Genomic DNA, 57671 nt, shown 5'->3' on the forward strand with positions numbered 1-57671 from the left:
AGCGGTGTACAATAATATAGGTGCCCGTATCCAACGCCATAAACTACTCATGTATATACTACCGAAATCCTGGCTTCAGCGCCTTGGTGGCTTTATAGAAGCCAATTTGGGTGCCATCATGGGTAACTTTTTATTCGGTGTGTTTTTAGGTAGTACCGCGACGATTGGCTTTATATTTGGCTTGCCAATTGATATTCGCCATATTGCGTTTGCCTCGGCGAACTTGGCACATGGTTTATTTAACATATCTGCCGACGAGATAAGCTGGAGCGTTATCTTAGTCTCAATGCTTGGCGTGGCACTTATTGGTATCGTCAACTTATTGGTCAGTTTTTCACTGGCACTGTTTGTCGCATTACGCTCTAAAGAAGTTCGTTTCTTTGAATGGAGTCGCCTAACCAAATTGGTGTTCGGTCATATCATTAGTCATCCTTCTGACTTTTTCTGGCCACGTGATAAGCCAATGAAATACGCACGTATCGACAGCCAAGGGCATATGATATTTGACGATACCTCAGCGCAAAAAAATGGTAAACACTTACCAAGTAATTATGTCGTACGACGCTTGTCTGATGTCAGAATTTTACCTGAGTCTAAACAAGGTAATGCTCAGTATCCTCAAACAAACACTGATATATATTATGACAATCAACCTGAGGGCGATCACACGCAAGCTCATGCCCCTTCTCACCAAACTGTAGACCTTGACGATGGGTTAATGGATGAAGAGCTCAATAGCATGCCCTACACCAATGATATTCAGTATAATCAAACGGACAAAACACCGAACAACCATGATTACGATGCTAACAGCGATATCAGCAAAGAACCACATCATGTAGATCCTGATAGTAAAGCAGCGGGCGATGCAAAAACACCTCTACCAAAACCAAAAAATCCGCCAAAACTGCCTAATTAATAGGATGGTTTAGGTGGCTTTATACTTGGTTAACTACTGATCTTATGGCTAATGAGATGGCTAACCATGTTTTTTGATACGTCATTGCTCTCACCACCTAAATCTTATCAAGTCACCAGAGTTAGCCACTTCGTATGAAATGATGGCATATCTCTGTCGGCTTTGACAACAGGAGTCAGCCAAATCAGAACCATCAGTAACCCTAATATGTACATGTTCAACAGACCCTAACAAGCAAGGCAATCGATTTGAAAATTTTAATGGTGTTGTTTTACGGCCTTAATAAGGGCGCTGGTGTTGAACGAGTAGGTTCTATGATTGCTAACGGTCTATCTGAGGTGGGCCATAAAATAATATTAGCTAGTATTGGACCTTGTGATACACCTTTCTTTCCTCTAAATGAAGATATTAAAATAATTTCACTATCGGATTCTCCGCGCGTTAAGTTAGGTCATACGCCTAATGCTATTTATAAAATAAGAAAGCTGTTAAAAGCAGAGCGTGCTGACATAATAATGGCAGTAGACACAAAGTCTATTCCATATACTTTACCTGCGACTTTAGGCTTGAAAGTAAAGCATATAGGCTGGGAGCATTTTAACTTTGATCCTAGTGAGGGTATTAGCAGAAGCTCTATCGTCAGACATTTAGCGGCACGATATTGTGACTCAGTGGTTACTTTAACCGAAAGAGATAAGGAATATTGGCTAAAAAATACTCGTCATAAATCACAAATAATCGCTATAGCCAATCCTTGTCCGTTTCCTATTCAAGAATATATTGAAGAAAATAAAAAAATAGTATTGGCGGTTGGTCGTCTACATAGAGAAAAAGGGTTTGACTTATTACTTGAAGCTTGGCTTCAGGTAACTGCAATGATGCCAGAGTGGACATTAAAAATAGTTGGTGAGGGTGAAGAAAGAGCAAAGCTAACTGAGTTTATTGAAGCAAACCAAATAACTGCGAGTGTGGAACTGGTCGGTGCGACTGATAATGTGGGTCACTATTATAGAGAGGCAGAGATATTTTGCTTGAGCTCTCGCGCAGAAGGGTTTGGTATGGTTTTAACTGAGGCTTTAGCTTTTGGCCTCCCTATTGTTAGTTTTGATTGTGGGCCTGGCCCCGCAGAAGTTTTAAAAGGTACGGGCTCTATTTTGGTTCCTAAAAATGACATTGGCCAACTTGCTTCAGCGTTGATTGGTTTGATGAAGAATGATGAGCAGAGAAAAACTATCAGCTTAAAAGGTAAAGAGAAAGTCGAAATTTATCAACCCGCTAATATAATAAGTGAGTGGTTAGATTTACTCAAAAGCTTTGGATAACTCAGAATATCACCTTAATCGGCTGTATGACTGGTTTATATCTATGGTGAACCAATCAGTTACCTTTACTGGTTCTGTCCGCTAATGAGGATTTGAACTTTTGGCTGTAGGCTACTGGTATCAGCGTTTTAACTCACTGAAACAGTCTAAGTGTACTTCGCAGTGTACATGAAATGAGCTATTCGAACATAAATATTAACTAAAGGCTTTCTGCTAACAAATTATGATAAGTACTATATTTACATCAAAGATTGATTTTTGGTTGGCGTTTTTAATATTGGGTTCTAGCTTACTACTCGTTTTGGTGCCTGTATGGGAATGGATGTATAACAATAGTTCTATTAAAAGAATAATATTTATTAGCCTTTTTACCATACCAACTGCGTTACTGTTATTGGTACTGTTTTTTAATATAAAGTACACTTTGACAGCTGACACATTGTCAGTGAAAAATGGTTTTTCTACTCAGAGCATCTCATTGAAAGACATTACCAATATCACTCCTACCAGCAGTACTTTATCTGCTCCAGCACTGTCTTTAGATAGGATTGAGATAAGATATGAAGGTGGTAGCATAGTGATATCACCAAAAGACAAAGATAGGTTCTATCATGCAATACAAGAACGTGTACCAGCATTAAAAACTGATGATAATAATGGGCTGATAAAGAGTTAGCCGATAGTTCTAAATATGAACTTAATGACTAAAAAATTGAAAGCATGGCTCAATTCAACACATGGGTAGAATTTAAAATCATGATTAGAGCACTGAGTAAGAATGATAGTGACTTCATATACATATATAGTGTTTATGAAAGTAAAAATTATAGTGAGAATAAAGTTGAAACTTATTATTTAGCAAGCTGTAGTAATTACCAAGGCTTAATGGCGTATAGGGAAAGTGAGGTCTATAACATAGAGATTTTAGCAGACAATTACGTAAGCTTAACAACGGTTGATTTATCAGCAGGTCTAAATGATAGGATGCATCCTATACTTTATGATTTTCTAAAAAATGATTGGGATGCTTATGAAGGTATCGTCGAAGGACAGCTTAAACCTTGGCTTGAATTTCAAAAAGAATTGGGTCATAGACCCTGATTAAGTTAGTTTGCAATAAATAAGACTAAATACTATTTATTTTAAATATAAATTAGCACGTAGGTTAGGCTGAGCTTTCGATACTCAAAAATCAAATGGATCCAACTAAAAAGCTACGATGCTCAATCTATCGTAGCTTTTTTTATTTATCATGGGTAATAATGGCAATATCAAAATGTAATAATCAAATTACTTAGTAAAATTAATCAGAATTTTTAATTAGGGTATCCCCCAATCAAACCAGTTATTTCACCCTTTAAACCTATTAACAGACTACTTAAAACAGACCGCTTATCTAGCCTCTTATATCAAGCTCAGCTATAGCCCTCGTTATAAACTCGGGCACTGCTCGCTTGACGTTATTACATGACCGTCACTGAGACGATAAGCCAATAGACAATTGCCCCACACGCAGCCGCCGTCGAGTGCACGTGCATGTGGCAAATCAACCTCACCTTTTAGTGCAGCCCAATGTCCAAATAGTATCTTACGCGAGCGTGGTACTTGCCATTCAAACCATGGCAAGAAGCCCTCAGGCATCAACTCATCTAAACCTGATGAAAAACCAAACTCAAGCGTGCCATCCTGTTTACATAGACGCATACGCGTAAAATAGTTAGTGATAGCACGCATTTTAGTAAAGCCATTGATATCTGGCTGCCAATCATCAGCTGACTTGCTATACAAATTCGGTAATAAGCGATCGAGCTGCCATAAGCTGCTTTGTAATTGCGCTTCTACTTGTTGTGCATAGCCTGCTGCTTCATCGATACTCCAATGCGGTGGAATACCAGCATGCACCAGTACGGTCTGTTCATCAGGGTAAGCCAATAGCGGCTGATGACGTAACCACTCAAGCAACTCATCACAATCATCAGCGGCAAAAATCGGCGCTGTTTTGTCTTTCTTTTTGAGCTTCGCTGCGCCGCGCCAGACAGCAATCAAATTGATATCATGATTACCAAGGACTGTTGCTGCCGCTCCTTGCTCACATAGCGCCTTGATATGACGCAACGTACTCAATGAGTCTTCACCACGTGCTACCAAGTCACCGGCAAACCATAGCTTGTCTTGGGCTGGATCAAAATTCAAGGTTTCAAGTAATTTAAGATAAGCAGCATAGCAACCCTGCAGGTCTCCAATGACATACTGGTGGCGAAAACTCATAGTACCTCTATGCTTTTTAGATATAAATTTATATAAGAGCACTCTTAAGTGAGTACTTTTATATAAATAGTTTTAGGTGAATAATTATATGTGAATAATTATATGTGAATATTTTGAGAGGTGTTCAATATTAAGTTGGATTAAACTAACCTTCTACTTTGCGTGCCTGATTGCTCAAATTGACAAAATCTTTCACACTTAAGACTTCAGGACGCGCTTGTGGGTCGATGGCGCAAGCCGCGAAATCTTCTTCGCTCAACGTTGGCAATAGCGTAGATTTCTTAAAAATCGCACGTAGTGTCTTACGACGATGGTTAAAGGTTTCGCGTACGACAATCGCAAAATACTCTTCATCTTCTGCCACGACTGGTTTAGTGATATGCGGCGTCAAACGAAATACAGCACTGGTTACTTTCGGCGGTGGATTAAAAGCACCGCGTGGTACGGTCAATAGATAATCTGTACCGCAGTGATATTGCATAATAACGGATAAGCGACCATAAGTTTTGCTACCAACATCAGCAGTGATACGCTCAACCACTTCCTTTTGCAACATAAAGTGCATGTCTTGAATCACGTCGGCATAACTGAGTAAATGAAAAAGTATCGGGGTAGAGATGTTATATGGCAGGTTACCTACCACACGTAGCTTGCCGCGCTCAGGACTATACAGCTCGCGATAGTCCACATGCATCGCGTTATCTTTGATAATCTCAAAATTCGGATGACTGTTGGCACCAATACGGATACGCAAACTGTCTGCCAAATCACGATCCAACTCTACTACGGTCATCGCATCGACTTCTGCCAATAGTGGCTCAGTCAACGCACCCATTCCCGGCCCAATCTCGATTAGATTGTCATCGCGCTCGAGACGAATGCTTTCAACGATTTCGCGAATGACGCTGCCATCATGCAAGAAGTTTTGACCAAAGCGCTTACGCGGTTGGTGTTTAACAGCACGTAGGCTGTTGGAAATAGATTGAGCATCAAACGGAGTTTTGGACATAGAAGAGTCTTAATGTGTAAAAGATAAATGGGCGATAATGGCAGCAATATGCCAATTATATAATGATGAATTATACCACAGCTCAGAATTAGGCTGTATTGTTGAAACATGATTATCGATAAGCTACCCATACTTTATCGCAATAGATACCGTGACGTCTTCTACCCAACATCATTTGTCATAACGTCTCTTATGGGAACAATGACAGCCTGTATCAGGCTAACAACGCTACATTTTGTAGGAACAGGGATGATAAAAAATAATATAAATACCGTCATAACCCCTGAGGAAATTAATTAGTTATGAAAATAATGAGAGTAATTTCGTCTGTTCTAGCTTTAATTATAGTTATATCTACTGCTATCTATTACTTGTATCCAATACAAATATTAGATGACTTAAAACTAAAAAGAACTATAGGTGGTGAGCATCGTCTAATTTTTGACAATCAGAAGCTAGGCTATATTAGTGGCTTAGATTCATGGTACGTCGAAGGATCACAAATCTACGGTTCAATGAGCTCCAACAGAGATCGAACAAATACATCACTATTTTATTTTTATGTCGATGTCTGTACTGGTGAGAATCTTCTGATAAGTAGCTATTCTAAATTTGAAGATTTTTTAGATGATAAAGATATATCAAAAGAGAGACGCAACTATATGAGTGGCAATAATCTTATAAATATGAAAAAGTTTGATTATTCATCATCTGTAGATTGCTCATAATATTTTGAATAGACTTCTGGCAAAAGTACCAGTTCATTGACTTCCACTGACGGAGTCACAAGGGCTAGCAATGACTTATGCAAGAGGTCTATTAAACTGTCTAATGCAAAATATCCCAAGTTTGCTTGTACGGATTTAATAGCAGAGGTTGGTATTTAGAATACTACCCTTTAATAAAAAGCTAAAAGTATTGGAGCACGCAGTAAAATGATAATTAACAAAGCATTAAAAGACTATGTTTATCTATTATGTTTGTACTGGCCTCATATTGAGCAGTTAATATGTACGGATTCCATAGGCTCCTTTAAAGATGATTGGCTACAAGCAAATTGGGAGATAATTGTAGAAAGACAGTTAATGAGTGCTGATATGTATTTAGAAGCATATGGAGACGGTGTAGACTGTAACGGTGAAAGCTCCCGAGTTCTATTCCCTGAGAAAACAGCTACTCACAGTATAATTCTGAACTCTAATAGTTAACACAAAATTTATGATATTTTGGGAGAACGTTATATTGAGAATAAAGATGATGACATTATTTTTCAAAAGTTCGTAACTATAAAAAAAGATGGTTGGTACTATGAAGAACCTCCTTTCAATAAAATAGAAGCCTTATATAGAGATGAAACTCTAATAGTAGACTTTAGTATTGTCGAGGCTAAATTGAAAGCCATTTAAGGTATACCTCAGCGTAACCAGCTACTTCACCCTTAAAACCTATTAATAGACCACTTAAAATAGGTCCTATTTAATGGTTCATAAATAGGACCTATTGACGGTAACCTTATCCAATACTGCGTAAAAAATTTTGTTAAGGCACCGACTTATGCAAGAGGTTTTTCAATAAGTGATTTATCCGCCATCTCATTGGCCATATTTAACGCTTGATATAAGCTAGTCGCACTCGCACCACCACGGCCTGCCAAGTCAAGTGCTGTACCGTGATCAACCGATGTGCGAATATAAGGCAATCCTAAGGTTAGATTAACCGTATCACCAAATCCGTGTGATTTGAGGACTGGTAAGCCTTGGTCATGATACATAGCAATCACCGCATCACAGTTTGCTAAATGCCTTGGGGTAAATAACGTATCCGCTGGCATCGCCTCTGATATATCGACCCCTGCTTCGATAAACTCATGCAACACCGGATTGATAACCTCAATCTCTTCCATACCTAGATGGCCGCCCTCGCCTGCATGTGGATTAAGCCCACAAACTAAGATACGGGGCTGCGTTAAGCCAAATTTCTCTCGCATATCATCAATGACAATCTGTACCGTTTGGCGCACATTCTCTGCCGTAATAGCTGCCGGTATGTCTTTTAATGCTAAATGAGTCGTAACAAGCGCCACTTTCATGGCTTGATTGGCGAGCATCATCACGACTTTTTCACAGCCACTTTGCTGCATAAAAAACTCAGTGTGGCCGCTAAACATATTGCCATCTAATAACTTAATGTCTGCGTCAATGAGTGCGGACTTTTGCAATGGGCCGGTAACGATGGCGGCGACTGTTTTATTGAATGCTAGCTTATGCGCAATGTCCAATTGTTTGGCCACCATTGCTGAATTGCTAGTATTGATTTGCCCAGAGATGACTGGTGCTGCACAAGATGTATGAAGCAGGATAAAAGCATCGTCACTACGATTCATATTCGTTGACATCTGCTCTAAGAAATCATCTGCCTCTATATTTGCGTCTACCGTCTGCCATGATGGGCAAAATTTTAAGACACCAGCAGTGGTAAGCTCTTTGGCACGCTCTGTCATTGCGTCTGCATCCGCAGTTACCCAAATTGGCCGCGAAAAGTCTTGCAACTTATTTTCTGACGCTAGTAGCAGTACGACGTCCATACCAATGCCAGCAGGTTCGCCTGTCGTGATTAACAACGGTAATTTATTTTGCATCATAAAAATAGCCCCATATCTTAATTAAACATCTGATTTTATTGTTTTTATGGTTAAATATAATGGTTTTTATATCTAAAAACCGCAATCCATCTCTTCACTGATCAACCCTAATAGCTTCAGATTTAGTTACTGTATGCGTCTAAAAAAAGCCCATAATGTGTTAAACTTTCGCATCTGATTGTAGCATTTACTGGCAAGCGTGAGACTGCATTTTGTGTTGTATCGTAGCAGTACACCGCATTTGCTTTGCTGTATTATTGCCAATCATCAAACACTTATATTAAATATCTATTTACACCCTCTTTCATACCGACTCTTGATACATTAGGCACTCATGGCAGATACCGAAAAAAACGACGACTTGCTCAATCAAACACCGCCGCACAATATCGATATTGAAAAGGCGTTGCTTGCCTCTTTGATGAGCATCGAAGAAGCGTATGACAAGATTGCCGATATCGTTACCAAAGACGATTTTTATGCTGGGCGACATCAATACATCTTTGATGCGATTGCCCATTTGGCAGCGGTCAATGAGCCTTATGACACGGTCATGGTGCATGACTGGTTGGAAGCACAGAAACTACTCAAAGGTGCGGGCGGTGACAGTTACTTGGCAGATATTTTGAGCCAAAGCCCTGCCACCTTATTTAACCTCACGGCCTACGCCCAGCGCGTACGTGAACTATCAACACTACGTCAGCTGATTACCACTGGCAATGACATGTTGACACTGGCTTATAACCCGAAAGACCAAAGCGTTAGTGACATCTTAGACAGTGTCGAAGGCAAGATATTTAGTATTAATGAGCAGCATAATAAACGCGCTGAACAGCGTGGCCCTGTCGGCATTACCTCGGTGTTGACCAATGTCATTGATAAAATCCAAGAGCTAAAATCCAATCCAGATGGCATGATTGGTTTGCAAACGCCATTCGCTGAGCTGAATAATAAAACACAAGGTTTGCAGGCAGGCGATTTAATTATCGTCGCCGCGCGTCCGTCGATGGGTAAAACAACCTTTGCGATGAACTTGGCAGAAGGCATCTTATTTAACGAAGACTTACCAGTCGTGGTGTTTTCGATGGAGATGCCTGCGGAGTCTATCGTGATGCGCTTGCTATCATCATGGGGCGCGATTAATCAGACGCATCTGCGTTCTGGGCAAATGAATGAAGATGAATGGGCAAAAATGATGAATGCCATTCAGCATTTGCAATCTAAGCACCTGTATATCGATGATAGTACTGCCCTGCCACCATCTGAGATGCGTTCACGCTGTCGCCGTATCGCCAAAAATCATGATGGCAAGCTTGGGGCTATCGTAGTCGATTATCTCCAGTTGATGAAAGTGCCAAACCTAGATGGCAACCGTGTTGGGGAAATCTCTGAGATTTCTCGTAGTCTAAAAGCCTTAGCACGGGAACTTGAGTGTCCAGTAATTGCGCTATCGCAGCTTAACCGTAGTCTAGAGAACCGTCCTAACAAGCGTCCAATTATGTCAGATTTGCGTGAATCAGGTGCGATTGAGCAGGATGCCGATTTGATTATGTTCATCTACCGTGATGAGGTTTATAATGAGAACTCAGATCACAAAGGCGTGGCTGAAATTATCATTGGTAAACAGCGTAATGGCCCTATCGGTACCATACGTTTGGGCTTTGAAGGACAATTTACTCGCTTTATCAATCTGACGCCAGAATACTATCAAAATGTCAGTTTCGAGAATGATGAATAGTCATAGTTTTACCGATTATGCTTGCTTAACCTTAAACACTTAATACAAACAGCTCTCAGTAACCATAGCCAGTGCCACATCAATCCAATTGATGCAGCATTGGCTTTATCACTTCATAACTTTGCTAATAAAGAAGCCAATTATGCGTACTATCACTATCAAACCAAAAGCCATTACTCATAACCTCACCCAAGTTAAAAAAATGGCGCCACACTCTAAAGTTCTGGCCATGGTGAAATCCAACGCTTACGGACACGGGATAGCGGCAGTTTTGCCAGCATTACAGCAAGCAGACGGTATTGGAGTCGCCACCTTAACTGAAGCACTAGAAGCACGACAATTAGGTTGGAATAAAACGATTGGTTTGATCGAAGGTGCGTTTACCGCTGATGAGTGGCAGCAAGCCATTGATAGTGATATTAGCTGCGTCATTCATCATGAGCCACAGTTGCAATGGGCATTGGAAAATATCCCACCAGCTAGTAGTGCTACTAGAGTGGTGTGGATTAAATACAATACAGGTATGAATCGCCTAGGTTTCGATGCCGAGGGTGTGATTGCTGCCGCTAAACAGCTTCATGCTGCTGGATACCAACTGATTCTCACCACGCATTTTGCCAATGCAGACAACAGCACTCATCCATTAAATGCGATGCAAATACAGCGTTTTTCAGACGTTTTAAACATTTTACAAGAGACTGTTAGCGCTGAGATTAAGGGTTCATTGTGTAATTCAGCTGGTATCGTCAATTTTTCAGAGCATCATTATGATTGGATACGTCCAGGTATTATTTTATATGGTAGCTCACCTGTCGTTGATCAAAGCGCACAGGAATTAGATTTACAGCCAGCGATGGATTTTAGCGCGCAAATTATCGCTCTACAGACAGTCAATGCAGACCATGCTATTGGTTATGGCAGTCGTTGGATCGCACAAAAAGACACCAGAACAGCTCTAGTCAGTATCGGCTACGGAGATGGCTACCCTCGTGTCGTCAACGATGACGCTTATGTCTCTGTCATTGACACGAGCAATAATCAAAGCTATCGATGCGCGGTCATTGGACGCGTGGCAATGGATATGATTGTCATTGATGTCAGTACTGCGCCAGAAGACATTGCTTTAGACAGTAAGGTAATGTTATGGGGCGATGCACCGCACGTTGATGAGGTCGCTGCACATGCAGGTACCATTAGCTATGAACTGCTATGCCGCCTGAGCATACGTCCAAAGCGTGTGCAAGCCTAATAATCATAATACGACGGTGAAGTTGCCGAGTACTGGAGTGACTGAGCAATCAGACTAAATTGGGCGTTTACATTAGAAGTAATTGCGCTATACTAAAAGTTTGTTGTCACCCCAGTATGCGCACTGATGCGATGCTATTGAAGACTGATAACGTTTCACTGACTGCGATCGACTGCTAGGATTACTATGAGTTTGCGCCATTTTTTGACCCTATCTGATTTAACCAAACAAGAACTAGAAACCCTTATCAAACGCGCAAGCGAATTACGTAAGATGCAACATGCTGGCGAGATATATCAGCCTTTTGTTGGTCGTACGCTGGGTATGATTTTTGAAAAATCCTCAACCCGCACGCGTATTTCTTTTGAAACAGGTATGGGCCAGTTTGGTGGTAGTGCTATCTTCTTGTCGCCAAATGACACACAGCTTGGACGTGGTGAGCCGCTAGAGGACTCTGCTCGTGTAATCTCTAGTATGGTTGATATCATCATGATTCGTACCTTTGGTCACGAAAATGTCGAGACATTTGCTGAATACTCAAGTGTACCGATTATCAATGCACTTACTGATGAGTACCACCCTTGCCAGTTGCTTGCTGATATGCAGACCTATTATGAGCATCGCGGCAGTATCGAAAACAAAATCGTGACGTGGGTCGGTGATGGCAATAATATGTGTTCATCATTTATGCAAGCGGCCAATCAGTTTGGTTTTGAGCTACGTGTGGCAGCGCCTTATGGCTTTGAGCCAGACCCTAAATTGATGGAACGCTTCTCTCATTGCGTCAGCCTCGTCGAAAATGTACAAGATGCGGCAAAAGACTCAAACCTAATCGTCACCGATGTATGGGCAAGCATGGGACAAGAGTCAGAGCAAAACACCCGCGCCCGTCGTTTTGCGCCTTATCAGGTAACACCATCACTGCTAGACAAAGCTGATCCTGAAGTCGTGTTTATGCATTGCTTGCCTGCGCATCGTGGTGAGGAAATCTCTCATGATATGCTAGATGATCCACGTTCAGTGGTGTGGGATGAAGCAGAGAACCGCTTGCATGCACAAAAAGCATTAATGGAATTTTTGTTAAAAGACAAAATCAAAATCTAAAAAATATAGCTATAAGTTATTTATCAAAGGATAAACATAAAAAAGGCAGACCACATTGATTGCGGTCTGCCTTTTTATTGCTACTACATAACAAGCTACTATAGCGTTTTTAACGGATGAGTGTCTTGTAACGAGTAAAAAATTTTAACGAGTTAGTGTTGTCACCCCATTACTACCAGCTTTTAACAATACATCGGCTTGATTGGCAGCAAATATACCATTGCATACCACACCTACGATATTATTTAGCGTTTGCTCAAGCTCTATTGGATTGCTCACATCCAGATCATAGGTGTCTAAAATCACGTTTCCATAATCGGTCACGAAATCTTCACGGTAAACTGGCTCACCGCCTAGACTCACCAATTGGCGTGCAACATAAGAGCGTGCTTGTGGTAATACTTCAATCGGTACTGGAAACTCACGTCCAAGCATCTCGACACTTTTACTCTCATCAACCATGCATATAAATTTATTAGAAGCCGCTGCCACGATTTTCTCACGAGTAAGCGCGCCGCCACCGCCCTTAATGAGCTGCAAATGCTCATTTACTTCGTCCGCACCATCGATATAAATATCAAGCGTACCAGCAAAGTTTAAATCAACGATCTCAATACCAAGGGCACGAAGTTTGTCTTCAGTGACCTGTGAGCTAGCAACTGCGCCAGCAAGCTTTACTGTCGGCAATAATTCAATCAAGCAATTAACTGTACTACCTGTGCCTACGCCCAGTATCATGCCATCTTCGACATAGTTTAGAGCAGCTTTGGCTGCGGCTTGCTTTTGTGCTTGCTGATCACTCATCATAAATCCTTGGAAAATAAACGTATCATTATAAAAGAGGTAAAATGCGCCGCTATTATACCCGATGAGTTTGATCGATGTCAGCGTAATAACCACGCTAATCACAAGAGATTTACTCAACCTTTAAAATGTAGACAGATAAGGCAACCACAAGACTAAGGCCAATAGCGTGACCAATAATACGGGCGGCGTAATAATCAGCCCAATTTTCATGTACTGTCCCCAACTGATTTTATAGTCTTTTTCTGCCAATACATGGAGCCACAATAATGTCGCAAGGCTACCGATAGGCGTAAATTTCGGCCCCAAGTCATTACCAATCACGTTGGCATAAATCATGAGCTCACGAGTGGCGTCTGGTACTTGCGCACTATCGATAGCCAGTGCACCAACTAAGGTAGACGGCATATTATTCATGATAGATGCCACAATAGCAGAGAGGAATCCCGTTCCTAATGTTGCGATGACCGTACCCTGCTGCCCTAGCCAATTTAAAATTTGAGCACCATAGGCCGTCAAGCCTGCATTACCCAAACCATAAACCACCAAATACATACCGATTGAAAACAAGACAATTTGCCAAGGAGCCTTTCGCAAAACATCAGATACTGAAACCACTGCACCGCGTCCACCTTGCCACCACCGTCCTGCGATTGCCATTAGCACCAGCGCAGCGACGCCTGTCACAAACGAAATAGCAATGCCCAATGATTCAGTCGTAAAGTACGCGACGAGTAGTAAGGCTAAAAGCGGAAAAGCCGCCTTAAAAACGAGCGGATCTTCAATCGCGGACTCTGGCGCACTCAGTTCAGCAACAGAGTAGTGTTTTGGAATATGCCGCGCATAGACGACCCATAACACGGCGAGTGTCGCTAACACAGAGACGATGTTGACTGGCACCATGACTGCCGCATAACGTCCAAAGCCAATATCAAAGTAATTGGCACTGACGATATTAACTAGATTGGATGTCACTAACGGTAGGCTCGCGGTATCAGCAATAAAGCCTGTCGCGATGATAAAAGCCAAAGCAGATGGCGGTGAGAACTTAAGACGCAGCAAGATAGCGATGACAATCGGGGTCAATAGCAATGCTGCTCCATCGTTGGCGAAGAAGGCTGAAATGAATGCGCCTAAAATCACAATCATAGGAAATAGTAATCTTCCTTGCCCATTGCCCAATCGAGCCACATGCAAAGCTGCCCAACCAAAAAATCCAGCTCTATCTAAGATAAGAGAGATAATAATCAGAGCGACAAAGGTAAAAGTCGCATCCCAAACAATATCCCACACAACTCCAATATCGGAGAACTGTACCACGCCAAATACTAAGGCGATCGATGCACCACCCATTGCGCTCCAGCCGATACCCAGTCCTTTAGGTTGCCAAATCACTAAAATTAACGTGACGATAAATATAGTCAATGCGATCATCGAGTAACCTTTCTAAGCTCAATTATTATAAGAAGCCGTATTAAAAAATACATGATGAGAGAGTGAATTAGAGTGATTTTTGATTGACGCGCTTGGATAGTTCTTCAGTGCTTTCTACCCGTTCAGAGTAGCGATCGGTCAGATAGGCTGAGCGCCCACGAGTCAGCCAAGTAAATTTCACCAACTCCTCACAGACATCAACAAGACGCAGATATAAAGGTGACTTATCCATGCGATCGTCATCGTTAAATTCCAAAAATGCCTTGGGGATAGACGATTGATTCGGGATAGTAATCATGCGCATCCAACGACCAAGGATACGTAGCTGATTAACGGTATTGAAGCTTTGACTACCGCCACTGACTTGCATCACTGCCAATGTTTTACCTTGGGTCGGACGCACGCCTCCCAATGATAGTGGAATCCAATCGATTTGTGCTTTCATGATACTGGTCATGCTGCCATGCCGTTCTGGACTTACCCAGAGCATACCCTCTGACCACTGTGCCAGCTCTCGCAGCTCTTGCACTTTGGGATGATCTGCATCGGCAGCATCAGGCAGTGGCAAGCCCGTCGGATCAAATGTCCGAACGTCACAACCATACCAACGCAATAATCGACTTGCCTCCTCGCTTGCCAGCCTAGAAAATGAGCGGGCACGCAAAGAGCCATATAGCACCAATATTTTGGGTGGATGGCGCAAATCATTTGGAGCAATCAACGCTTCAATATCAATCGCTTGAATTTCACTTGCAGCAATATTAGGTAATTCATCTAAATTCGGTACATTGTCTAAGCCAGACTGTTCTGTGTTAGCGTTTGCCATGATGAATGACTTCCCCATCTTCTTTAGTAAAACGACTCACTGGATGCTCTAGCAACTCAAACACTCGCTCTGATGGACGGCATAACGCGGCGCCTTTATTTGTGAGCACTATAGGTCGGTTGATTAAAATAGGATGGGCAATCATCGCATCGATGATCTGATCATCAGATAATTCAGGATTGTCTAATCCTAATTCATCGTTAATGGACTCTTTGCTTCGTAATAGCTCTCTTGGCGCGATATTCATTTTTGCCAATAGTTCTACCAAGTATTCACGGGCTGGTGGGGTTTTCAAGTATTCCACTACTTCAGGATGCTCACCTGAAGCATGCATAATGGCTAAGGTATTACGAGAGGTTCCGCATTTGGGATTATGAAAAATTAATGATGTCATAGTGATTTCACTTATTGTCTGAATATGTTGTTTGAATTCTGAATATATTATTTGAATATAATCAATAAAATTGATTTTGACGTTATGTTTGTCTTACAGATTCGCTCAATAATGGCATTAGATACTGTCTTAAGCTTTATCTCAAATATAGTCTTAAGAGTTATCTTACTTGCTGTTTGAGTCATTAGTATTAACGACCCCACATCCACTTAGACTGTCCATAAGGGACGCACACAATTCTGGATGGCCCGCGCAGCAGTCCTGCAATAGAAACTGAACGACAGCTTCCATGTGCGATAGCGAAGCACGATAGATAATCTGTCGGCTGTGGCGTTGTGAAACCACCCACCCTGCTCGTGCCAGCACTGATAGATGCGCTGACATGGTGTTATGTGGTACGGATAATTGACGGGCAATTTCACCCGCAGGCAGTCCTTCAGGCTCTTGACTAACAAGCAACCTAAAGGCTTTTAAACGAGTATCTTGAGAGAGCGCAGCAAAGCTTGCGATAGCATTATTTATTTCCATATGTCCAATAATATAGACATATTAAAATTATTCAATATTTTTTAATAAAATATTTGTACAAAACTGACCTTATCTATCATCAAAACTTGAAATCATTGCAAAAACTGCAATAGGGTCTTGCAAGATAATCAAAATCGGCATAGGCTAATCTATTTCGTTTTTATATTCATATACAACCTGTATTAGGGATCATTATGCTGTCAAACTGGGTACGAGCCATCTTACAAGCCACCGTCTATGACGTTGCGATTCAAACACCACTTGAAGCGGCACCCAAGCTGACCCAACGTTTTGCTAATGACATTCGTTTTAAACGCGAAGATTTACAACCCGTCAAGTCCTTTAAATTGCGCGGTGCCTACAACCGTATTAGCCAATTGAACGATGAGCAAAAAGCGCGCGGTGTCATTTGCGCATCGGCGGGCAATCACGCACAAGGCGTGGCCTATTCTGCTCGCAAACTTGATCTTAACAACATCATTGTTATGCCGACCACCACGCCTGACATCAAAGTAGATGCCGTGAGAGCACTGGGTGGCAATGTTGATTTGCATGGCGACAGCTTCGATGAAGCCAACCGTTATGCAATCAATCGTGCTGAGACCGAAGGCTTAACCTTTATCCCGCCTTACGATGATGAATTGGTTATTGCTGGACAAGGCACTATTGGTCTGGAGCTGACCCAGCAGTGGCGCAACATGGACTACGTTTTCGTTGCGGTTGGCGGCGGTGGTCTCATCTCTGGTGTCGCGGCCTTTTTAGGCGCAGTGGCTCCACATGTCAAAGTTATCGCTGTAGAGGCTGAACAATCTGCTTGTTTAAAGGCAGCACTGGAAACAGGTGAGCGCGTTAAGTTAGAACAAGTTGGCTTATTCGTCGATGGTGTGGCGGTTGCTCAAATTGGCGAGCTGCCTTTTGAAGTCGTCCGTACACAAAAAAGTGATAATTCAGGCCCTATCGTCGAATCTGATGTGATTACCTGCACCAATGATGAAGTCTGCGCCGCCGTCAAAGATATCTTTGAAGAAAACCGTAGCATCGTCGAGCCTGCTGGCGCCTTGTCTGTTGCAGGCATGAAAAAATATATCGCAGCCAATAACCTGCAAGGCAAAAACTGTGTCGGTATTATCTGCGGTGCCAATATGAATTTTGACCGTCTGCGTTATATCGCTGAGCGTACCGAAATCGGTGAGAAAAAAGAAGCCATCTTTGGCGTGACTATCCCTGAGCAAACGGGCGCTTTCTTAAACTTCTGTCGTAGCCTGCATGGACGTAATATCACTGAATTTAACTACCGTGCTGATAGCAAAAAATCACCAGACTCTATGGAGCCTGCCTCGATATTCGTCGGTATCGCTTTAAAAGAAGGGGATAAAGAGCGTCAAACTATCAGCAATCAATTGGCTGCTGATGGCTACACTGCCCATGATTTAACCGATGATGACATTGCTAAATCTCATATCCGTCACTTGATCGGTGGTCATGCGCACGTCGAAAACGAGCAGTTATTAAGTGTGGTGTTCCCAGAACGTCCAGGCGCATTGCTTACTTTCTTAGAGAAGCTTGGTGACGATTTTAATATTACCTTGTTTCATTATCGCAATCACGGTGCCGCTGAAGGTCGCGTACTGGTAGGCCTACAAGCCTCAGAGAGCAACTCTCGCCAGCTACAAGACGCGCTGCTTGATATTGGTTACGACTGTACGATGCTCAATGACAATATCGGCTATCAATTGTTTTTGAAATAATAAAGCAGGTATCAATCACTCTCTACTCTGTCAGTTTTTTAATCCATTAAAAGGCTGACAATAGCGAGCGGATGGTAGCAACAGTTAGTTTTTAACAGTTATTGGTGAGTATAATGCCATGATGAAAAATATATTAATGATACTGGTACTGCTGGTTTTGGTAATTGTGGGTTATAAACTTTTTCAACCTGAGCGCGCACCGAGTAGCTCTATTACGGATTCATCCAATACGCCTCCAGTAGGCGCTGCACTAACCACTGCTGACTTTGATGAGATACAACCAACGTATGTCGATTTAGACCCAAATTCAGAAGCAGTCCCAGTAATCACTTCAACGACAAATTCACAGCCAACAACGTCAAGCTTTTCATGTGATGGTAGACAACATTGCTCTCAGATGACCTCATGCGAAGAGGCAACTTACTTTACACAACACTGTCCCAATACAAAAATGGACGGCAACCATGATGGCGTACCTTGTGAACAGCAATGGTGTAACTGATTTCTATAAACTATAAATGCAATATATCCCCTATCCAGCCCATCAATCACAAAAACTTATTTACAAATTTAAAATATGCCCTAATCTCATTAAGATTAGCTTATTTTAAATAAATACAGACATCCATATAGAGTAGCTGTTATGCAGAATAATACAAATAACAAAACCCAAGGCTTAGCTAAAATTCGCCTTGATAAGTGGCTTTGGGCAGCACGTTTTTATCGAACACGCACACTTGCCAAACAAGCCATCGAAGGTGGACGAGTTCACTACGCTGGTAGCCGTGTAAAAACCAGCAAAGAAATTATGGTCGGAGATGAATTAACCATTCGCCAAGGCTCAGCCACTGCCATGACTGAAAAAACAGTCATCGTGGAAGCGCTAACCACTCAACGTGGTAATGCGAGCGCAGCTGAAGTATTGTATTCAGAAACTGACGAGAGCGAAAATCGTCGTGCCTATCATGCAGAGCAACGCAAGCTTGCCAATCTCGCTCGCCCTGATAACAAACCCAACAAAAAAGAGCGTCGTGACATTCAGCGCTTTAAAAGCAAGCAAGACTAAAATACCGCCATTATTACACTGAATCATAGACCATATCGCCATCAATATTGTGTCATATGACCATATTGTTCAGCCTACACTCTTGCCATTTACAGCATTAACCGTTACGCTGACAGCCGATTCAATCAATTGCATGCTGATAAAAGCCGCACTAATAATGCTGGTCTCTTATGGCATGTTTTTTTTGTTATACAAGGTCATATTATGCTGATGAAAACCTGTACGCCATCGTCTGTATTATTGGTTTGTTTAGGAAATATTTGCCGTTCACCAACTGCTGAAGAAGTGTTTCGTCAGCAAGCAGCGATTGCTGGATTATCAATAAAAGTGGACTCTGCAGGCACAGGGGATTGGCATATCGGTCATAAACCCGATGAACGAGCACAGCGTCATGCCAAAGCACATGGTTATAAAATCAATAAACTCATCGCACGCCAAATAAATACCGATGACTTCCGCAATTTTGATTTGATTTTGGCAATGGATGCGCAGAACTTAGCCGACTTGCAAGCGCTCAAAAACAATCTAGCAGATACTGAAAACAGTATGGCCAAGCTGGCATTATTCAGTGAAGAAGACCCAACGTATGGCGGTGCTGATGTGCCTGACCCTTATAAGGGTGGGGCCGATGACTTTGAAGAAGTCATTGAACGTATAGAATCAAGCGCACAAGCTTGGATTGAAAGCTGGAAAGCTTGCTAGCGATAAAAGCTAGATTTACACGCCTTTTGTGTCTCGCATCCTTTATAATGATTACTATGTAATTTTTTATCTATTTGCCATATGAGCTACGTTATGACCTCAGCTTCATGCCTTAATTCTAGTGCTCAACTTGCCACGACAACGGTTTCAGCAGCAAAATTATTGCCTAGCGAGTCCGTTGATCTGTCACACAGCAATACTATGGCACTGACCTGTATCGCTGACTATTTTGTGACGTTGACAGATGAGGCTCAACTTGACACCTTTATGGCAGACTATGCAAAAAACACAGAGCAACAAAAGCCATTGTTTGTGCTGTCTGGTGGTAGCAACGTATTACTGCCAACACAACTAAATGCAATCGTGTTACAGCCGAAAATGCGCGGCATAAGCTTGACCGCCCAGACGGATCGTTACGTCGATATTGAAGTGATGGCAGGCGAAAACTGGCATGATTTGGTTGTCCATACGGTCAGTCAAGGTTGGTACGGGTTAGAAAATCTTGCGCTAATACCTGGCCTCACTGGCGCTGCACCGATACAAAATATTGGCGCTTACGGTGTCCAGCTAGAAGACCACTTACAGTATGTCCGTGCTTACCACATGCCCACGCAGACGTGGCATCAGCTATCAATCGCAGACTGTGAGTTCGGCTATCGCGACAGTATCTTTAAACGGACTCCCAATACATGGCTAATCAGCCGTGTGGGGTTCAGATTACACACAGATATAAGCAAAGTGTTAGCCAGTTACGGTGATGTACAGACAGTCGCACAACGCTATGCTGAACAGCAAGACCGAAACAAGGCTACTCCTGCTGATGTGATGCACGCTATTATAGATATTCGCCAACAGAAACTTCCGGATCCCAAACATCTGGCTAACTGTGGCAGTTTTTTTCAGAATCCGATTATTCCCCAAGAGCAGTTCATTGTGTTACAAGCCTCTTATCCAGCTATCGTTGGTTATCCAATGCCTGATGATAAAATAAAAGTTGCAGCCGGTTGGCTCATTGAACAGGCAGGGTTAAAAGGTGGTGGTATTGCACCCATTGTCACCCATCAGCAGCAAGCACTGGTACTCACCAACCATGCCCCTTATCAGGCAACCCAAGAAGATGTCGCGATAGCACAGCGTTATATCACTGATGCGATCTATGAGAAATTTGCGATTCAGTTATCACGTGAGCCGGTTTGGGTAAATACTGACAGCTCGATTGGGCATGATGAGCATGTGGCCTAAAAAGTCACGGTCTAAGCGGCTGTTATCTAAGCGATTATGGCATTATTACTTGCGTTCAGCTGAACGTATGATAACGCTTTTTCGTATTATCAATATTACCTTTTTGCTTGGCTCCACAACTGTTATTTTAGTCCTCATTAGTTTATTCACCCCCTTATTCTCGCAATCGATTGTTTATCTATTTACGCTACTTCCCTTGCCAAAGATACCTTCTGGAGCGGTGAGCTCTCCACCGACGGCCTATGTAGTATTAGGCGGAGGACTGACCAACGACCAGAACAATCAAATTATTTTAAACAGCTATAGTCTCAATCGTGCTCGTACTGCTGCGGGCGCTTATCACGACCTGCCCTTACCTATTGTGCTCAGTGGTGCTGAAGCGCCTTGGCTCGGTCAATGGCTCATCGAGCATGATATTGATGGACTGATAAGCGAAAACGCCAGTATGAATACTTGCGAAAATGCACGCTTTACCGCAAAGCGTATACCACTACGTCACGTCTACCTCATCACTGATAGCTACCATATGGCACGCGCCCGTAGACAGTTTGCGCTAAATGGTATCAATACCACACCTCTCAGCGCTCCTCTGCCAGTTGGTCGAGACTGGGAAAAACCTGCACAGAATCTAACTCATTCACGGCGCGCCGTTTATGAAGTTGCCGCTTATTTGCGTGATGTAATACGTCCGCAGATGGATTGTCGTCATGCTAAAGACGTAACTTCACAGCAGCTATTAACGCCTAGAGGCAATGCGGCAAAGTCACCTACAGAATAGAACTGAATTAGCATTTGAACTGGATTTTATTTAATGATGAGCATAGCTAGCAGCTATTTCACTTTTATGTTCACAGGCAATCACCACATTAATAATAGGTGTATAATGCCACCAGAAATTGCTATCTAAGAGACTCTCCATGCTCAGTATATTTTTATTAATTCCGTTAAGTCTCATGTTATTTGTGGTTGCCATTTGGGCAGTACGTTATGCGGTAAAATCAAACCAATTTGAAGACTTAGACAATGCATCACAGCGCATTATATTAGATGATCGTCAAGAGCGCAGACAAACCATGCAAGCTCATGAGAATGCTACATCTACTAAGCAAGCAAATGGTAGTGCTGCAACTGATACAGCTGGTGATAAAAAAAACGCTACTGACACAGATTCCGTCAACCCTTCTAATATTGATAGCAATCCAAAAATATAGCTTCGAGAGATAGTCGGTTCGAGATCATTTAGAGGCAAATAAGACAAATTCAAGTGTTACATATAATAGACTGAACAAGCCTAGCACCTTGTCTAATCAATATAGAATTGACCATATCTTGACTATACGTGACTCACGATTATGTTTCGTCAATACCATCTATTTAAGTAGATTCAATCTTTCACTGTTTTTAGGAGAATCACCCCATGACCACAGCTTTGCTCGTTGCGGCATTACTAATGGGATTTTTTGGTTCACCACATTGTTTGGGTATGTGTGGTGGTCTTGTGACAGCGTTTGGCCTATCGATGAAAGATGCCAGTCCTGCTAAACGCCGCGCGCTTGTCGCCACATATCATCTAGGCCGTTTGAGCAGTTATGCATTATTGGGCTTAATCGCAGGATTGATTGGAACCACTGTACTAGCGCCATTAATGATGGGCAATAGTATGCCACGTATTTTATTAGGCTTAGTACTGGTGTTTGTTGGTATCACCATGCTTGGCGCACCATTTTTGAACAAACTTGAACGTTTTGGTATGCGTTTTTGGCAGTATCTAAGCCCGCTGCGTCAAAAAGTATTCCCGCTCAACACGTTTCCACGTGCACTAACTGCTGGCTTGCTTTGGGGTTTCTTGCCTTGTGGGTTGGTTTATGGTGCCTTACTTATTGCCGTAGTTGCTCATAATCCATTGAATGGTGCGGCACTCATGTTTGTCTTTGGCTTAGGGACAATACCGATGTTGGTCGCCACACACGAAACAGTTGGCTGGTTACGTGACAAAATTGGACGCTTTCGCCTAAGACAGCTAAATGGCGCTGTCATGGTCATATCAGGTTTGGCCGTCGCGGTCGTGCCGATGGTCATGTCAAGTATGCATGGTGGGCATGATATGTCTAATATGCATGGCGATCATATGCAAATGAGTGACTCAGAAATGATGGACATGCCTATGGACGCAGACATGGGTCACAGCAATCACCATATGATGCCAGCGGATGACAGCACATCTCACCAAGGCATGGATCATAGTATGCATGATATGAGTGATGCGTCAATGGACATGAATCATAATGAGCACTCTGAAACGATGGAACATGCTCAATAGAGTCATCGACCACAGATATAGTCAGTGAATTACTAAACCGCTACGGCGTTATCCTCCTTAGATGTACTACTTGTACATCTAAGGAGGCTGCCTTGTACCCATTTTAGAGTTCTTTGACTATATTATTAAAATGTAACATTGCGTGCTATCAAAGCTTGACGTATAAAAAAGCCCTTAACATCAGTATGAATGTTAAGGGCTTTTATCATTTTATTCGCTGCACACTATAGTTAATTCAGTTTAAAAGAAAGTCAAGGCAACCGAGTGCAGATGTATATGTAATACTTCCAGCAAGGTTAACGCTGTCACTCTTTTATAGAGGATTGACTACATAGAAAAACTAGCAGCTTTAAAAGTACTACTCTTGCCATTGCTCAAGCGAAAACTTAGTATCCAAATGCTTTTCTAAGGCGGGTACATTAAACGCGTCATCTTCACTCACGAAGCTAATGCTGATACCGGTTTGCCCAGCACGTCCTGTACGACCGATACGATGCACGTAATCGTCTGGCTGATCAGGCAAGGTATAGTTAACCACATGACTGATATCGTCGACATGGATACCACGTCCTGCGACATCTGTTGCGACCAAGATAGAAGCATGGCCATCTTTAAAGCGCTGTAGATATTTTTCACGTTTTTGCTGAATAACATCACCTGACAGCATCACGATTTTGTGGTCTGCACGCAGCTTATGATATAAACGCTTAACTTGGTCTTTACGGTTGGCAAATACAATGACTTTGTCCACTGCAGGATCACTAATAATACGCTGCAAGGCTTCTAGTTTCTGATCTTCTGTCAATAAGTAAAAGTGCTGATCGACCAACTCACTGGTTTTGTGCTCAGGCTCAATTTCAACAAACTGCGGCTCATGCAACCAGCGATAAGCCAAATTCATGACATCTTGGTTAAAGGTGGCAGAGAATAGTAAGCTCTGACGGTCTGTATTGGCTGGCATCCGGCCTACCAGACGCTTAATATCAGGAATAAATCCCATATCCAACATGCGATCTGCTTCATCCAACACCAGTACTTCAACGCGATCTAAATAGACCATGCCTTTATTCGCAAGGTCAATCAAACGTCCAGGCGTCGCGACCAAAATATCGACATATTGACGCTCAAGCTCATGCTGCTGGGTTTCATAATTAGTACCACCCATGATACACACGCTATGTAGCGCCGTATATTTGGTCAAAGCGATACAATCATCAAATATTTGCTGGGCAAGCTCACGGGTGGGTGCCATTACAACTGCACGCGGCTCACCTAAATAGCGCTCTTCATCATTGGTAAAAGGACGCTTAAGCAATGCCTCCATGATCGTTAATAGGAAAGTTGCCGTCTTACCAGTACCTGTTTGAGCCTGTCCAATAGCGTCTTGATTTGCCAACGTATGTGGTAGTATTTGTGCTTGGATAGGCGTCAATGCAGTAAACCCTAAATCACTGACAGCACGTAATGTCGGTGCTGAAAGCGGCAAATCAGTAAATGTCGTAAAATTACTCAAAAAAATATCCTTTTTGTATTAATCACTTGTATGTTGTTCATCGTAAGCAAACGCATTATCAAACGTTATAATACTATATAGCGTCACCAATAATCATTTCCATATCAAATCTATAGATAGCGGATAGTCATGCAGACATAAAAAAGCCAAGCCCGATACTTACTCTGACCTAATATGCGGAGATTCACTCAACATAGGTAAGATAAGACGGGCTTGACTCAGTAGTATATCAGTAGTTTGTACAGACATTATAGCTAAACCGCTCTAATGACCGGATAGATTACTCGTCTACTTTTCTGACTTCTTCAGCTTGAAGGCCTTTTTCGCCTTCTACTACACTGAATTCAACCTTTGCGCCATCTGTTAAAGAGCGATAGCCATCACCTTGAATCGCGCGGAAATGGACAAAAATATCTTCTCCGCTATCACGTTGAATGAAACCAAAACCTTTTGAGTCATTAAACCACTTAACAGTACCTTGCTCACGAGCTGACATAATATTACTTCCTAAAAAAGTCCGCTTAGCCCCAAATTCCTTTGCAACATTGCATACAAACGGGATCTAAGATTATGAAATCAAAAAACTTAAGAGTCCTACACTAACCACTATTACTAAAATATAGCTTTTATGATAGACAATTATCTCTACAAACATTCTTTACGCTTATAGAGACAATAAGGGACTTTCATATTAGCCTTACTTTAGCTATAGCAACAAACTTGCAATAATTATTGCATAAAAAATATCATAGCACGGGTTTTTAGCAACATAAAGACTTTCAGCATGCTTTTTTACTTTCAGGTTGATTTTTCATGTAATTTTTTTATAACCACTACTAGCAAGCTGCTATCATAAACAAATAAGCACCATTGGGTGACATAATTCTCTTTTTCTACGACCCTTATGCCTTACAATAAAGAATAAACCACTCCCTTTACCTAATCGCTATAGAGACCAGTATGACGACCTCTTCACAATCTACCGCAGCATCAAAGCCTTCTAGTCAGAGCAACAGCAATACACTCACTCATAAGCTGCTGTTGGTTAACGGGGTCAATCTAAATTTATTGGGTAAGCGTGAACCTGATATTTATGGTCATGCGACGCTTGCTGATATCGAAAAACGTTTGATTGCGCGTGCTGCTCAGTATGATATCGAATTGATTTGCATACAATCAAACCATGAAGGTCAGTTAGTAGATGACATCCAACATCATGGATTGTTAGCAGATGCAACAGTGCAAGTAGATGCTATTATCATCAACCCTGCTGCATTTACGCATACTTCAGTTGCTCTACGTGATGCCCTATTGGCCACACAAAAGCCATTTATAGAAGTACACTTATCTAACGTTCATGCACGTGAGCCTTTTCGCCATCATTCTTATTTGAGCGATGTCGCAGTCGGTGTGATTTGTGGTTTGGGACAGATAGGATATCAAATGGCACTAGATTATTGGCTCAACAACCTCTACTCTATCAATCTTAGCGACTAACATTTATCGGTTTTTTGAAGTGGTGGTTTTAAGTGCTAATAATAATTGCTTATATGTACTAAAGATGGCTCAGTTAAACGGTAACATTTTGATTAAAATAATAGCATTATGGCTGAATAAACAACCCAATATACGGTGATATGAATGGCAAAATCGTCTGGAAAGCGCTTTATGAAACTCGCCGGCATGACTGCAAGTATTGCCGGAAAAGCAGCTAAAAACTCATTTAAGCACCTATCAAGCGATGAAGAGAAACGTCTGCAAGCACGCTCGGAGCTCATGCAAGATGTGGGCATTCAAATAGCCGAGACGCTTGGTGAAATGAAAGGCGCCGTCATGAAAGTGGGGCAAATCGCGTCACAATATAAAGACGTGTTCCCACCTGAGGTTGCCACAGCTCTAGAAAAGCTGCAAAAAGATGCGCCGCCTATGCCATACGCACAGATACAAGCTCAAATAGAACGTGAGCTCAAAGCGCCTGTGGGAGAATTATTCAACGAATTCGAAGAGACACCATTTGCCGCTGCCTCTATTGGACAAGTGCACAAGGCAGTATTGCCCTCTGGTCAAAGAGTCGTCGTCAAAGTTCAATATCCCGATGTGGATGAAAACTGTGATAGTGATCTTAAACAAGTACGCATGGCTTTGAAAATCGCTGGTGTGCTCAATATGAGTAAGCAACTACAAGAACAGTTGTTTCATGAGATTCGCCAAAGTTTGCATGATGAGTTGGACTATATCAAAGAAGCGCATAACTTACGCGTATTTGGTGCGTTTCATGCAGAGGACGAAGGTCTTATTATTCCGAAAGTTATTAGTAGCCACTCATCTAAACGGATTTTGACACTGACTGAAGAGATGGGAGAAACGCTAACCGTCGCAGCGAGTTGGGATAATGATATCAAACAAGAAATAGCCAAGCGCCTATTTCATTTTACTGCAGGCCAGCTGTTTGGATTGTACCGTATGCACTGTGATCCACATCCTGGCAACTTTGCCTTTCGCAAAGACGGCAGCGTCGTGGCTTATGATTTCGGTGGTATTCGCAGTTATAGTGACAACGAGGTTCAACTGTTTCGACGTTTCGCTAAACATGCGATCAAAAGTGACGTCACTGCTCTTGAGCAAGATTTGGTGGCGCTAGATATTCGCCGTGATGATGATAAAAACATCCCTGGTGAATTCTATGAGAAATGGCTATCCATTGGCCTAAAGCCCTTCTCTATTGAACCTTATCAAACAGGTACTTTCGATTTTGGTAGCAGTCAAATACACCACGAAGCCATTGCACAAATGCGAACATCTTTAAAGTATTTTGGTCAATTTCAGCCCTCTGCAACGACCATGATGCTCGACCGAACCGTGTCAGGGCAGTATTGGAATTTGGTCAATCTGGGCGTAGATATTGACTTATCGCCGCTTATCAGTGAGTACATCGATATATAGCATTGCACTAAGTAGAAAAACACATCAAAGCTGCTAGGCCATACTAAACGTGCAGCGCATGTCCACAGCGATCACAAAACTCTGCTGCGATGGCGTGACCAAACTTACCACAGTTGGGACAAGTAACAGGATTTAGTTGAGGACGCATATTACGTGCTAGCTCAGAAGTGAAAATACCTGTGGGTACGGCAATGATCGAATAACCCGTAATCATGACCATGCTCGCAATCGCTTGACCAAGCGGGGTCTTGGGTGACATATCACCATAACCTACTGTAGTCATCGTAACGACCGCCCAGTAGATAGACAGTGGAATACTGGTAAAACCGTTTTCTGGTCCTTCTACTACGTAAATAATCGAACCAAAAATCGTGACTAGTAGTACGAGAGATAAGAAGAATACCGTGATTTTTTGCTGACTGGTCTTGAGCGCCGAGGCCAAAAAACCCGCCTGCTGCATATAAGCTTTGAGCTTGAGTACGCGAAAGATACGTAAAATGCGCAAAACACGTATGACGAGTAGATACTGCACACCTACGAACATTAGGCTTAAGTAACTTGGTAATACGGACAACAAATCCACAACCCCAAAGAAACTAAAAACGTAACGCAAGCGATTGGGGGCTGAAAATAACCTTAAGGCATATTCCATCGTAAATAAAATGGTAAAAAACCATTCTGCGTAAAAGAATATGGTGCCATACTGCAGGCGCATATATAGCACGCTATCAAGCATCACCACAGCCACACTGGCCAAGATTGCAATCAATAATACAATATCAAAAAGCTTGCCTAAACGAGTGTCCGTGCCTTCAATAATGACATGGATACGGTTACGCAAGTGTGTAATGGCTTCGGCAGTGAGTTGCTTCATAGAGTCAGTAACTTCATAAAATCAATGGCTTGATGGCATCCAATGACTTAAAATGTGATGGATAAGGCCAAGTTAGTCAAAATACACAAAACTGGTTTATAATATTGCTCACTTATCACAGTGAATACAATCTATAAGTTGCCACAGTGTAGCAAAAAAGCACTCTCAACAACATACAAATCGTTAACGTGTCAGTAGCTCTATTACGTAAAAGAGATAGACTATCTATCTGATAAGACACGTGACTTAGTATGAAAGATGATTATTAAACACTTTTTTTAAGCACAATAAATAGTACGCAGAACTTAAGGATGTTATATGGCAGGCCATTCAAAGTGGGCAAATATCAAACACCGCAAAGCTCGTCAGGATGCGGTAAAAGGTAAAGTATTTACCAAGATTATCCGTGAAATTGTTTCTGCTGCCAAGCAAGGTGACCCCGACCCTGATAAAAACCCGCGCTTACGTGCCGTGATCGAAAAAGCACTATCAGTCAACATGACCCGCGACACAATTAACCGTGCGGTCGATCGTGGTACAGGCGGCGGCGATAATGAAAATATGGAAGATGTCAGCTATGAAGGCTACGGCGTGGGCGGTGTGGCCGTACTGGTCGAGACCATGACTGACAACCTAAATCGTACGGTCAGCGAAGTACGTCATGCTTTTACGAAGAACGAGGGTAATCTTGGCACTACAGGTTCAGTGGCTTATCTGTTTACCAAACGCGGCGAAATCACCTTTAACGATGTAAGCTTAGAGGATGAAGTCATGCTGGCGGCACTAGATGCTGGCGCACTCGATATCGAAAATGATGGTGAAAGCTTACTTGTCATCACTGAATGGGAAAGCTTCGGTCAAGTTCAAGACGCGCTTAATGCAGCGGGTCTTGTTTCTGACAATGCGGAAGTAACCATGTCACCATCAACCATTGCCGAAATAGACAATGTTGAAGATGCCGAAAAAGTCATGAAAATGATTGATATGCTAGAAGATATCGATGATGTACAAGAGGTTTATAGCAATGTGAACTTCTCTGCTGACGTAATGGCACAGCTTGAAGGATAATTAATATAGTCTCAAATCTGGCCTATGTTGCTGAACTTTGAGACCTAAATATTAGAAATAACCTTTAGTATTAATCATTTAAACTTTAGAGCCAGACAGTTTCTTACTGTCTGGTTTTTTGTTGTCACAAGCCACCTTATGGATATTGTTTTTGTGAAAGTTGAGGAATATAATCGCACAAAAACAGTAATAGTTATTATTTGCAATAATGCGAATAATTAAGGACTCTCTATGAGTGTTACGATCCTCCCTTCTCAACGCCCCACTACCGATACGTCTACTCTTTCTGATAACAAAACCACATCATCTCCTGTGTGTTCATTACTGGATTTCGATAAGCGTCAACCTGCCATCATTGATGAGATTGTCGCCAATAGTCGGTTTGGTGAGATCGATGGGGCTATCAGTCAACGACTAAAAGACTTAGGGTTTTTACCCAATACGTTAATTCACATTGTAGCCAAAGGATTGTTTGGTAAACCACCTTATGCAGTGCAGCTGAGCACAGGCGCACAATTTAGCTTACGTGCCGATGAACTGATAAAAATACAATGCCGCGCTGTCACATAAAGGCAAATGATAAAAGGCACTAATTGTTGGATGCCCACGTGCTCTATCCAAACGCTTTTTTCATATAGTCGATTCCATTTAAAAGTAGTACAAGGCAACCGAGTGTATACGTATATTAAATACGTCAAGCGAGGTTAACGCAGTAACGCTTTTTTAGTGGAATGACAATACCAGCCCTTTAACAGCGATTCATAAGCTTATGACCTCTTCAGCAACCCTTTCAGTACCAGCCAATCAAATAAAAGCCAGCACTGCTCCTATAACACTGGCTTTGGTCGGCGCACCCAATTGCGGCAAAACAGCTACCTTCAATGTGCTTACAGGCTCTAAAGCTAAAGTGGCAAACTACTCTGGTGTCACGGTTGATAAACGCAGTGCTAGCCTACTTGGGCACTCAAATGTCAATATTTTAGATCTACCGGGCACTTATAGTTTAAAAACAGCCAGTCTCGATGAAGAAGTCACTCGTAAAGTACTGTTTGGTCAGATGCCAGGCGAATCTGTCCCTGATGGGATTATATTTGTGGCTGACGCAACCAATCTACGTATGTCATTACGTATGTTGCTAGAGCTAAAAAACTTAGGCTCACCCATCATCATGGCGCTCAACCTAAGTGATGTGGCACAAAGCCGTGGTCTGGTCGTCGATGAGTCGATACTAGCAAATGAGCTTGGCGTTCCTTTTGTCCAGACAGTCGCCATTAAACGTAAAGGCTGTGCGAAATTACTCACTTTAGCCGATGAGCTGATTGATTATATTGGTGATAGCGAGCAGCCCATACATTTTTTTGAGACTGATACTGACACCCATACGATGTACCAACAGGCTGACGATATTCTCAGCCGAGCCGTGACGGCAGCACAGCGTTTGCCCAGATGGCATGAACGTTTGGACCAATTGACACTTCACCCCGTGATAGGTGTTGTCATCTTATTAATGATTTTATTTGTCATATTTCAAGCAGTATATGCATGGGCCACACCGCTGATGGACAGCATTGAGTGGCTAGTAGGCAGCGTGGGAACTCTGTTATCACAATGGCTACCGGATGGAATATTACAAAGTCTCATTGTTGATGGCATCGTGGCTGGCGTGGGCAGCGTCGTGGTATTTGTGCCACAAATTGCATTACTGTTTCTATTTTTGTTGATACTTGAAGATTCAGGGTATCTGCCTCGGGCCGCTTTTTTACTAGACAATTTATTGGCCAAGATAGGACTGTCTGGACGCTCGTTTATTCCCCTACTATCAGGTTTTGCGTGCGCCGTACCAGCGGTTATGTCGACCCGTACTATTCCTAGTCATACAGAACGATTGGTAGCGATTGCTGTTTTGCCCATGCTAACCTGTTCTGCTCGTTTACCTATTTACGCACTCATTATTGCCGCTGTGATACCCAATCATACGGTACTTGGCATATTTAACTTACAAGGCATTACGTTATTTATACTATATGTGGCTGGCACGTTTTCAGCGGCGCTCATCTCTTGGCTGTTCAAACATTTTCATAACACAAAGTCAGAGTCTTCTGCTTTTCCGTTACTGATGGAACTACCCACGTATCGTATGCCCAATGTGAGGCATATAGCGGGTGAACTTTGGGACAAAGTAAGTGCGTTTCTAATGAAAGCCGGTACCGTTATTTTCACCTTGTCTGTTGTGCTATGGGTGTTGGTTACCTTTCCAGAAGCCCCTACTGGCACCGCTGGACCTGCTATTGATTACAGTTTTGCTGGTATGCTTGGCCATTTAATTGAGCCTATCTTTGCACCTATTGGCTTTACCTGGCAGATGTGTATTTCTTTGATTCCAGGGCTTGCAGCAAGAGAAGTTGTGGTTGCCGCTTTGGGTACAGTCTATGCCGTGGGCAGTGTCGGTGATGAAGCTATCAATCAAACGCTTATTCCAATCATTCATGCCCAGTGGGGACTTGCGACTGCATTTTCATTTTTAGCATTTTACGTATATGCGCCTATGTGTTTAGCCACGCTGACGGTTATCCGCCGTGAGACCAAATCGTTAAAGCAGACGTTGGCCATCACTGGCTATTTGTTTGTATTGGCTTATGTCATGGCTTGGGTAGTTTATCGAATAACGGGCCAAATTTTTGGATTCTAAGGAATTAATAATGAGTATATGGTTAGAATATTTTATCGTCTTTATAATCGTTGCCATTTCTATTTACTATGTATGGACAAAGGTTATATTTAAGAAGTCACAAGGGTGCTCTGGCTGTAATAAATGCACCAAATAAAAAAGCACCAAACCTCATAACAGGTTTGGTGCTCAATTGCTTTATAACTCAACCGCTTCATAAAAAGCAGATTGACGCTTATGGTTTACATGTAACGCCTTCAAGCGCTAATAGATATTCTTTTTTATCTAGCCCGCCTGTATAACCGCCAAGCTTACCGTCGCTAGCAATCACTCGATGACAAGGCACGATAATACTAAAAGGGTTTTTGCTATTGGCATTAGCAACGGCACGAAACCCTTTAGGACTATCAACACGCTTTGCTAATGTGGCATAGCTGATCGTTTCGCCATGATTGATATCTTGTAGTGCATGCCATACTTGCTGCTGGAATTTAGTGCCCAAGCTCATATTTATTGGCAGATCAAACGTCTGAAGCTCACCTTTAAAATACGCCGTTAATTGCGCAATGGCTTCTATTAACAATGCTTGAGAAGGTTCATTCTCGCTTAGGCTATTATTATCTATAAAGGTAAAGTCTTGCTCTGTAAGTTTATAATGCTTTTTGAGTTTGGGAATAGATTTTGAGTGCTGCCATGAGTTACCTGCCAGCAGCCAATTGGCCTCAACGAGCATAGGGTGACCATGCTCATTGACACGGGCGATTAGCGTTAATCGATGTGATCCAAAGGCTGCTGTGGTAACTATCATGGCATCTATTTCCCAATTGTCTTAAAAATGATTTACTAGGGCATGTCTTCAATTCAATCGATAGTCATCTAAATGGGTTAAAAATGGCTAAATCTTGCCAAACATCGTCAAATAGCTGGTTAATATCCCGATATCATCTGCGCTATTTTTCTTGTTTGACGGCGATTTATCTCATTTTTATCACCATTTTTGAAATGGAGACACGCCCTAACTGAAAACAGCTATTTTATTCTTTATCATCAGTCTCAAATAATGCGGCAACAAACTGTTTTGGACTAAAGGCACGTAAATCATCAATCGACTCACCCACCCCAATATAGCGAATAGGCACGTCCGTTGTCTCAGCAATATTAAAGACTACGCCACCTTTTGCCGTACCATCTAATTTGGTAATGGTAATACCAGTCAATGGTACGATTTTATTAAATAGCTCTACTTGGTTAATCGCATTTTGTCCTGTACCAGCATCAAGCACAATCATGCCTTCATGTGGCGCGCTTGGATCAGCTTTACGCATGACACGTACGACTTTTTCTAGTTCAGCCATCAAGTGAGTTTTGTTTTGCAAACGACCAGCAGTATCCGCGATTAACACATCGATGTTTTTTGCTTTGGCAGACTGCATGGCATCGAAGATGACAGACGCACTATCAGACCCATGACCTTGTGCCACTACTGGTATGTTATTACGCTCACCCCATATCTGTAACTGCTCTGTCGCAGCAGCACGGAACGTATCGCCCGCTGCTAACATGACTGATTTACCTTCACCTTGTAAGCGCTTAGCAAGCTTACCAATCGTTGTGGTTTTACCCACACCATTGACACCCACGACTAAGATGACAAACGGCTTTTTGGTGCTATCAATCACTAAAGGTGCGACTTTCGGGGTTAAAATATCGACCAGCTCACTTTGCAATGCTTTATATAATGAGTGTGCATAAATCAAATCACCACGGGCAGTCTGTTCAGTGAGACTTTTGATAATACGATTGGTTGCATTCACCCCAATATCGGCAACAAGCAGCTGATCTTCAACTTCTTCTAATAGCTCGTCATCAATCTCTTTGCCACCGATCAGGATACTGACCATACCTTCGGCTAGGTTTTTACGTGACTTACTCAGCCCCGTTTTCATACGATTAAACCAACTGCCTTTTTTATTGTTTTCTTGGCTCTCTGCTGATTCTGGCGCTGTCTGAGTTACCGCTTGCGTATTGCTATTGGCATTAATATTAGCATTGCTACTTGCAGCACTAACAGCTGATGTATCCCCTAACTGATCCTGTAGTGGCATGGTTGGCGCAGTAGAAATAGTCGCGGCGTTATCTTTATTAACTGTATCGCTTTCGATTGGCGAACCCAGAGCGATATTATCTGCTGCATTAGCGACGGCATTGATACTTGGTATTTCTTTATTTACCGTGCTGTCTTTTTGCGCTGCTGCAACATCGACAGTCTCATCGATAATGGGTACGGATTGTGCCGATAGACTGGGTAAAGTAATATCGTCGTCATCCAAGTCATCAAGATCTCCATCGAGGTTAATGACCACACGGCTATTATTGTTTGGGTTATTCATAAGCTTGCCCTAAAAGTTATCACAATCAGTTATTTGTTTATTTTAAATGGGTTTATCGGTCATGATGTTTTGACCATCGACATGACAAATAATTTTGCCCTAGTTTAGCATAATTCAGGTTATGCTCAGCCCTTACCGTCATAGACTATCGTCAAAATTTATAAGTTTAAGAGATCATATAACCGACCGAGAAAGTTTTGCTTAAGGTTTGGACACAAAAATCTGACTTTACACATGTTAAACTTCACCTACTCTACCAGTCTTACTTCCTTGTTCTAGCGTTTCATTCTATACCTAGAAACCACTTTGGTTATCACCTTTTAGGAGTTACCTATGTCATCACTATCTAACACTTATAAAAAACATGCACAGAAAATAATTAGTATCAGTACCGTAATGCTGATAGCGACCGCCACACTAGCAACAACAGGCTGTAACACCACACATGATATCAAGCCAACCGCTACTGTTATGGTTGGTGCACATACTTCTCTATAGCACTTTATCACGACAACTAAGGCCTATTAGACATTCACAAATTGTCAGTGCTTTTCTAACGTTAAATCGTCTGAAAAGTTCAATCGTCTAAACAATAGCCATTGTCTGTCTATACCATAGCTGAATAGTGAACCTGTCCTAATATATTGTTTGATTTATCAATCATCAGTTTACAAGCTATCATTTTATATGAGTAGAACACATCATGACATTGTCTTTACCACTACCTAAAACCGCTTTACGCATTGCTTGTTCCATCGCAATGATGACGACCCTTGCCGCTTGTCAAACCAATGCTATCGATCCGAAGCCATTGTCTACCGCTCAAACTCCAGTAACTCCGAGCATATTGAACCAAGATAGAGCAGGTCAAAACCAAACGACCAATGACAATCAGTCATCATCATTAAACATGGACATGTCCGGTCGACATGAGTATCAGTTAGAGAACGGTCTGAAAATAGTGATAAAAGAAGACCATCGTGCACCAGTGGTCATGTCTCAGATTTGGTATCGAGTAGGTTCAACTGATGAGCCAATCAATAAGGGTGGTATCTCTCACTTACTTGAGCATATGATGTTTAAAGGCACTACTGACGTGTCAAGTGATGATTATGAGCGCTTAATTGCGAAGTTTGGCGGCGTCAATAATGCCTTTACGAGCTACGACTATACGGGTTATTACGAGCTGTTCCCTGCCAACCGATTCCCCCTAGCGCTTGAGCTAGAAGCAGATCGCATGAAAAATCTACTGTTCAATGAAAAAGAGTTTGTCAAAGAGCACCAAGTTGTCATGGAAGAGCGCCGTCAACGTACCGATGACAATCCACTGGCAAAAGCATACGAGTCATTTCGTTTACTCGCACTGCCTGATAGTCCAAAAGGTGAGTCCGTCATCGGCCCCATGAGCGAGCTTGAATCAATAACGCTTCCAGAGTTAAAAGACTGGTATCAAAAATGGTACGCGCCAAACAATGCAACCTTAGTCATCGTCGGTGATGTCGACCCTCAAGACGTGTTGGCTCAGGCCAAACGATACTTCGGTGAGCTAACGCCGAGCACTTTACCGAAACGCCCTACTGTCAGCCAAAAAGGCTTCCGTGGCTATCAGAAAGTCGACTCCGAGCAAGCCGTACAAGTACCGGTTTTATTAATGGGCTATAACGTACCTAGCCTCGTCACAGCAGGTGAAAATAATGAAAAACAAGCGTATGCGCTCTCACTGGCTCAAGATGTATTAGATGGTGGCTTGTCTGCTCGCCTTGAGAGTCGACTGATACGTGAGCAAGGACTACTGACCACAGTAGGAACGTCTTATGATTTGCTCGATCGCGGCGATGGTCTGTTCCTAATTCAAGCAACTCCACGTGAAGGCGTGAGCTTAGAACAAGCACAGCAAGCCATTATGACTGAGATAGAGAAGCTAAAAACCGATCCAATTGCTGCCGACGAAATCAGTCGTGCCAAAACCAACACAGTGACAGGGCTTGTCTACGCACAAGACAGCATGGAAGGTCAGGCACGTATGATTGGCTCATTACAGTCCATTGGACTGGATGACAGACTGCTTGCCGAGCTACCAGCCAAACTTGATGGCATCTCGATCGCTGATATACAAACCGCCAGTAAAAAATATTTAGTAAAAGACAATTTAACGGTCATGCATGTCATCCCGCCTAAAGACCAAGCCAATACAAAGAAATAATGGTGTGGTGACTGTGCCAATCATAAAGACGTTACTATTAATAAGAAGAAAACCATGACTCAAAATAATGATTTGTTGCAGACAAGAAGAAAAACTCTAATTCATGCACGAATGCCAATACAACGATCAAACACCGCCTCTAAAAAGCTCTCTCAACTGAGCATGGGCATATTATTCGGTATGACGATATTAACGATACCTGCACAAGCGGACTCAGCGGCTACTGAAGAATACCGCGGCTCAGCGGCTGCCGTCGATACGAGCGCACCCATTGCAGCACTATCAAAACTGACCAGCCTAAAGGATGCCAAATCTTTAACCGTCAACGTACCGACGATTCAGCAGTTCAAAACCAAATCGGGTGTACCTGTACGCTTTGTACAAACAACAACATTACCAATTGTCGATGTCGATTTACGCTTTAATGCGGGTAGCGCACGTGATGGCAGTATCCAAAAAGACGGCTTTGGTATTGCTAATATGACAGCTACCATGCTGACTCAAGGCTCTAAAAGCTTGGATGAAAACAAATTCACACAAGCAGTTGAAACATTGGGTATCAATCTAGACAGCAGTGCCTATAAAGACATGTTTATCGTCTCATTGCGGAGCTTATCTGATGATAAACATCTACTGCCTGCCATCGATTTAATGACTCAGATGCTCAGCGAACCTGCTTTTGACGATGATATTTTAGCGCGCAACAAAGCACGATTATTGGTCGGTTTGCAGCAACAAAAACAAGATCCCAATAGCCTTGCCAGCATTGCTTTTGATCAGGCGCTATACGGGGAGCACCCCTATGCTCATCCATCCGCTGGTACGCTTGAAAGCGTCCCTAATATCGGCAAACAACAGCTGATAGATTTTAAAAACCGTTATTTAGTCGCGGCTAATGCTTCGCTTGCTATGACAGGAAATCTAACCCTAGCACAAGCAAAAAAACTGGCTGAAGATATCACTACCAAGCTACCAATAGGTCAAATGGCAACGGAGTTACCTGAGCCGAAATCACTAAGCCAAGCAAAGCACATTCATATTCCATTTCCGAGCACCCAAACTACCGTACTGATGGGCCAGTTAGGCAGCAAACGCGCTACCAATACAAAAGATCAGCAGCAGCAAACAAACTTTGCTGTCGGTAACGAAGTGATGGCTGGGGGAGATTTTAATGCACGGCTGATGACTGAAATTAGACAAAATCTTGGTTACACCTACGGCATATCAGGATCTATGAACCCAATGCTCGCAAAAGGCCCATATCAGATTGGGTTTTCAACCCGTAATGATAAAGCTCGTGCTGCCATTGATGCCAGTTTAGAGGTTATCAATGATACTTTAGATGAGGGTATTACCAGTAGCGAGATGCAGCTGACAACAGATGGCCTTAAGAATAGTTTTCCAATGGGATTTGCGAGTAATGCGGGGATTAATGGTTTACTTGGTATGATGAATTTCTATCAGTTACAAGACAATTATCTGACCAATTACGTCAATCGTATTGACCAAGTAAAGCTGTCGGAGGTCAATCAAACAATGCGTGACACGCTAAAGCCTGATGATTTTTTAATTGTTACTGTCGGTCAGGATGACCCTTGGAAAGATAAGAAGTCTAAAAAGTAATTGCTTAGCTCAAGAGCGATGCCAGAAATAGCATCGCTCTTCACGTTTATCTTTAGTGATAAAGACAGTTAAGGGCATATTTAATTGGCAATCGTTACGGCAACGTCATAAATAAAATTTTCAGGCTTATAGTCTGCCCCATTATAAGCCAGTCGAATCACGTGCTTGTCGTAAGAGCTTACTTGATAATCACCATTGGCAAAGTTGTGTAATGTAGGGACTATTAATAATGCTTCGATTTGACGGTTGTTAACTTTAACAGAAATATTTTGACCTTCTTGTGGATATAGAAAATAATCACAATAATCATTTACCATAACTTCTGCAGTACGCTCAACAACCTGACTACCCACATTCTCTTGTATCAGTTTTGGACAAACATCTGAACGTTGTGAAGCCAATCGAGCATAAGAGTTTCGAATATTGTCTTCAATCTCTTGCGCCTCTTGTAAGGTTTTATCAGCATTGTTAGCAGTCACCTCTGTCATTGGCATACTGTCTTCAAAAATAGAATCTGGACTGCAAGCACTGATAAATAAAATTGAGAAAATGGCTGAACCAAATAAAACAATGCGCTTGTTATTTAACTTCAAAAATTTTTTGGCGGGCTTACAGGTATTATTATTTTTTGCTGAGTACTGCTTTTTCATAAATTCTACTTATAATAAATTTCTTGCAAAAGTATGGAATTACCAAGATTGACAGGCAAGCTTTACAAGCTATCTAGCGACTCAATCAAGAGATCAAATAAGTGTTACTTTTAGTTATGCGAATATATTTTATCAACATATTCATTAATACCAAAGAAATTTATGACTCATGCGTTTATTTTTTACTTTTGAACTATCTCACAGCTGATATTCTACTCATTGATAAGTAATCCTAATAGCGACAAGGCGAGCCACTACTCGCATGGTTGAACCCCCACTTACGATAGCCATCAGTATCTAAATGAATAGCGCCTGTCGCATATAACCCTAAACCAAAATTATGCCCGCTTCCCTGATATTGCCAAAATTGACACAATCCATCCTGCATTGTACTACGCTGCCATGGGTTATATTCATATTCTGGCACCCAGATGTCCATAGCACTAGCATTCATGTGCTTGCTGCTGTCAGCACCGCCTGCACAATCATTGAGGCCGGGACTACGATATACCGAACGTATTTCACTACTTGCAGGCAAGATGCCCTGCTGCTTGAGCTCACTATACAGACGTAACGTCGGTACAATGTTTGCCCATAATTCTTGCGGAGGCAACTGATAAGGCTCATAGCCACATTTACTCCAGCTACGAGCAGTAGTCAATAACTGTGATAGTGGTGGTACGTTTTTTGCGCCCACTTGCGAGCTGAGATAGCGTTGATACTCTGCCACTTGTTTGGCACGGTAACTGTTATTATTCAGCCAGACATTAAAGTCAACACTGACAGCGTCATTGTCATCATTGTTTCCTGTCTCATGGCCATCATGATTGTGTTCTGTGCCATAAGTAGGCGGACGCCGGTTGATATTGACACGTTTGTTTTCTTCGATAGATAGACGGGCATCCAAATTAAAATCACGCTGTTTTTGAGCAATCAATCCCTGCATGCTATCGCCATTGGTAGCATTGTCGCCACTCAGCATCGTAACACCAGGGCTGTGAATTGAGTTATTTGTGGAAGGTTCAATGTAGACATTACTACCTTGACGTACTTGTATTCGACGTTCACTATTATCACTGGTAAGCGCAGCATGGGCAGAAATACTGCTGGCACACACAAGTAATGCAATCATAGGCTGCTGAATATGCCTATAGTTTCGGGCTGTTATATTGATCATCGCAAGAGACTACCGCTAAAAACGTTTTATCGATACTATCAAATTTTCAGCAAGCAGGCTAAACTATCGCTTCTAATCAGAGGTGTGATATTCGTAATTAACACTTATCCTCATAATTTTTATAATTATGTGACTTTATTGCTTAGGTGTTACTTTTTACGCAACATTGCACTAGGGCATGTCTTCATTTCAAAAATGGTGATAAAAATGAGATAAATTGCCGTCAAACAAGAAAAATAGCGCAGATGATATCGAGATATTAACCAGCTATTTGACGATGTTTGGCAAGATTTAGCCATTTTTAGCCATTTTTAGCCATTTTTAGCCCATTTAGATGACTATCGGGTGAATTGAAGACACGCCCTAGTAAATAACACCCTGTTCTCTCTGAATCTATATCATTAGATAAAACTTTTCTTTTACACCAATTGCCAGACTCACTTTGCCTATGTCTTCTAATCCGCAATATCGTTTTTCACGTCAGAGCCATCACTTCGGCCAAGGTCATGCACCAACGCTATGGCAGCGTATTCATATCGACCCATGGCTAACCCTGCTTTTATTAACGGTTTGCTGCATTGGTTTGACGATTTTATACAGTGCTGCAGCCCAAGACGTTAATATGGTCATACGCCAGATGATCAGCTATGGTGTGGCGTTTACGGTTATGGTTATTATGGCGCAGATACCTCCTAGTATTTATCGTACCTTTACGCCCATATTTTATGTGCTTGGGCTCATACTGTTGGTGCTAGTTGATATCATCGGTGAAGTACGTATGGGTGCTCAGCGCTGGATTAACCTACCTGGGTTTGGTAGTGTTCAGCCATCAGAATTTATGAGGCTGGGCATGCCGATGATGTGTGCTTGGTTTCTGTCCAAACGTGAGCTGCCACCGTCCGCTTCTAGTATCGCTATCACGTTGGGATTAATCATAGTACCTGTGTTATTGATTGCCAAAGAGCCTGACCTTGGCACCTCGATATTGGTAGCAGCCAGCGGTATTTTTGTGTTGTTCTTAGCAGGGCTATCTTGGCGACTGATTTCAGCAGCAGCCATTCTAGCAGTACCTCTTATCGCCTTCGCTTGGAACTTTCTATTACACGACTATCAGCGAACACGCGTCATGACATTGCTAAATCCTGAAGCCGATGTTCAAGGGGCTGGTTGGAATATCATTCAATCCAAAACCGCTATTGGGTCTGGTGGCCTTACAGGAAAAGGCTACTTAGAAGGTACGCAGTCGCACCTGCACTTCTTACCAGAGGGTCATACGGATTTTATTATTGCCGCTTTTTCTGAAGAGTTTGGCTTGCTAGGTGTGTTGCTATTGATGTTTATTTACTCTTGTATCCTCATGCGCGCCTTGTACATTGCCTTTACCCACCCTGATGCCTATAGCAGATTGTTAGCAGGTGCTATTGCCATGTCCTTCTTTGTTTATGTATTCGTCAATGTCGGTATGGTTGGTGGTATTTTACCTGTGGTTGGTGTCCCTCTACCTTTTATCAGCTATGGTGGTACTGCTATCGTAACGCTAATGGCAGGCTTTGGGCTGCTAATGTCTATTCACACCCATAAATCAGGTTAACGCTGATTTGTCAAAAAACACTTAAAGATAACTGGGAGGAGTAAAATAGAATAGCACTCCTCCTATCAAATCTTTTAATCATTAAATTAACGGATTAAAGTAGTGGATTTAGACAGCAGTGAATTTAAAAACAACTGAGCATGAATATTAAACAATCAAATATTAAACCTAACTAATGATTTTTAGTATCTGACTATTTCAATAAAAAATATAATGGCCGTCAAAAAATCACTCATACACGCTATAAAAAACACTTATAAATAGTTGATATATATCACATAAACACCAATTTTATCTTTAATTCCTTTCTCGAGAAATATACCTCCATAAATAGTACTGATAGATTTTAATCCTTGTTTTTTACAAATAATTGCGTTAACCTCGTTCAAATGTACTTTGATACATAACCCGTACAGAGCTACTAAAAAAGTTTTCATTCAATTATATTCTAGTTGTAGCCTAGCCGTATAGTAAGCAGCTCGTAGATTTTGAGCTTTCAAATACACTACTTAATTAACGGTTTAGCCACAAAGTTATACGTAAAGTCATTTATTAGGTAATAGGTTTAGTACTTAACTTTCCTATTTAAGTAATGTGCTTTATGAATATCGTTGACTATCATTTGAGCGTGTCATAAGTACTTTCAGTTAAGTGACTGTAACCGACTTATGATGATGAAAAATTACCCTATATTAAAATCTATAAAAGTCCTATCTGGTATCAATCATTATATAAAAACTAGATTGATAATGCGGCTTCAGAGTGTATGACACAGTTAATTCGAACGGATACTGTGACACTTTATCTAACATGATTAGAGTTAGGTTTTAATGTACATGTTATAGAGGTATCTATGAATAAGCGTTTATCTGGTTTACTTACCGTATCAGCAGTATTGTTTGCTGGCTCTGCAGCCGTTACTAATGCCAATGCTGTAGACTCCAAAACCTCCCTTGCGATGATTTCACAAGATAACGCCTCCCATATCGATCGTGTGCTTGGTGAGCTTAGCCGTCAACATGATGGTGCATCAAGTTTGGTTAAGTCAGCACGTCAACCTACTTCTTTAGCACTTAGCAGTTCACTGTTGGCTAATGACTCAACCCAAGTAAGCAACGATGAAGATGTACTAGAGCGTCTGACAGCCGTTGCCTCTAATTCAGTCAGCAAATTTAAGCAGACTGGCCTAGCGTCTTGGTATGGTCGTAAGTTCCATGGCCGTAAAACAGCCAGTGGCGAAACCTTTGACATGAACGCATTGACGGCGGCACATCGCTCATTGCCATTGAACTGTTATGTTAAAGTTACCAATAAGACAAACGGTAAAAGCGTCGTGGTAAAAGTGAATGACCGTGGTCCATTCCATGGTAACCGTGTATTAGATCTATCTTATGGCGCTGCTAAACGCCTAGGTATTACGAACAAAGGGGTTGGTAACGTTTCTATTGAGCGTGTTTCAGGACCATAGTTCTGCCGCAATAGTTTTATCACAATCGTCCTGCCGCAACCTTTATCTATCTAATAGCTATATCAAACAATAAAAAGCGCCTAACCATGATGAGTTAGGCGCTTTTTTATTTAGCTTAAATTGACTATATCAGAATCAAAGACATAAGACCTTACAATTCAAATGCGCTCTCAATCGCATCATCAAGCCGCTCTACAGCAATGACATTAATACCTTTAAACTGAGGTGCATTCTTAGCAGGCGCATTGGCCTTTGGAATGATGGCATGCTTGAATCCATGCTTCATCGCTTCTTTGAGACGCTCTTGCCCATTAGGTACAGGGCGAATTTCACCAGAGAGTCCTACTTCACCAAAGACCGCTAATGACGATGGCAATGCCCGTTCCTTAATGCTTGAGGCACAGGCCAATAACACTGCTAAATCAGATCCTGTCTCTATGACTTTGACACCACCGACCACATTGACATAGACATCTTGCCCACTGGTATGAATACCACCATGACGGTGCATGACAGCTAACAACATAGACAGACGCTGAAAGTCCAACCCCAATGCCATCCGTCTAGGTGAACCTTGTGAATCATCAACTAAGGCCTGTACTTCTACCAATAGAGGTCTTGTGCCTTCGCGACTGACCATGACAACAGAACCAGCCACAGGTTTATCATAACGACTCAAAAATATCGCTGATGGATTGGCGACTTCTTTGAGACCCATGTCAGTCATACCAAAAATACCCAACTCATTCACTGCACCAAAACGGTTTTTAACGGCACGAATCATGCGAAACTTGGAGTCTGACTGACCTTCGAAGTACAACACTGTATCTACCATATGCTCGAGTACACGAGGTCCTGCTAGCGTGCCCTCTTTCGTCACATGACCCACTAAGAATAGTGCGGTGCCCGTTTGCTTAGCATAGCGGGTCAAAATCGCCGCAGACTCTCGAATCTGACTGACACCGCCCGGTGCAGAGTTGATCGCATCTGTATAAATCGTCTGAATAGAGTCAATAATAGCAATCGCAGGCTGCTCTTGTGTCAAAGCCGCACAAATTGTCTCCACATTGGTTTCAGCGAGTACGCGCAGCCTATCTGCAGGCAAATCCAAACGTTTGGCACGCATGGCTACTTGTGCAAGTGACTCTTCACCTGTCACATACAGTGCACTACCTGCCAGTGAATCAGCACGTGCCATATTAGTCGCCGTTTGCAACAGAATAGTCGACTTACCAATACCAGGGTCACCGCCTATCAGTACTACAGAACCAGCGACCAATCCACCACCTAGCACTCGATCAAACTCACCAATGCCCGTTGGTAGGCGCGTGTCTAACGTTACACTGACTGCATTAAGCGGCATAACCGCGCTATGGGTACCTGAATAATTACCCGCAGGTGCACCAGTACTACGAGAGACGGCACGACTGGCATTAGGTTTGGCTGTGTTTTTATTATGATGTGGCATGCTGACATTAGGCGCTTCGACCAAGCTATTCCATTCGCCACAATCGGTACACTGACCTGCCCACTTACCAAAATGCGCACCGCAATGCTGACAGACATAACTGCTCTTATTTTTTGCCATAATTTATGAGCCTTATTCAGGTGTTCAATCAAAAATAACTGGGAAAATATCGTGACACTTGTATGAGTGCTAGTCTAGTTTACATATAAGTATTAGTTTAAGAATGACTTAGAGACCAATCAGCTGTAATCATGACGGACTATGCGCGATAGAGGTGATGGCATCAAATATAGTCAAATCCATATAAATTCAACTATAGAATGATGTTCTAGAAATAAGAAAATTAGCGATAGCAGTAGCTGGCTGAAAAAAGTAATTAAACCTTTTGATTCTAGCAGCCAGCCTAAATATTAGCGTGATATATGCGAAAAGACGTTGGTTTATACCTGAAAGTCTTTACCTAAGTAGACGGATTTTACCAGCTCATTGTCTAAGACTTCAGCCGAAGTACCTTCCGCAATGATAGCACCTTCTGAAACGATATAAGCCTTTTCACAAATAGCCAATGTATCGCGTACATTATGATCCGTAATTAAAACGCCAATACCACGATTTTTTAGGGACAGAATGACGTCTTTAATATCACCTACAGAGATAGGATCAACGCCTGCAAAAGGCTCATCTAATAATATGAATTTTGGGTCAGCTGCTAATGCACGTGCAATCTCACAGCGACGACGCTCACCACCTGACACACTCATCCCCAAAGATTTTCGTACATGCTCTAGATGGAATTCACCGATTAATTTTTCAAGCTCTTGCTTTTGCTCACTTTTGCTTAACTCTTTGCGAGTTTGCAAAATAGCTAGGATATTATCTTCGATAGACAATTTACGGAAAATAGAAGCTTCTTGCGGTAAATAGCCAATACCTGCGCGAGCACGCTCATGCATTGCATATTTAGATAGGTCCATTTTTCCTAACGTCACACGGCCTTTATCCATGTTAACCAGACCCACCACCATATAAAAACTGGTCGTCTTACCTGCGCCGTTGGGTCCTAACAACCCAACGACTTGTCCTTGTTCAACAGAGAACGAGACATCTTTTACGACCCAACGTTTACCATAGCGCTTACCTAGATTTTGCATCGATAATCGCTCAGCAGGTACTGTATTATTACCCGTGGCTGAAGAGTCTATATTTTTACTATCACTCATAACTTACTCATACTGTTGAAAAATCTAAGCACTGGTGCAGACTGGTTTGTATATTGATACATAGACGATTTAACGTCTTAGCGTACGCCACTTTGGCTGCTGCCATTACTGGGTGGGAACACCAACTCTACTCGTTGATTACCACCAGCAGTTGCCTCAACATCACCTGCTTTTAGGCTATAGCGAATGACATTACCAGCAAAACTTGCACCATTTTGAACCAACTTGGCATTACCTGTTAGAGTAATGATGCCAGTGACTGCATTATAATCGATCTTGCTGGCTTGGCCTTTTGCTAAGCCTTTTTCTTGAGTCACTACCTGCTGCATAGTCGCTGGACGTCCGGTCGCTACGGCTGAGTTAATACTACGCTGCTGCGATAAATTGACAGTGATATTGTCCGCTGTCATCTTAAATGTACCTTGAGTGATACTGACATTGCCTGAGTAACTGGTCACGCCTGTACGCTCACTATACGTCGCTTTATCAGCCAACAGTTTTATTTCTTGATTGGAATCTGATGGTAGCGCATGGCTATAAAGTGGCAATGCTAGCAGCATGACCATTGGTAACTTGCGCAGTTGACGCAAGCTATGTGCTTTTGAATTTGAGCGCAAAGTAGGCAAAAATTTAGATTTCATAAAATCACTCGTTTTATAATGGGTAGTAGAATTTGCAAACTTTATGCTAGCTGCTGTCTTTTTATATAAGCAATAAGCACCGTTATCATTAGAACAATGCTTTATCTTGGCGTTCAGAAGGGGTAAAAGCAACAGCGACGTGGCCAAACTCATACTCACCTGTTTCAAGATTGGCAGTCATACTAGAGGCTTCAAACCGGTTCATCCCTTGCTCGACCTGAACAGGCTCGTCACTATATACTTTGCCTGACTTAGTATTACCTTTAAGGATACTACCTGTCACTTTTATTGGCTCAACCTCAGACGCGTCTTTATTGCCTTCGCTAACAAGTGAAAAGCCACCTGACAGACTAAGCTCACCTGTCTCTTGACTGATAGCAGCCGTACCCGCTTCAATACGATAGCGCTGTTCAGCGGACGGCTCCCAATTCATAGTAATACCTGACATTTCGTCCAGATTGGTCTCTGGATTATGCGTCAAGGACTCAGCCGTCAGCTCATACTCAGTCTCACCTTCATCGTTAGTCTGTACCGCCTTAATTTCTGTTGCCTCATAATCGACATCAGTGGGCGCCATACTAACTGGTGGCGCAACATCACCCTGCTGCTGAAAAAACCAGCCTGCAATACCAGCAATAATTAATGCAATAATTACTAAAACACGAGTATTCACGACAAATCATCCTGAGTTTTTACTTCATCAAGTGTATAGTGCGCAATGAAGTCTTGATAGTGTCCATGACCTTTTAAGATGAGATCACATATTTCACGTACAGCGCCAGTGCCACCTGCACGAGTCGTGACCATATCGCTTCGATTGATTACTTCCGCATGTGCATTAGGGACTGTTGCAGAAAACCCGACTGTTTGCATCGCTTTAATATCTGGTAAATCATCACCCATATAAGCACAATCAGCGGCAGTAATATTAAGTGTTGGATCAAGGGTTGATAGCAGCTCATTTAGCGCAATGAGCTTATCATCACGTCCTTGTACCACATAGCCAACACCCATCTCGAGGGCACGTTTATCAACCATAGCACTGCTACGACCAGTAATAATAGCCGTTAAGATACCATAACGCGCTAAAGACTTAACACCAACGCCATCATGAACTGAAAATGCTTTGGTCTCGATACCATTGGCATCATAGATGATTTGACCATTTGATAAGATGCCGTCAACATCCATTACCAGTAATTTTACTTGTCCAGCTTTTTTGATTAAGTCCTGCATCATGTACCTCTTGCTTAAAGCCGTTTGTTAGATTTTATTATGATAAGCCGATATCACCAGTCTACTTACTTTACACCAGCTTGCAACAAGTCATGTACCGTAATAATCGCTTCCAAACGATCTTCGTCATCAATAATTAACAACTGACTGATACTGTTTTCATTCATCACGCTAAGTGCATCTGAGGCACGCATAGATTTACTAATACGGCGTGGATTACTGACCATCAATTCACCCATTGGCGTTTGTAGATCAATGCCTTTTTCTAGGCCACGGCGCAGATCGCCATCTGTAAACACACCAATGACTTTATCACTCTCATCAGTCACCACTGTCATACCCAAGCGCCCAGCAGACATCGTAAATAAAGCTTCTTGCAGTGGGGCTTGCTGATGAATAAGTGGCAAACTTTCAGACTGAGTATGCATCAAATCTTCAACTCGCGTTAGCAGCTGACGACCTAATGCACCGGCTGGATGCGACAATGCAAAATCTTCTGAGGTAAAATTGCGAGCATGTACCAAAGCAACTGCCAGTGCATCGCCAAGGGCCAACGTGGCCGTGGTGCTCGAGGTAGGTGCCAGATTAAGAGGACAAGCTTCCTGAAACTGACCAAGTGTTAAGACAATATCAGCGGCACGAGGTAGCATGCCACGCTTGTCACGGCTAATGCTAATCAATGGAATATTTAGACGCTTAACAACAGGCAGTAGCATCTTGATTTCATCAGACTCACCCGAGTTGGAGATAGCAAGTAGCACATCACCTTTTACCAACATACCCAAGTCACCATGCCCGGCTTCACCAGGATGCATAAAGAATGATGGTGTACCAGTAGAGGCAAATGTTGCCGCGATTTTACGGCCAATCAGTCCTGACTTACCCATACCGGTCACTACCACTCGACCCTGACAGGCCAAGATAGTATCGCAAGCTTGTGCGAATCTATCATCTATCTGTTCTGTCAACAATGTTAGCGCAGATATTTCGGTATTAATCGCCTCGATAGCTCTATTGATAAACTGCTTATGGGTCAAATTGGCTTGGGTGTTATCCATGAAAACGCTCTATTTTTATAATGAATCAATCAGGTATTTTACTATACTATGACTAATATTAATAACATTAGGCTACTAATAGCATTAGGTAGTTGATAACATCAGGCAAAACCTATCGATAGCCATCATGATCTACCTATTGAATCATTATTGTGTGTTTATTTATACAAAAAAAACCCACTATAGCAGCAGGTCTTAATCGAATAAGTCATATCTTAACGATGCATCGTCGAAGACGCATTCAAAGATTTAACCGTTGTTATCATTAGATCCATCATTTGGCTTATCTTCAAAGCCTGCATTGTCTGCTGGATTCTCAAAACCACGATCTTGACCAAATCCACCACGCTCAAATCCGCGTTCTTGACCTTGACCAAAGCTACCGCGTTCAAATCCGCGTTCTTGGCCCTGGCTAAATCCGCCACGATTAAAACCACTACGGTTAGAAGCAAAACCACGCTCTTCAAAACCACCCGTGCTAGCAGGGTTACTGCCACGCTCGAAACCGCCACCTTGATAGGCCGTTGGCGCTGCGCTTTGAGGTTGTTGGGTGCTAGTGCCAGTCGTCGTGCTACTACGAGGATTTCGAGCTGGCACTACGGTTGAGATGGCATGTTTGTATACCATTTGACTCACAGTATTCTTAAGCAAAACAACATATTGATCAAATGACTCAATTTGGCCTTGCAGTTTGATGCCGTTGACCAAAAAAATAGAAACAGGAATGCGATCTTTGCGCAGCGAATTCAAGAACGGATCTTGTAAAGTTTGTCCTTTTGACATGAAATCTCTCCTAAATATTATATAGTTATGTTTTGAGCGCCAATTATTTTAAGTGTTGATTTAATTATAATGGCTGAAGGTAGATACAATAATAAGCTATCTTTATAAAACGTATCTAAATAAACCCTAATTGTTGTCAAGTGATTCCACTTTATCGTGAATACATTATTATTGTAAATAATTAAGTAACTACTTGTATCATTGATGATTATTTTCAACAAGCATCAGTAACTAGCAATTAGGAAAGTAGTGTTAAAGCCGTTACTTTCATAGATTTAAATTATAGCAGTTATCTACGTTATAATTTGAAACTAATTGTCACTACTTTCTGATGGCTGTGTAGCGTCTGTTTCTATACCAAATTTTCAGTACATTACGCTTTACGCGCAACTTACCTTTGAGCTGATAATCTACTCATACGAGTAATTTTTAGTATAGATAATCTCTTACCTCTGCCATCGTTGTAAATGTCTTTATAATAATACCTGTGTCTACAGAGGTATTCTCATCATTAGGCAAATCAGGTGTCTTTATCACCTCTGTCGTGGCATGAGGCAATTGCATGACTTTACGCAACCAAGTGTACTGCCGTTTTGCCAGTTGTCTTGTAGCATATAATGCCTTATTTTGCATTTGCTGACAAGCAAGTGCCTCGGTCTCTTCACTAGATAGCAATGATTGCGCTGACAGCTCAGTGGTATTATTTGATGTTGCTTGTCCACCTACTGATTCTGAATATTCCCCAAAAGCATCATAAAACTGCGCTTTGTCCAAATGCGGTAACTCAAATATTGGATGATTAATATGTACCAAGTACTCCAATACTTGTCTATAGCCAACACAGCGCATAGCAGGCAAATTAGGTGTTAATGTATATTGCTCAAGTAAACCAATCACTTCAGCTACCAGCCCTTCATTCCACATTATATCTAGACGTTGAGCGATACGCGCATGTAGCCATGGACGATCAGGCATCACTGCTAATACATGCCACTGCTGATTGGGATTATGTGCCAGCGCTTGTTTAGGCTGACGTTGCCAGTCACTGATGGGCATGTTTGTTTGGAGATAAACTTCAACCGCTCGGGTAATGCGCTGAGTATCAGTTGCATTAAGACGCTCATGACTTATCGGGTCAACTTGACCAAGGTAATCATACAAAGCTTCAATACCTTCCTCTTGCCGCCACTGCTCCACACGTGCACGCACGCTATCGTCACTATCAGGTACAGGTGATAGTCCATCAAGTAGCGCCATGTAATACATCATGGTACCGCCCACTAATAACGGTATCTTGCCATTCTTATGACAGTTATCAATCAAACTAGCGACATCTGCGACAAATTCCGCAACACTATAGCCCTGTGTCGGATCAATGATATCAACCAGATGATGCGGATAACGTGCCAGCTCACTAGCCGATGGCTTTGCTGTGCCGATAGTCATATCACGATATATCAGTGCTGAATCTACTGAAATCAGCTCGTAGCGCCCTGTATCATATAGCTCATATGCCAATGCAGTTTTGCCACTCGCAGTTGGCGCCATCAAGCACACCACGCTATTATCTGTCAGCTTATGAGATAAACCATCAGACGAATGTCTCATAGAATTGCCTTTAATCATTATTTATAGGTAAGTAATATTTATGTTTCAGTAAGGTGTGCTACCGAACTTAGCTTGGTATTGTTTCAGGGGTAGACAGAAGCATCAATGTTACTAGGTGACTGCTACTAATCGTCTTGATAGAGTTTTTAATTAACAACGCCTCAATATCTGTTATAAATACCATCAAGTCTTGCGTAGACATCTGCTGGCTCATGGTAATAAGCTGCTGATTTATTTCTCTCGCACTAATGATAGGCTTATCGTGCTGCAATACATTACTGCGCAGTATCTGTGATTCAAACAGTTGGTTCAACTTTGATTGCCAATCCTGTTCTCCAATAAGAAAGCACTGTCCTTGGTGAAAAAATAACAACCAAGGTAAGGTCTTACCATCAATGCTTTTAACAATGTCAGTGCCAATTGCTAACTTATCAAAACTACTAATAACCTCTAAACAAATTGGTAAAGGTATCGTTCCCTCCAATACGTTGGGTAAAGTATGAGTACGCTGATCAGTAGACTCATTGCTAACTAATTCTGACTCTGCTGAATATTGAGATTCAGATATCCTCTGGATTGTCTGACTGGCTGGCAGCGCATAGAATTGCTTAGCAGTATTTACCTGCCTACTGCGATTCTGAGATACAACCCTGTCGTAAGGCTGATCGGTAGCTACCATATCTACCCTTTCATCACTTATCAGCGTGTTATCTTCTATTAATAGTTTGTCAAATTTTTCAGGCTGTTCGTTTACTTCGATATTTTTCAGTTGGGACTGTATCGTATGGTTTAAATGCGCCATGATATTATTTAGCGGGCTAATCTTAATGCGCTGTTTCGATGGATGCACATTGATATTGAGCCACTGGGTTGGTAGGTCAAAATAAAGTGCGTAACCCATACCAGTTAATTGCGCACTCTGAGCCAATTGACGGAGCTGATTATTAATTAAGGCTTCTTTGACCAGTCGACCATTCACATAGATTAGCTTTGGCAACGCCGATGACCCCTTGGCTTGCTGCTCGTGATATATAGGCCACAACCAACCGCTGATACTTGCTTGACTACCAAAGCTATTATTATTGGCGTACTCCATTGTCTGTTGCATCAGGCTAGACAGATCAATCGTGATCTTTATGGCATTATCTATTAGTGAAATACCCGTGGCTTGCTCAAGACGTGATAACGGCAGACGGCTAGCATTTTCGTTGCCGTTTCTATTAACCCCTATCGTGCTATCATCTATATGCACACTATTTGAAGGCATTGAACCTACAGATAGTGACGTTGAAGACAATGTATTTGAAGACAGGGTGTCTGAGGATAGAGACATGCGTTTTTTATTGTCATGAAACAGCGTCAGCGACACATTTGCCCGTGCCAAAGCAACTTCTCGAACGATTGTCTCAATGTGCCCAAACTCAGTCGCAATAGATTTCAAGTTACCGCGACGGGCTGGTACATTGAAATATAAATCTTTGACGGTAATCGTCGTTCCACGATTGTGTACAACAGGTACTAATTTTGGCGTATCAGCCAAGACACCAGCGACCTGTAACTGACGACCAACACCACTATCATCATGACTACTGATCAGCGTCAAACGGGACACTGCAGCGGTTGCTGCCAGTGCCTCACCGCGAAACCCCAAAGTAGTGATTCCGTGTAGATTAGCGACATCAGCGACCTTACTGGTTGCATGACGAGTAATTGCCATGACCATATCATCAGGATGGATACCCACCCCATTATCGACCACTTCAATCAAGCCCATACCGCCTTGAGTGATGCGAACCTCAATATTGGTCGCGCCTGCATCGATGGCATTTTCAAGCAGCTCTTTGACCACGGCTGCCGGACGCGTCACTACCTCACCCGCTGCTAATTGGTTGATTAACAATGGCGACAGTTTTTTGATACGTGTATTAGCGTAATTATTAGACATTGATGAGCATCATATATTTTGGACTATAGACATTGTGTACAACATTAAATTTTGAGCGTTGATAGATCTAAATCTAGCGCTTGTCCTACTTTTGATAGTCGCAGCTCAACTAAACGAGACTCTTTACTATGATTATCACCATCACCTTGCGTCATATCAATAATCAAAGTCGGCGGCGGTAAATAGCCATCCGCTCGGCTTGCCCATTCAATAATGACCAATGCATTCGGCTCATCTAAATACTCATCAAACCCAATAAAAGACAGCTCTTCTGGGTCTTGAAGACGATACAAGTCTGCGTGATAGACTGGCTTAGTTGTGCCATCACCTTGCTGAATAATATAAGGCTCTACCAAGGTATACGTCGGGCTTTTTACTGCGCCTGTATGACCAAGCGCTTGCAGCCAATAACGAGTCAACGTAGTCTTACCTGCACCCAAGTCACCTGCCAGCCAAACACTACCAGTCAATGGTAAATCAGCTAACTGCTGAGCCAATGATTGAGTATCTTGCTCAGATTTCAGTATCAATGTTTGCGAGTATTTGCCGTCTTTTATAGATTCATCAGTGTGCATCAGTCTGAACCTGCCTGTACTTGTTCTGTCTGTACCTGCATAGTCACCGATGGGTTGATAAAGCGCTCACCGCGAATCAGTTTGGCATACAGTTCAGGGTCATTCCATTCTTTAGAGACTTGGTCGCTAAACGCAAACTCTTCCAAAACCAGTTTACCCATTTGATCATTGGCCACGTCATCAGCAAAACACTGCGCATAACCCGTTGCTGTTTCGTGCGCAATAACTGAGTAGACACTGACATCAGACTCGCCATTTTGCATTTGAGTCTGGCGCAAAATCTCTTGCGCCCAAAAGAAGATAACACGCGAGAACTGCTCTGCTGACGGTGATACTGGCAAGCTTATCCAGCGTGCACTGAACTTTTTGCAGGCATCAATATACTCAGGATCGTCTTTATTCCAAAAACAAATAGCATGATCGAAGCTGTCGATAATATCTTTGATCGAAGACTTTAACAGACCAAAATCATAGACCATCTGACCGTGATCTAAGCGCTTGGCTTCTAGAATCAGCTCAATCTGATAGCTGTGACCATGGATAGAATGCTTGCAACGTTCAGAACTACAATTACGAACGATATGAGCATTTTCAAATTTAAAAAGTTTACGAATACGCATAATAATTTGACCAAAACAGTAAGCACGATGGTGCTAAATGTTAATAAATAAGAGTTTGCCGCGTCTATTCATCGGCTTGTCGCTCATTATAGCAAATCGCCATGTATCCGTAAGTAAGCACTTATGAATACTCATATTTATTATACGAATTGACATGACGCAATTTTAGCTAATAGGAGCAATCCATTTAATCGTAGACGAATTGTGCGAATACTATCTATTACTAGTGCTTAAGCCTATACTCAACCCAGTAAACGGCTATGTTGGCCGTCATTATAACGGCACTGCCTCAAACCAGCTCACTTTGGCTTAGAGAATGGCATGTGTTATCTAAAAAGGAAACTACCATGAGCAAAGGTCAAGATAGTAAAAAGAATGTAAAAAAGAAACCGCTTTTGACGGCAAAAGAAAAGAAAGCGGCAAAACAAGCTAAGAAAGAAGACAGCGGCAGTATCTTAGGTAAGCATTAATAGTAAGTGTATCAATATGCTAATCAAACTTAACGGTTTGATTGGCATTTTTTTTGAGTGAGCTACTAATTTTTAATTAGAGCGTGTCCTCATTTTAAAAATGGTGATAAAAATGAGATAAATCGCAGTCAAACAAGGAAAATAGCGCAGATAATATCGAGATATTAGTCAGCTATTTGACGCCATTTGACAAGATTTAGCCACTTTTAACCCATTTAGATAACTATCGATTGAATTGAGGACACGCCCTAGCCACTGCGCGGTGCAAACATAATAATCGCCATTCCTAATAGCGCGACAATAGAACCTACAACATCCCAAGTGGTTGGTCGTATACCATTCACTGTCCACAACCATAAAATCGCCATGACCACATATACCCCACCGTAAGCGGCATAGACTCTGCCTACAGCTGTTGGATGCAATGTCAGCAACCAAACGAAGGCTGCCAAACTCAGTACAGCAGGTATAAGAAGCCAGATTGACTTACCTTCTCGCAGCCATAAATAAGGCAGGTAGCAGCCGATAATTTCTGCTAATGCTGTCAACGCAAACAGCCCAACGGTCTTTAATTCTGTCAAAACTTACTACTCCTCACCCATTACTCCTCTACCGTGATAAACCCCGTCAGATATTGTACGGCATTACCAGAGACCAGCGCCCTATCCTCTACAACCATGCAATCGAGTACCCCACCGCGACTAGATACTTGATAGGCAACCAATTCATTTTTCTTCAAACGCTCAGCCCACAATGGTGCTAAACCTGTATGCACCGATCCTGTCACAGGGTCTTCATCGCCACCATTGGCAGGCCAAAAATATCTCGAAATAAAATCGTAATTTTTATAGTCGTCTGATTCAGATTGACATGTCACCACCACATCTAAAGGCGCTAGCTGCTTTAACTTTTCATTATCACGTTCTACATTTAGCACATCCGCTTCAGAATTATAAATCACAAAATATGCTTGTTCATTACGATAAACATCAACAGGAACAACTGACAGACCTGCTAACAACTCCTGAGGAATATCGGTAACCTTTTCAGGCTTTCTGTTTGGGAAGTCCATTTGTATTTTACCAGTGTCTGTTTGCACAACGGTCAAAATACCAACAGCTTTGGCTGAGAGTTTGATAGACGTTAAAGTGGGGTTTTTCTTAAATAACACAAAGGCAGACGCCAAGGTTGCATGCCCGCAAAAAGCAATCTCAGTAAATGGTGAAAACCAGCGGATATGGTAAACATCTTTATCATCAGTCTCATCTAAAACTAGAAATGCCGTCTCGGATAAGTTGTTTTCCATCGCAATAGATTGCATCAGCTCATCGGACAACCAATTTTCTGTGATAATAACCGCTGCGGAATTACCCTTAAAAACGCTATCAGTGAAAGCATCGATGATATTTATTTCTAGCTGCATTTTATATTCTCATTTTTATAAGTGTTTAAAGATTAATCTTGGTCCTCATCATCTTCAGAGAAGTCAAAATACAGAATATTTGACCAAAGTCCAAGGCCGAGATCGTAGATAGCTTGTTCTGGGTTATTCGCGGACAATGCTTTTGGCGGTGTTGAGCGACGACCAAACAGTTTGGTCCAGAAGCCAATAGGTTTAGGCTGCTCGCTCACTACTGGCGCAGGCGACAACAGTGACTGATACGCTGCTTCTATCTCAGGCTGCAGGTTCTGCACTTGATTGAGAAGTGCCAGATTTTGTGCCTCTACTGGCGTCTCACTCATCTCAAAAATCTCGCCACACTCCAAAATAAAGTACTGATTTTGGTTCTCTGGCATTTTTAAAAATTCAAGCGCCTCTGCAATTGTAGCTTGAGCAGCAGGTAACGTAATACCTGTTAAGAATGCTTCAAGGTTTTGCACACCACTAGCATAATCCCCAATGAGAGCAATCTTTTCAGCGCTGTCCCAAATTACTGATAGACAGGCTTGCGGATTGCCAGAGAGCAGAACTTTAAAGGCGATTGGAATATCATAATTATATTCTGAAATACCAGTTAGCACACGGCTGCTATCATCTTGATTTGGTTCGGGGATAGTGTTGGTCGAATACAGATAACTACGATTCGCCATAATAATCACTCCAATTTATAATAATTAAATCAATCACCATACGTTCTTTTGTTTACAATAGTATTTAAGACCATCCATTCGATAGTTGATGTGAGCGCCATTGTCATTATCCAATATACCCTGATTAAAATGACATGACAGTCAGAATTACCGTAAAATCCATCATATAGTTGAATTCAAATAATTTCGATACAAGGAAGCCGAGTGCAAGTGATACATTAGTATGCTTAGCGAGGATGACGATGTAGCGGATTTATATGGACTTGACTATAGCAAACAAACCTCTTAGAGAGTGCTCTATCGAGGCCATACCGACACTTTACATAGGAAGTTAGCGTCATGATGCGTATTGGATTATTTTTATTGACCAACTTAGCAGTGATTGTGATATTTAGCATTGTGTTTGGTATTTTATCGAGGTTTTTTGGGATTGGTGGTGTCCATACAGCAGGTGGGCTGAACTATATTAGTCTT

56 protein-coding genes and 1 pseudogene (2 of these 57 cut by a window edge) are annotated in these 57671 nt (G+C 42.1%); 28 read left to right on the top strand and 29 right to left on the bottom strand.

Features of this window, described 5'->3' with window-relative positions; all coding sequences use genetic code 11:
• The 4 genes from AAEY75_RS09640 to AAEY75_RS09655 all read left to right on the top strand — a co-directional run.
• Positions 1 to 919, top strand: partial view of a site-specific recombinase gene (locus AAEY75_RS09640; RefSeq protein ID WP_352259472.1) — the 3' end only. The gene continues 1535 nt to the left of window position 1, outside the view; 919 of the gene's 2454 nt are visible here — the last part of the coding sequence; its start codon lies off the left edge, out of view; its stop codon occupies positions 917 to 919.
• A gap of 248 nt (positions 920 to 1167) precedes the next feature.
• Positions 1168 to 2241 carry a glycosyltransferase family 4 protein gene (locus AAEY75_RS09645; RefSeq protein WP_352259473.1) on the top strand — a complete coding sequence of 358 codons (1074 nt, stop codon included), beginning with the start codon at positions 1168 to 1170 and terminating at the stop codon, positions 2239 to 2241.
• 424 nt (positions 2242 to 2665) lie between these two features.
• The gene (locus AAEY75_RS09650) at positions 2666 to 2917 is read left to right on the top strand and encodes a PH domain-containing protein (RefSeq protein ID WP_265090857.1); all 252 of its coding nucleotides are present in this window, start codon (positions 2666 to 2668) and stop codon (positions 2915 to 2917) included.
• 44 nt (positions 2918 to 2961) lie between these two features.
• Positions 2962 to 3342 carry a hypothetical protein gene (locus AAEY75_RS09655; protein ID WP_197217393.1) on the top strand — a complete coding sequence of 127 codons (381 nt, stop codon included), beginning with the start codon at positions 2962 to 2964 and terminating at the stop codon, positions 3340 to 3342.
• Positions 3343 to 3672: 330 nt separating this feature from the next.
• Here the strand turns inward: AAEY75_RS09655 and AAEY75_RS09660 are convergent, their stop codons facing one another.
• From AAEY75_RS09660 to pdxA, 3 genes are all read right to left on the bottom strand, one after another.
• On the bottom strand, positions 3673 to 4509 hold the full coding sequence (locus AAEY75_RS09660) for a symmetrical bis(5'-nucleosyl)-tetraphosphatase (protein ID WP_197217395.1): 837 nt from the start codon (positions 4507 to 4509) through the stop codon (positions 3673 to 3675).
• A gap of 145 nt (positions 4510 to 4654) precedes the next feature.
• Positions 4655 to 5518: a 16S rRNA (adenine(1518)-N(6)/adenine(1519)-N(6))-dimethyltransferase RsmA gene (gene rsmA, locus AAEY75_RS09665; RefSeq protein WP_110923808.1), complete on the bottom strand. Its 864-nt coding sequence runs from the start codon at positions 5516 to 5518 to the stop codon at positions 4655 to 4657.
• Positions 5519 to 7070: 1552 nt separating this feature from the next.
• Entirely contained in the window at positions 7071 to 8156 is a 1086-nt protein-coding gene (gene pdxA / locus AAEY75_RS09670) for a 4-hydroxythreonine-4-phosphate dehydrogenase PdxA (RefSeq protein WP_197217568.1), read from the bottom strand.
• A gap of 337 nt (positions 8157 to 8493) precedes the next feature.
• Here pdxA and dnaB point away from each other — a divergent pair, with 337 nt between their 5' ends.
• The 3 genes from dnaB (at position 8494) to argF (ending at position 12250) form a co-directional block, all read left to right on the top strand.
• Positions 8494 to 9897, top strand: a complete 1404-nt coding sequence (gene dnaB / locus AAEY75_RS09675; RefSeq protein WP_110923805.1) for a replicative DNA helicase — start codon at positions 8494 to 8496, stop codon at positions 9895 to 9897.
• A gap of 142 nt (positions 9898 to 10039) precedes the next feature.
• Entirely contained in the window at positions 10040 to 11146 is a 1107-nt protein-coding gene (alr, locus tag AAEY75_RS09680; protein ID WP_197217397.1) for an alanine racemase, read from the top strand.
• A 186-nt stretch (positions 11147 to 11332) separates the two neighbouring features.
• The gene (gene argF, locus AAEY75_RS09685) at positions 11333 to 12250 is read left to right on the top strand and encodes an ornithine carbamoyltransferase (protein ID WP_110923803.1); all 918 of its coding nucleotides are present in this window, start codon (positions 11333 to 11335) and stop codon (positions 12248 to 12250) included.
• A 144-nt stretch (positions 12251 to 12394) separates the two neighbouring features.
• Here the strand turns inward: argF and rpiA are convergent, their stop codons facing one another.
• The 5 genes from rpiA to AAEY75_RS09710 form a co-directional block, all read right to left on the bottom strand.
• Positions 12395 to 13054, bottom strand: coding sequence for a ribose-5-phosphate isomerase RpiA (gene rpiA, locus AAEY75_RS09690; protein WP_197217398.1), 660 nt, complete (start codon positions 13052 to 13054; stop codon positions 12395 to 12397).
• A gap of 123 nt (positions 13055 to 13177) precedes the next feature.
• On the bottom strand, positions 13178 to 14488 hold the full coding sequence (locus AAEY75_RS09695) for an arsenic transporter (RefSeq protein ID WP_352259474.1): 1311 nt from the start codon (positions 14486 to 14488) through the stop codon (positions 13178 to 13180).
• A gap of 67 nt (positions 14489 to 14555) precedes the next feature.
• Positions 14556 to 15314, bottom strand: a complete 759-nt coding sequence (arsH, locus tag AAEY75_RS09700; protein ID WP_352259475.1) for an arsenical resistance protein ArsH — start codon at positions 15312 to 15314, stop codon at positions 14556 to 14558.
• Complete coding sequence (arsC, locus tag AAEY75_RS09705) at positions 15301 to 15708, bottom strand: arsenate reductase (glutaredoxin) (protein WP_197217401.1); 408 nt, start codon at positions 15706 to 15708, stop codon at positions 15301 to 15303. Before arsC ends, arsH begins: the two co-directional genes overlap by 14 nt.
• Positions 15709 to 15873: 165 nt before the next feature.
• The gene (locus AAEY75_RS09710; protein WP_197217402.1) at positions 15874 to 16236 is read right to left on the bottom strand and encodes an ArsR/SmtB family transcription factor; all 363 of its coding nucleotides are present in this window, start codon (positions 16234 to 16236) and stop codon (positions 15874 to 15876) included.
• A 194-nt stretch (positions 16237 to 16430) separates the two neighbouring features.
• Here AAEY75_RS09710 and ilvA point away from each other — a divergent pair, with 194 nt between their 5' ends.
• The 8 genes and pseudogenes from ilvA to AAEY75_RS09750 all read left to right on the top strand — a co-directional run bounded on the left by ilvA (position 16431) and on the right by AAEY75_RS09750 (position 23314).
• Positions 16431 to 17984, top strand: a complete 1554-nt coding sequence (gene ilvA, locus AAEY75_RS09715) for a threonine ammonia-lyase, biosynthetic (protein ID WP_197101379.1) — start codon at positions 16431 to 16433, stop codon at positions 17982 to 17984.
• Positions 17985 to 18345: 361 nt separating this feature from the next.
• Positions 18346 to 18486 (top strand): annotated as a pseudogene (locus AAEY75_RS09720) (excalibur calcium-binding domain-containing protein); the annotation flags it as partial.
• A gap of 141 nt (positions 18487 to 18627) precedes the next feature.
• A complete protein-coding gene (locus AAEY75_RS09725) occupies positions 18628 to 19050 on the top strand; it encodes an RNA-binding S4 domain-containing protein (protein WP_352259476.1) in 423 nt (140 codons plus the stop codon).
• Positions 19051 to 19254: 204 nt separating this feature from the next.
• Complete coding sequence (locus AAEY75_RS09730; RefSeq protein WP_352259477.1) at positions 19255 to 19752, top strand: low molecular weight protein-tyrosine-phosphatase; 498 nt, start codon at positions 19255 to 19257, stop codon at positions 19750 to 19752.
• 93 nt (positions 19753 to 19845) lie between these two features.
• A complete protein-coding gene (murB, locus tag AAEY75_RS09735; RefSeq protein ID WP_352259478.1) occupies positions 19846 to 20994 on the top strand; it encodes a UDP-N-acetylmuramate dehydrogenase in 1149 nt (382 codons plus the stop codon).
• 49 nt (positions 20995 to 21043) lie between these two features.
• A complete protein-coding gene (locus tag AAEY75_RS09740) occupies positions 21044 to 21772 on the top strand; it encodes a YdcF family protein (RefSeq protein WP_352259479.1) in 729 nt (242 codons plus the stop codon).
• Positions 21773 to 21911: 139 nt separating this feature from the next.
• Entirely contained in the window at positions 21912 to 22205 is a 294-nt protein-coding gene (ccoS, locus tag AAEY75_RS09745) for a cbb3-type cytochrome oxidase assembly protein CcoS (protein ID WP_197217405.1), read from the top strand.
• Between the two features lie 206 nt (positions 22206 to 22411).
• Positions 22412 to 23314 carry a sulfite exporter TauE/SafE family protein gene (locus AAEY75_RS09750; RefSeq protein ID WP_352259480.1) on the top strand — a complete coding sequence of 301 codons (903 nt, stop codon included), beginning with the start codon at positions 22412 to 22414 and terminating at the stop codon, positions 23312 to 23314.
• 358 nt (positions 23315 to 23672) lie between these two features.
• Here AAEY75_RS09750 and AAEY75_RS09755 read toward each other — a convergent pair whose 3' ends face one another.
• Together AAEY75_RS09755 and AAEY75_RS09760 are read right to left on the bottom strand one after the other, a co-directional pair.
• A complete protein-coding gene (locus AAEY75_RS09755; RefSeq protein ID WP_110923793.1) occupies positions 23673 to 24827 on the bottom strand; it encodes a DEAD/DEAH box helicase in 1155 nt (384 codons plus the stop codon).
• Positions 24828 to 25107: 280 nt separating this feature from the next.
• A complete protein-coding gene (locus AAEY75_RS09760) occupies positions 25108 to 25323 on the bottom strand; it encodes a cold-shock protein (protein ID WP_110923792.1) in 216 nt (71 codons plus the stop codon).
• A gap of 464 nt (positions 25324 to 25787) precedes the next feature.
• Between AAEY75_RS09760 and aroQ the strand changes: the two genes are divergently transcribed.
• Positions 25788 to 26324 carry a type II 3-dehydroquinate dehydratase gene (aroQ, locus tag AAEY75_RS09765; protein ID WP_197217407.1) on the top strand — a complete coding sequence of 179 codons (537 nt, stop codon included), beginning with the start codon at positions 25788 to 25790 and terminating at the stop codon, positions 26322 to 26324.
• Between the two features lie 144 nt (positions 26325 to 26468).
• Complete coding sequence (locus AAEY75_RS09770) at positions 26469 to 27770, top strand: ABC1 kinase family protein (protein ID WP_110923790.1); 1302 nt, start codon at positions 26469 to 26471, stop codon at positions 27768 to 27770.
• Positions 27771 to 27813: 43 nt separating this feature from the next.
• On the opposite strand, the gene AAEY75_RS09775 is transcribed toward AAEY75_RS09770, so the two are convergent.
• Positions 27814 to 28644, bottom strand: coding sequence for an ion transporter (locus AAEY75_RS09775; RefSeq protein ID WP_110923789.1), 831 nt, complete (start codon positions 28642 to 28644; stop codon positions 27814 to 27816).
• 318 nt (positions 28645 to 28962) lie between these two features.
• On the opposite strand from AAEY75_RS09775, the gene AAEY75_RS09780 reads away from it, so the two are divergent.
• The 4 genes from AAEY75_RS09780 to AAEY75_RS17540 all read left to right on the top strand — a co-directional run bounded on the left by AAEY75_RS09780 (position 28963) and on the right by AAEY75_RS17540 (position 32537).
• On the top strand, positions 28963 to 29712 hold the full coding sequence (locus AAEY75_RS09780; protein ID WP_194196659.1) for a YebC/PmpR family DNA-binding transcriptional regulator: 750 nt from the start codon (positions 28963 to 28965) through the stop codon (positions 29710 to 29712).
• 231 nt (positions 29713 to 29943) lie between these two features.
• Positions 29944 to 30282, top strand: coding sequence for a FeoA family protein (locus AAEY75_RS09785; protein WP_197101367.1), 339 nt, complete (start codon positions 29944 to 29946; stop codon positions 30280 to 30282).
• A gap of 199 nt (positions 30283 to 30481) precedes the next feature.
• The gene (feoB, locus tag AAEY75_RS09790; protein WP_352259481.1) at positions 30482 to 32401 is read left to right on the top strand and encodes a ferrous iron transport protein B; all 1920 of its coding nucleotides are present in this window, start codon (positions 30482 to 30484) and stop codon (positions 32399 to 32401) included.
• Between the two features lie 10 nt (positions 32402 to 32411).
• Entirely contained in the window at positions 32412 to 32537 is a 126-nt protein-coding gene (locus AAEY75_RS17540) for a FeoB-associated Cys-rich membrane protein (protein ID WP_502944400.1), read from the top strand.
• A gap of 78 nt (positions 32538 to 32615) precedes the next feature.
• On the opposite strand, the gene AAEY75_RS09795 is transcribed toward AAEY75_RS17540, so the two are convergent.
• Positions 32616 to 33188 carry a methylated-DNA--[protein]-cysteine S-methyltransferase gene (locus tag AAEY75_RS09795; protein WP_352259482.1) on the bottom strand — a complete coding sequence of 191 codons (573 nt, stop codon included), beginning with the start codon at positions 33186 to 33188 and terminating at the stop codon, positions 32616 to 32618.
• Positions 33189 to 33414: 226 nt separating this feature from the next.
• Entirely contained in the window at positions 33415 to 34326 is a 912-nt protein-coding gene (gene ftsY / locus AAEY75_RS09800) for a signal recognition particle-docking protein FtsY (RefSeq protein ID WP_227680899.1), read from the bottom strand.
• Between the two features lie 777 nt (positions 34327 to 35103).
• Between ftsY and AAEY75_RS09805 the strand changes: the two genes are divergently transcribed.
• The 3 genes from AAEY75_RS09805 to AAEY75_RS09815 all read left to right on the top strand — a co-directional run bounded on the left by AAEY75_RS09805 (position 35104) and on the right by AAEY75_RS09815 (position 38596).
• The gene (locus AAEY75_RS09805) at positions 35104 to 35268 is read left to right on the top strand and encodes a hypothetical protein (RefSeq protein ID WP_197101362.1); all 165 of its coding nucleotides are present in this window, start codon (positions 35104 to 35106) and stop codon (positions 35266 to 35268) included.
• A 205-nt stretch (positions 35269 to 35473) separates the two neighbouring features.
• On the top strand, positions 35474 to 36973 hold the full coding sequence (locus AAEY75_RS09810) for a M16 family metallopeptidase (protein WP_413786947.1): 1500 nt from the start codon (positions 35474 to 35476) through the stop codon (positions 36971 to 36973).
• A 54-nt stretch (positions 36974 to 37027) separates the two neighbouring features.
• On the top strand, positions 37028 to 38596 hold the full coding sequence (locus tag AAEY75_RS09815) for a M16 family metallopeptidase (RefSeq protein WP_197217416.1): 1569 nt from the start codon (positions 37028 to 37030) through the stop codon (positions 38594 to 38596).
• Between the two features lie 80 nt (positions 38597 to 38676).
• Here AAEY75_RS09815 and AAEY75_RS09820 read toward each other — a convergent pair whose 3' ends face one another.
• Both AAEY75_RS09820 and AAEY75_RS09825 read right to left on the bottom strand, forming a co-directional pair.
• Positions 38677 to 39246 carry a hypothetical protein gene (locus AAEY75_RS09820; protein ID WP_110923783.1) on the bottom strand — a complete coding sequence of 190 codons (570 nt, stop codon included), beginning with the start codon at positions 39244 to 39246 and terminating at the stop codon, positions 38677 to 38679.
• A 232-nt stretch (positions 39247 to 39478) separates the two neighbouring features.
• On the bottom strand, positions 39479 to 40378 hold the full coding sequence (locus AAEY75_RS09825; protein WP_227681388.1) for a D-Ala-D-Ala carboxypeptidase family metallohydrolase: 900 nt from the start codon (positions 40376 to 40378) through the stop codon (positions 39479 to 39481).
• 493 nt (positions 40379 to 40871) lie between these two features.
• On the opposite strand from AAEY75_RS09825, the gene rodA reads away from it, so the two are divergent.
• Positions 40872 to 42014 carry a rod shape-determining protein RodA gene (gene rodA / locus AAEY75_RS09830; RefSeq protein ID WP_197101499.1) on the top strand — a complete coding sequence of 381 codons (1143 nt, stop codon included), beginning with the start codon at positions 40872 to 40874 and terminating at the stop codon, positions 42012 to 42014.
• Positions 42015 to 42867: 853 nt separating this feature from the next.
• Complete coding sequence (locus tag AAEY75_RS09835) at positions 42868 to 43482, top strand: septal ring lytic transglycosylase RlpA family protein (RefSeq protein ID WP_110923780.1); 615 nt, start codon at positions 42868 to 42870, stop codon at positions 43480 to 43482.
• A gap of 151 nt (positions 43483 to 43633) precedes the next feature.
• On the opposite strand, the gene radA is transcribed toward AAEY75_RS09835, so the two are convergent.
• The 11 genes from radA to AAEY75_RS09890 all read right to left on the bottom strand — a co-directional run bounded on the left by radA (position 43634) and on the right by AAEY75_RS09890 (position 54636).
• Positions 43634 to 45070, bottom strand: a complete 1437-nt coding sequence (gene radA, locus AAEY75_RS09840) for a DNA repair protein RadA (protein ID WP_197217417.1) — start codon at positions 45068 to 45070, stop codon at positions 43634 to 43636.
• Between the two features lie 320 nt (positions 45071 to 45390).
• On the bottom strand, positions 45391 to 46170 hold the full coding sequence (lptB, locus tag AAEY75_RS09845; protein ID WP_197217419.1) for an LPS export ABC transporter ATP-binding protein: 780 nt from the start codon (positions 46168 to 46170) through the stop codon (positions 45391 to 45393).
• Between the two features lie 77 nt (positions 46171 to 46247).
• Complete coding sequence (gene lptA, locus AAEY75_RS09850) at positions 46248 to 46736, bottom strand: lipopolysaccharide transport periplasmic protein LptA (protein ID WP_227681408.1); 489 nt, start codon at positions 46734 to 46736, stop codon at positions 46248 to 46250.
• A gap of 163 nt (positions 46737 to 46899) precedes the next feature.
• Positions 46900 to 47484 carry an LPS export ABC transporter periplasmic protein LptC gene (lptC, locus tag AAEY75_RS09855; RefSeq protein ID WP_197217423.1) on the bottom strand — a complete coding sequence of 195 codons (585 nt, stop codon included), beginning with the start codon at positions 47482 to 47484 and terminating at the stop codon, positions 46900 to 46902.
• On the bottom strand, positions 47481 to 48047 hold the full coding sequence (locus AAEY75_RS09860; protein ID WP_197217572.1) for a KdsC family phosphatase: 567 nt from the start codon (positions 48045 to 48047) through the stop codon (positions 47481 to 47483). The genes lptC and AAEY75_RS09860 overlap by 4 nt, the downstream gene beginning before the upstream one ends.
• A 65-nt stretch (positions 48048 to 48112) precedes the next feature.
• The gene (locus tag AAEY75_RS09865; protein ID WP_197217424.1) at positions 48113 to 49105 is read right to left on the bottom strand and encodes a KpsF/GutQ family sugar-phosphate isomerase; all 993 of its coding nucleotides are present in this window, start codon (positions 49103 to 49105) and stop codon (positions 48113 to 48115) included.
• Between the two features lie 249 nt (positions 49106 to 49354).
• The gene (gene hfq, locus AAEY75_RS09870) at positions 49355 to 49888 is read right to left on the bottom strand and encodes an RNA chaperone Hfq (RefSeq protein WP_110923773.1); all 534 of its coding nucleotides are present in this window, start codon (positions 49886 to 49888) and stop codon (positions 49355 to 49357) included.
• A gap of 429 nt (positions 49889 to 50317) precedes the next feature.
• On the bottom strand, positions 50318 to 51496 hold the full coding sequence (gene miaA, locus AAEY75_RS09875) for a tRNA (adenosine(37)-N6)-dimethylallyltransferase MiaA (RefSeq protein ID WP_352259483.1): 1179 nt from the start codon (positions 51494 to 51496) through the stop codon (positions 50318 to 50320).
• A 67-nt stretch (positions 51497 to 51563) separates the two neighbouring features.
• Positions 51564 to 53441, bottom strand: a complete 1878-nt coding sequence (gene mutL, locus AAEY75_RS09880; RefSeq protein WP_352259484.1) for a DNA mismatch repair endonuclease MutL — start codon at positions 53439 to 53441, stop codon at positions 51564 to 51566.
• Positions 53442 to 53485: 44 nt separating this feature from the next.
• Positions 53486 to 54016, bottom strand: coding sequence for a tRNA (adenosine(37)-N6)-threonylcarbamoyltransferase complex ATPase subunit type 1 TsaE (tsaE, locus tag AAEY75_RS09885; RefSeq protein WP_352259485.1), 531 nt, complete (start codon positions 54014 to 54016; stop codon positions 53486 to 53488).
• Positions 54016 to 54636 (bottom strand): 6-pyruvoyl trahydropterin synthase family protein, encoded by a 621-nt coding sequence (locus tag AAEY75_RS09890; RefSeq protein ID WP_352259486.1) that lies wholly within the window; start codon positions 54634 to 54636, stop codon positions 54016 to 54018. Before AAEY75_RS09890 ends, tsaE begins: the two co-directional genes overlap by 1 nt.
• A gap of 347 nt (positions 54637 to 54983) precedes the next feature.
• Here AAEY75_RS09890 and AAEY75_RS09895 point away from each other — a divergent pair, with 347 nt between their 5' ends.
• Positions 54984 to 55106: a hypothetical protein gene (locus AAEY75_RS09895; protein ID WP_265090119.1), complete on the top strand. Its 123-nt coding sequence runs from the start codon at positions 54984 to 54986 to the stop codon at positions 55104 to 55106.
• 248 nt (positions 55107 to 55354) lie between these two features.
• Here the strand turns inward: AAEY75_RS09895 and AAEY75_RS09900 are convergent, their stop codons facing one another.
• From AAEY75_RS09900 to AAEY75_RS09910, 3 genes are read right to left on the bottom strand one after another with little or no spacing between them, the layout of a single operon-like run.
• Positions 55355 to 55687 (bottom strand): YnfA family protein, encoded by a 333-nt coding sequence (locus AAEY75_RS09900; RefSeq protein ID WP_352259487.1) that lies wholly within the window; start codon positions 55685 to 55687, stop codon positions 55355 to 55357.
• Positions 55688 to 55707: 20 nt separating this feature from the next.
• Positions 55708 to 56529 carry a PhzF family phenazine biosynthesis protein gene (locus AAEY75_RS09905; RefSeq protein ID WP_352259488.1) on the bottom strand — a complete coding sequence of 274 codons (822 nt, stop codon included), beginning with the start codon at positions 56527 to 56529 and terminating at the stop codon, positions 55708 to 55710.
• 32 nt (positions 56530 to 56561) lie between these two features.
• Positions 56562 to 57197, bottom strand: coding sequence for a DUF7822 domain-containing protein (locus AAEY75_RS09910; protein WP_352259489.1), 636 nt, complete (start codon positions 57195 to 57197; stop codon positions 56562 to 56564).
• 339 nt (positions 57198 to 57536) lie between these two features.
• Here AAEY75_RS09910 and htpX point away from each other — a divergent pair, with 339 nt between their 5' ends.
• A protein-coding gene (htpX, locus tag AAEY75_RS09915) for a protease HtpX (RefSeq protein WP_352259490.1) crosses the window boundary here: on the top strand, positions 57537 to 57671 show its start. 780 nt of this gene lie beyond the right edge of the window; only the first 135 of its 915 coding nucleotides appear in the window; it begins with the start codon at positions 57537 to 57539; the stop codon falls past the right edge of the window.

The sequence above is a fragment of the Psychrobacter sp. TB55-MNA-CIBAN-0194 genome, assembly GCF_040309505.1.
Classification (GTDB): Bacteria; Pseudomonadota; Gammaproteobacteria; order Pseudomonadales; family Moraxellaceae; genus Psychrobacter; species Psychrobacter fozii.

Bases quoted from the DNA above. Each gene is read 5' to 3' on its own strand.
- ccoS (WP_197217405.1), top strand. From the start codon at position 21,912: ATGCTCAGTATATTTTTATTAATTCCGTTAAGTCTCATGTTATTTGTG.
- rsmA (WP_110923808.1), bottom strand. From the start codon at position 5,518: ATGTCCAAAACTCCGTTTGATGCTCAATCTATTTCCAACAGCCTACGT.
- arsC (WP_197217401.1), bottom strand. From the start codon at position 15,708: ATGACATCATTAATTTTTCATAATCCCAAATGCGGAACCTCTCGTAAT.
- AAEY75_RS09710 (WP_197217402.1), bottom strand. From the start codon at position 16,236: ATGGAAATAAATAATGCTATCGCAAGCTTTGCTGCGCTCTCTCAAGAT.
- aroQ (WP_197217407.1), top strand. From the start codon at position 25,788: ATGACGACCTCTTCACAATCTACCGCAGCATCAAAGCCTTCTAGTCAG.
- AAEY75_RS17540 (WP_502944400.1), top strand. From the start codon at position 32,412: ATGAGTATATGGTTAGAATATTTTATCGTCTTTATAATCGTTGCCATT.
- AAEY75_RS09865 (WP_197217424.1), bottom strand. From the start codon at position 49,105: ATGGATAACACCCAAGCCAATTTGACCCATAAGCAGTTTATCAATAGA.
- tsaE (WP_352259485.1), bottom strand. From the start codon at position 54,016: ATGCACACTGATGAATCTATAAAAGACGGCAAATACTCGCAAACATTG.
- AAEY75_RS09860 (WP_197217572.1), bottom strand. From the start codon at position 48,047: ATGCAGGACTTAATCAAAAAAGCTGGACAAGTAAAATTACTGGTAATG.
- AAEY75_RS09910 (WP_352259489.1), bottom strand. From the start codon at position 57,197: ATGGCGAATCGTAGTTATCTGTATTCGACCAACACTATCCCCGAACCA.
- alr (WP_197217397.1), top strand. From the start codon at position 10,040: ATGCGTACTATCACTATCAAACCAAAAGCCATTACTCATAACCTCACC.
- AAEY75_RS09815 (WP_197217416.1), top strand. From the start codon at position 37,028: ATGACTCAAAATAATGATTTGTTGCAGACAAGAAGAAAAACTCTAATT.
- AAEY75_RS09835 (WP_110923780.1), top strand. From the start codon at position 42,868: ATGAATAAGCGTTTATCTGGTTTACTTACCGTATCAGCAGTATTGTTT.
- rpiA (WP_197217398.1), bottom strand. From the start codon at position 13,054: ATGAGTGATCAGCAAGCACAAAAGCAAGCCGCAGCCAAAGCTGCTCTA.
- hfq (WP_110923773.1), bottom strand. From the start codon at position 49,888: ATGTCAAAAGGACAAACTTTACAAGATCCGTTCTTGAATTCGCTGCGC.
- miaA (WP_352259483.1), bottom strand. From the start codon at position 51,496: ATGAGACATTCGTCTGATGGTTTATCTCATAAGCTGACAGATAATAGC.
- murB (WP_352259478.1), top strand. From the start codon at position 19,846: ATGACCTCAGCTTCATGCCTTAATTCTAGTGCTCAACTTGCCACGACA.
- AAEY75_RS09775 (WP_110923789.1), bottom strand. From the start codon at position 28,644: ATGAAGCAACTCACTGCCGAAGCCATTACACACTTGCGTAACCGTATC.
- AAEY75_RS09780 (WP_194196659.1), top strand. From the start codon at position 28,963: ATGGCAGGCCATTCAAAGTGGGCAAATATCAAACACCGCAAAGCTCGT.
- AAEY75_RS09890 (WP_352259486.1), bottom strand. From the start codon at position 54,636: ATGCGTATTCGTAAACTTTTTAAATTTGAAAATGCTCATATCGTTCGT.
- feoB (WP_352259481.1), top strand. From the start codon at position 30,482: ATGACCTCTTCAGCAACCCTTTCAGTACCAGCCAATCAAATAAAAGCC.
- AAEY75_RS09695 (WP_352259474.1), bottom strand. From the start codon at position 14,488: ATGATCGCATTGACTATATTTATCGTCACGTTAATTTTAGTGATTTGG.
- AAEY75_RS09725 (WP_352259476.1), top strand. From the start codon at position 18,628: ATGCAGAATAATACAAATAACAAAACCCAAGGCTTAGCTAAAATTCGC.
- AAEY75_RS09785 (WP_197101367.1), top strand. From the start codon at position 29,944: ATGAGTGTTACGATCCTCCCTTCTCAACGCCCCACTACCGATACGTCT.
- ilvA (WP_197101379.1), top strand. From the start codon at position 16,431: ATGCTGTCAAACTGGGTACGAGCCATCTTACAAGCCACCGTCTATGAC.
- AAEY75_RS09770 (WP_110923790.1), top strand. From the start codon at position 26,469: ATGGCAAAATCGTCTGGAAAGCGCTTTATGAAACTCGCCGGCATGACT.
- AAEY75_RS09655 (WP_197217393.1), top strand. From the start codon at position 2,962: ATGGCTCAATTCAACACATGGGTAGAATTTAAAATCATGATTAGAGCA.
- dnaB (WP_110923805.1), top strand. From the start codon at position 8,494: ATGGCAGATACCGAAAAAAACGACGACTTGCTCAATCAAACACCGCCG.
- rodA (WP_197101499.1), top strand. From the start codon at position 40,872: ATGTCTTCTAATCCGCAATATCGTTTTTCACGTCAGAGCCATCACTTC.
- AAEY75_RS09795 (WP_352259482.1), bottom strand. From the start codon at position 33,188: ATGATAGTTACCACAGCAGCCTTTGGATCACATCGATTAACGCTAATC.
- AAEY75_RS09660 (WP_197217395.1), bottom strand. From the start codon at position 4,509: ATGAGTTTTCGCCACCAGTATGTCATTGGAGACCTGCAGGGTTGCTAT.
- AAEY75_RS09820 (WP_110923783.1), bottom strand. From the start codon at position 39,246: ATGAAAAAGCAGTACTCAGCAAAAAATAATAATACCTGTAAGCCCGCC.
- AAEY75_RS09895 (WP_265090119.1), top strand. From the start codon at position 54,984: ATGAGCAAAGGTCAAGATAGTAAAAAGAATGTAAAAAAGAAACCGCTT.
- AAEY75_RS09805 (WP_197101362.1), top strand. From the start codon at position 35,104: ATGTCATCACTATCTAACACTTATAAAAAACATGCACAGAAAATAATT.
- argF (WP_110923803.1), top strand. From the start codon at position 11,333: ATGAGTTTGCGCCATTTTTTGACCCTATCTGATTTAACCAAACAAGAA.
- ftsY (WP_227680899.1), bottom strand. From the start codon at position 34,326: ATGAAAACGGGGCTGAGTAAGTCACGTAAAAACCTAGCCGAAGGTATG.
- arsH (WP_352259475.1), bottom strand. From the start codon at position 15,314: ATGGCAAACGCTAACACAGAACAGTCTGGCTTAGACAATGTACCGAAT.
- radA (WP_197217417.1), bottom strand. From the start codon at position 45,070: ATGGCAAAAAATAAGAGCAGTTATGTCTGTCAGCATTGCGGTGCGCAT.
- pdxA (WP_197217568.1), bottom strand. From the start codon at position 8,156: ATGCAAAATAAATTACCGTTGTTAATCACGACAGGCGAACCTGCTGGC.
- AAEY75_RS09905 (WP_352259488.1), bottom strand. From the start codon at position 56,529: ATGCAGCTAGAAATAAATATCATCGATGCTTTCACTGATAGCGTTTTT.
- mutL (WP_352259484.1), bottom strand. From the start codon at position 53,441: ATGTCTAATAATTACGCTAATACACGTATCAAAAAACTGTCGCCATTG.
- AAEY75_RS09810 (WP_413786947.1), top strand. From the start codon at position 35,474: ATGACATTGTCTTTACCACTACCTAAAACCGCTTTACGCATTGCTTGT.
- AAEY75_RS09825 (WP_227681388.1), bottom strand. From the start codon at position 40,378: ATGATTGCATTACTTGTGTGTGCCAGCAGTATTTCTGCCCATGCTGCG.
- lptA (WP_227681408.1), bottom strand. From the start codon at position 46,736: ATGGTCATGCTGCTAGCATTGCCACTTTATAGCCATGCGCTACCATCA.
- AAEY75_RS09730 (WP_352259477.1), top strand. From the start codon at position 19,255: ATGCTGATGAAAACCTGTACGCCATCGTCTGTATTATTGGTTTGTTTA.
- lptB (WP_197217419.1), bottom strand. From the start codon at position 46,170: ATGAGTGATAGTAAAAATATAGACTCTTCAGCCACGGGTAATAATACA.
- AAEY75_RS09750 (WP_352259480.1), top strand. From the start codon at position 22,412: ATGACCACAGCTTTGCTCGTTGCGGCATTACTAATGGGATTTTTTGGT.
- AAEY75_RS09760 (WP_110923792.1), bottom strand. From the start codon at position 25,323: ATGTCAGCTCGTGAGCAAGGTACTGTTAAGTGGTTTAATGACTCAAAA.